Origin of the sequence: Dickeya oryzae, assembly GCF_020406815.2 — a bacterium.
Taxonomy (GTDB): Bacteria; Pseudomonadota; Gammaproteobacteria; order Enterobacterales; family Enterobacteriaceae; genus Dickeya; species Dickeya oryzae.
The window spans coordinates 1,960,830-2,018,500 of sequence record NZ_CP162670.1; the positions used below are offsets into that span (position 1 = coordinate 1,960,830).

Here is a 57,671-nt window from a genome sequence, read left to right on the forward strand (position 1 = left end):
TGTGGTGGTTTTGATTGGCCTGCTGGCCAAAACCCGTAATTACTATATTGCCGGGCTGGTGCCACTGTTTCCGACCTTTGCGTTGATTGCGCATTACATCGTGGGAACGGAGCGTGGTGTGGAAGCGTTGCGCGCTACAATTCTGTTTGGTATTTGGGCAGTAATTCCTTATCTGGTGTACCTGATATCGCTCTATTACTTTACCGGTGTGATGCGTCTGCCCCCTGCGCTGTTACTGGCGGTGGTGTGCTGGGGCCTTTCGGCCGCGGTATTGGTCAAAGTCTGGAGTGTCTATCATGCTGGATAAACCCACATGTTGGATAAACCCACATGTTGGATAAACCAGCACGTCGGATAAACCCGTGTGATAGCCGTGTTGCTGCGAGAAGAAGAGCCCGGTGCTCAACACCGGGAGCGCGATATTACAGGTCGTCTTTGGTGATGCCCCGGCTGGCTGGTGCCGCCGTCGGACCGGCGCTGACACTGTTTTCAGCGTTATACACCAGGTAGATATTCTTCTGACTATCGATACCGTTGTCGAACACCAGCGTAATCGTGTTCTTGTCGAACCGGGCGGTGACGCGGGTATTGGGCTTGTTCATGAAGGTATCCACATCGTTGGCGGACAGCGGTGCCGTCATGCCGTATTTGCTTTTTAACCCTTCGATGACGCTTGGTAGATCGGCCATTGTGATAGAGATAGCCATACGGTTGAATTTGTCATTGTTGAAACTGAAAATCGCCTGGGTTTTCTTATCGGCAAAACTGAAATCAGGGCAGATGTACACCGTCTGGCCCATGATCGTCTCCGGGCCGCGCAATGAACAATTCGCCTGTTGCCGGATAGTGGCGGCGGAAGACCCAAATTTCAGGTTTTTGTAGCCATCGGCGGCGGATGCCGTCAACGGCAGCAGCGACAAGGCAATCGCCAGCAAAGGGGTATGTGGCTTGTTCATGTGAACCCTCGTGATTGTGTTGCTATGGTGTTGTATTGCTATAGTTATTGCACTGCTATGGTAATGAGCCTTGCACCTGATGAACCGTATGGGCCTGGCGGTAATAATGAGGCCTATCTTACGTCGACTGACGGATTCTCTGAACGATTTATTTGCTTATGGCTTGATGCCGGTGGCATGACTCAACGGTGATCCCAGGGGATCAGCAATAACAGCAGTTCAATCACCACGACAACAATCAGCAAGGCAATCAGTTTCTTGCGCCATAACCAGTCATCAAACCTCATGGTGTTTCCTGTGTTATACCTCGTTGGCTTAATCTAGCGCTTGCTGTCGCACGTTACGAGTCTGTGCTGGAATTAATGGGTGCGTTGCCAAAGTCCCGTCGGTGTCGTCAACCAGTTGTAGATAACCGTGCTGTGTTAGTCGTTTTTTCGCTAATCTTATATGATTTACGCGCTTTGGTAAGTCTATTCCCTGGTGCAATATTCGGATTTTTATCATTCCGGGGAAAGAGAACACAATGCGTAATCGGGCATTTTCAGCGTGGGCGGCGGTCGTGATACTGTCGCTGGGTATCAGTGGTCAGGCTGCAGCGGAAACGACAGCCAGCGCGGATGGTAATCTGATCATCGGTATCACCAGCGGCGACCCGCTGGTGATGAACCCGCTGTATGCCAGCGACCGAACCACACTCACTATCATGCAGGCGCTGTATTCGCCGTTGTACAGTTATAATGACGGCAAGGTGGAATGGGGGCTGGCGCAAAGCCTGACACCATCGGCCGACAATCTGTCCTACACATTGACACTTAAACCCGGTCTTAAGTGGCAGGATGGGCAGCCAATCACGGCCGATGATGTGGTGTTCACGTTCAATAAGCTACTGGATGAGAAGCAACATAGCTTTTTCCGCAGTATGTTTGTGTACAACAACCAGCCGGTGTTAGTCAGCAAGGTGGACAACCTGACGGTGAAGTTTACATTGCCGCAGGTCAGTGCCGCTTTTGTCGGTTCGCTGGTGCAGATTTACCCCATCCCTCAGCATGTCTTTGCCACAGAAGACGATTTGTCGAAGAGCGCCAAAAACGATGCACCGGTTGGTTCCGGCCCGTTCAAATTCGGCGAATACCGTTCCGGTCAGTATTACGCGTTGAGCCGTTTTGATGATTACTGGAACGGCAAACCGAAGCTTGAGACTGTGACGTATCGCTTCGCCAGAGATGCCAACGCGGCGAGGCTGGCGATGCAAAATGGCGAAATCAATCTTAAGCTGATCGATCCACAGGATGTCAGACAGCTCAAGGCCACCGGCCGTTTTGATTTCATTATTTATCCGGAAGGCCGTCTGGCTTACATGGTGTTCAACCAGAACCTCGACAGTATGAAGAACAAGGCGTTGCGTCAGGCGATCGCCTATGCCATCAACAAAGATGAACTGGTGCAGACAGCGTTTACCTCACTGGATTACGCCAAACCCGCCAATTCAATCCTGACACCGGATACGCTTTACCAGACCGGGGATGTCGAGGCGTATTCTTACAATCTTGATAAAGCCAAAGCCCTGTTCCGTGAGTCCGGCCAACCGCAAGGGTTGACGCTGCGCCTGGCTTACATCAATACCAACAAGACCCAGGAGAGCATGGGGCTGTATATCCAACAGAAACTCAAAGATATCGGTATCAATGTGGAATTGCTGCCACTGGACGCCAACGCCATGTCGCAAAAAGGTCGTGACAAGAACAACACGGCTTACGAATTGAGTCTGGGCGGGTACATCATGGGGTCCGAACCAGACGGCTATAAGTCGCTGTTCATGAGTAATGAGGATTACAACTACGCGCACTACAAAAACCCGGCGTTTGACGCGCTGTGGGACAAGGGGGCGATTGAAACCGATACTGTGCGGCGCGCCGCTATCTACCAGGATATTCAGCGGACGGTAGCGAACGACATGATCTGGTATCCGATCGCCTACACCAACGCGGTGGTGGCGATAGACAAACGCTTTGGCGGTACGCAGGAGGCTGAGCCGAAACCGGTCTACTTGTTCCAGGATTTGTCGAAAATCTATCAGAAATAATCGCTACGGTTGCCCGCAGCGATGTGGACAACCGCTGCAACACCTACGGAAGGCTCATGGATAACATGGTGGTGCGTCGGCTTGGGCAACTGTTGCCGATGCTATTTTTCATTTCACTGGTGTCGTTTCTGCTGGTGAAACTGGCACCGGGCGATCCGGTACAGGCGTATATCACGCCGCGTATGAGCCAGGATGACATCGAACGGGTGCGTCATAGTCTCGGATTAGACCGGCCATTGGCGATGCAGTACCTCTTGTGGCTGAAAAACGTAGCGCAGGGCGATCTGGGTTATTCGATGATTTCTCACCGCCCGGTGCTGACCCTGATTGCGGAGAGGCTGCCAGCGACGCTCGGCCTGATGGGCATGTCGCTGCTGCTGGCGGTGTTGCTAGCCATGCCGCTGGGCCTGCTGGCGGGCGCGTTTCGCCACCGCTGGTTGGATCATGTGCTCAATCTGGTGGCATACATTGGTATTTCTGTGCCGATTTTCTGGTTCGGCATTCTGTTGATCATCATTTTTTCGGTTCAGCTCAACTGGTTGCCAAGCATGGGAATGCGCACTATTGGGGCGGCGGATTCATGGCTTGACGTCGTGCGGCATGGCGTTCTGCCGTGCGTGGCGTTGACCTTTTATAACCTGTCGAGTTATGTCCGTTACATCCGTTCTCATACCATCACTCAACTCTCCGCTGACTATGTGCAAACGCAACTGGCGTATGGCGCGACGCGTGCTCACATCCTGTTTCGGCATGTACTGAAGAACGTGATGTTGCCGGTTATAACCTTGTTCGGTTTGTCGTTTTCTGAACTGGTGGTAGGTGCCTACGTGACGGAGAGCGTGTTTTCCTGGCCGGGAATGGGATTGCTGGGCCTTCAGTCTATCACGTCGCTGGATTACCCATTGATCATGGCAATGGTGATGTTGTCGGCGGGCATGCTGGTTATCGGCAATCTGCTGGCGGATATGCTGTATCGCGTGATTGATCCGCGCATCAGAGCAATGAGGTAAGTCTGATGGGAAGGCGTTGGCAACAGACAAGACAACAGCTGCGTCGTAACCGGTCGGCGCAACTCGCGTTGGTTATTCTGATTGTATTCGGCGCAACGTCGGCGTTAGCGTGGATCAGTCCGTGGGACCCGAACGCTATGATGATTCAGGCACGAATGCTGCCGCCGGGTGGCGTACACTGGTTCGGCACCGACGAATACGGGCGTGATTATTTCACCCGTGCGCTCTACGGCGGACAAATTTCGCTGATGGTTGGCGTATTGTCGATGATTTTCTCTACTCTGATCGGCACGCTGGTCGGGACCGTCAGCGGTTATGTCGGCGGCTATCTGGATGCGGTGCTGATGCGGGCGGTAGATATGCTGATGTCGATCCCGGCCTTCTTTCTGCTGCTGGTGCTGAATGCTTATCTGAAGCCGGGGGTCGCCAACATCATTCTGATCATCAGCGCTCTGACCTGGATGAACCTGTCGCGGCTGGTACGGGCTGAAACCCTATCGCTGAAAGAGCGGGAGTATGTGTTGTACGCGCGCGCATCCGGCGAGCGGGCATGGCGCATCATCCTGCGTCATATTATCCCTACCATTTTACCCACGATTATGGTGGCGGCGACGTTGAATATCGCGTCGGCGATCCTGATGGAGTCTACGCTTAGCTTTCTCGGGCTGGGCGTACAACAGCCTAATGCCTCCTGGGGGAGTATGCTCAACAATGCGCAGGCCTATATTGGCGATGCCACCTGGCTGGCGCTGTTCCCCGGCATGCTGATCTTGCTGACGGTACTCAGTTTTAATGTGCTGGGCGATGTGTTCCGCACCGCGTTTGAACCGGGGGCGCAACCTGATGAGTGAGGCGGCGATAGACAACCCATTATTGGTGATTGATAACCTGCGCACGTCCTTCTTCACTCGTGATGGGGAAGTGCAGGCAGTGCGCGGCGTCAGTTTCAGCGTCCGTGCAGGAGAAATCGTCGGTATTGTCGGTGAATCCGGCTGTGGGAAAAGCGTCACCTGTAAATCGGTGATTCAACTGCTGGGGGGCAATGGTCGTATCATGGACGGGCAGATCCGTTTTCGTGGCGACGATCTGGCTGGCTACAGTCCGAAGGCGTTGCGTCGACTGCGCGGCAATGATATCGCTATGATTTTTCAGGATTCAATGACGGCACTTAACCCAGTGTTGACGGTCGGGCAGCAGATGCGCGACATCCTGATGCGTAATCAGCAACTCGATAAAAAAACCGCCAGGCTACGGGCAATCGCTATGTTACAACAGGTGGGTATCACGGATGCCGGGCAGCGCTACGATCAGTATCCCCACGAATTCAGCGGCGGCATGCGCCAGCGGGTGATGATCGCCATTGCGTTGTCCTGCCATCCGGCGCTGCTGATTGCTGATGAACCCACCACCGCGTTGGATGTCACTATCCAGGCGCAGATCCTTCGACTGCTCAAACAGCTACAACAGCAGACTGGCACTGCCATTATGCTGATTACTCACGATTTGGGCGTCGTCGCGCAGCTTTGCTCACGGGTAGTCGTGATGTATGGCGGACTGGTGATGGAAGAAGGGTGTGTGGAGGATATTTTCTACCGACCGACACACCCTTACACCCAGGGATTGCTGGCATCGTTGCCACGGCATGACGACGTGCGTCAGCGGCTGTCACCGATTGAGGGCGTGCCGCCGGGGTTGCTGAATCCGCCAACAGGCTGCCCGTTTGCCGCGCGTTGCCCGCAACGTATGACCGTGTGTGAACAGCAACTGCCGGAGCGGCGACAGTGTGGCGATCATCACTGGGTGCAATGTTGGTTGATGGATTGTGGGGAGGCTCGATATGCCGGCTAACCGACAACCGTTATTGCGTATCCGCGAACTTAAAACGTATTACGACATGCGCCGGGGCTGGCGGAAACAAGGCCAACTGGTGCGAGCGCTGGATGGTGTCAGTTTTGACATCTGGCCGGGCGAAACCTATGGGCTGGTAGGGGAGTCGGGCTGCGGTAAGTCGACCCTCGGGCGCAGTCTGCTACGCTTGGTTGAGATTACTGCTGGCGAGATCCAGTTTGATGGCGAGCTTATCAGCGCGCTGCCGGAAGCGGCGCTAAAGCCGTTTCGCCGACGTGTGCAGGCTATCTTTCAGGATCCCTATTCCTCACTTAATCCAGGAATGACGGTGGCACAGTTGATCGCTGAACCGATGCGGATTCACGGCTATACCCGTGGGGAACGGCAGTCGCGCACGTTAGAGTTACTGGAGCGAGTAGGGTTGAAAGCGGAACATTTGCAGCGCTTTCCCCATGAGTTCAGTGGTGGACAACGACAACGTATTTGCATTGCCCGGGCGCTGTCGGTAAATCCGCAATTCGTGGTGTGCGATGAACCGCTGTCGGCTTTGGATGTGTCAGTGCAGGCGCAGGTGGTTAATCTGTTGCAGGATCTGCAACAGGAGCGAGGGCTGACGTATCTGTTTATTGCTCATGATTTATCGATGGTACGCCATATTTCGGATCGGATTGGCGTGATGTTTCAGGGACGGCTGGTTGAGGAAGCGTCGGCGGAGCAGCTGTATCGGCACCCGTCTCACCCCTACACCCGCATGTTACTGGCATCCATCCCTATACCGGATCCGCGTGTACAGGTGCCGGATGAGCCTGTTGTTACCGAATCGGGAGATGTCTCGCCGTCGATGAACGGTTGCCCGTTTTATACTCGCTGTACGCTAGCAAGTGAACAGTGTCGAGCTGTTGCGCCGCTGTTACGTGATATCACCGATGGACATCGGGTGGCATGCTGGCATGTGTGAACCGGCGATGTTCGATGCAAAAGCCAGATGTGAGACTAATTGCTGTCGTCAGGCGTTTTGACACGCCTGACGACAGGATGATTTTACTTCACGGTCACCTTAATAACCGCTTCCTTATCATCCGGCTGAGGTTGTTTTTCCCACGGGCGCGAATAAGAGAGGTCAATATCGCCAACACCGGCTTTCACTGCTTTGAAGTGGAACATTTCATGACCACCACAGCCGACTTTATCGTGGCACTCCGCACCGGGCTTGTAAGACTTGCCCGTCAACACCACCACGTCGGGCAGTTTCTTGATAGCCCAGGTATAGCCTGTGCTAGGGTTCGCTGGCAGCGTCACCTCAAACTGCTCGCCAACTTTCACTTCTTTGTGCTGATTCTCTACGGCGGTAGCGGCCATGGCACTCAGCGGGAACAATAAACCAACTGCAAACATAAATTTCTTCATGAATCTCTCCAGAGATAAGCGTGAATACAAAATATGGCTTGAATAGGGCAATTACGGCCCGTGTTTTCGCATTAGCAGGCAGTCATATCCGCCATGAGAACCAGTATGATGAAAGAAAGGAACAGTAGGTATCAATAATATAGATGTCAGAAAATTAAGCAGGTGATAATTCATCATAGATGGCATGGCATATACCTCTTTTATAGTGATTTCATTGTGTTTTATAAAAGATGGCACAGGATCTGGAAATAGCAATAAAGCATTTTTTAAATATAGTGATCAGACTATGAATGTTGATGAGTGAACATCTGATTTGAATTAATGGTATAGTTTGATTATGTTTTTTTGGTGATTATTATGTAGTGGCATCGTCCCTCTGTGTCTCTATTTTAATTTTTATTGAAGTCATGAGGTAAAATAATAATTGTGGTATGTCGCTTTCACTCTTATTAATCTGACTCCCATCCTAATTCCTTATATATCTTTTTATCATGTTCAGGAAAATCAGTTGTATATTTACCCCAGTTACGAAACTCATAGTATTTGGTCATCGCTTCAAAATGACAGTCTGCCTCACAAGTCCATATCAATTTATAGTCTGGTTCAAGAAGGCTACGTGCATCATCACCCCTTTTATCCGCCAGGCAAAATAAATCCAGACCTTCTTCATTCGTCCACAGTTCATGTTTCACAGTTCTACCCTATTAATTTTAAATGATATCCATTCATCCCAGACGTGTTCGGGGGATATATCATGATATCCTCTTTCGGTGGTCATGCTGATTGCGATGTCTTCAGGTAAATTTATTGCGGTAGCGTTATCCCGAATGGTTTCTACTTCTTCTCTTGTTAGCGGCCTTCCTGCCTCGTCTTCTCGCATCATTAGTAGTGAAATTAATGCGGGTATAAAAACAATTGTCATCTTTCCACCATCATCTAACACGCTCATTTTTTCATTTCACTGACAAGGATATCAACGAAATCTCTTCGCTTTTTTCTGCCCATGCCAGGTTTACTGATTTAAGCAATTCATATTGTTTTTTAAAATATAGTCGTCTGAATTCCCCGTTAGGGAGGCATTCGCTAGCAGCCAGGCTAGAGGCGATGGTACTGACGCTTGACTCGACAAACCAATAAAGTATTTCATCTTCACTTGAGGTGATTTTTCGAGAAAACTCCACACCTCTTTCACAGACAACATAATGGTATTTATCATCATGAATTTCGAGATGGGGCGTTGCCATACCATCAGGTGCGTCAGGAATAATAAAATACCCATTTGGGCGGACCCCGCCACCTAATTTTTCGCCAATACCGATAAGTTGCTGACGTAATTCTTCAAGCGTCTTCATGATGTCATCTGAAAGAGTTGAAATAATGTTCAATCTTACTATTGATACTACTTGATTCTATCATAAAAAGAAGCCTGGATTTGCTATGGACACGTAGTGTCGACCCAACTTCGTATAAAGGTGATTGACTACCAAACTACATATTGCCATAACAAACACATCTGCTTTAACCTATATAAAGATGTTTTGGGGAGGATATCATGGCTACGTTGATCCCGCTGGAGTTGTTTAAGGCGCTGTCTGATGAAACCCGTCTTTCGATCGTGTTATTGCTGCGAGAAGCGGGTGAGTTATGTGTGTGCGATTTGTGTGAAGGCTTACAGGAGCCTCAACCCAAGATTTCCCGTCACCTTGCACTATTACGGGATGCCGGGCTGTTAGTGGATCGCCGTCAGGGGAAATGGATTCATTATCGCCTTTCACCGCATGTCCCCGCCTGGTGTGCCGCGATTATTGAGCAGGCCTGGCTAAGCCAGCGGCATGCTGTGACAAGTGTGGTAAGTCGACTCGGGCATCAGCGGGTTTGCGGATAAAAATTTATTTATATATATTCGTTATTTCATATGTGTTGATGGGAGTATGGCATGGTACTGGCTGGAGCCGTTTTTATACTGACGCTGATTCTGGTCATCTGGCAACCTCGCGGGTTGGGGATTGGCTGGAGTGCGTCGTTCGGGGCTGTGTTGGCCTGGGCCACCGGGGTGATTCACATAGACGATATTCCCGTGGTATGGCACATCGTCTGGAATGCGACTATCACGTTTATTGCGATCATTATTATCAGCTTACTGCTCGATAAGTCTGGCTTTTTTGAGTGGGCCGCGCTGCACATGGCTCGCAAAGGACACGGGCGGGGCAAGCGTCTGTTCTCCTTGATGATTGTGCTGGGGGCGCTGGTGGCTGCGCTGTTCGCGAATGATGGTGCTGCCCTGATCCTCACGCCGATTGTAGTGGCGATGTTGACTGCATTGGGCTTTAGTCGCGGCGCAACACTGGCCTTTGTGATGGCTGCCGGATTTATCGCCGATACTTCCAGCCTGCCGCTGGTGGTATCCAATCTGGTTAATATCGTCACGGCGGATTACTTCCGTATCGGTTTCAATACCTATGCGCGGGTCATGATTCCAGTCAATATCGCTGCTGTTGTTGCCACATTAGGCGTCTTGCACCTGTTTTTCCGCCGGGAAATTCCGGCCGATTACGATTTGGACAAACTGAAAGATCCCGCGGCGGCTATTCGTGACAGGCAAACGTTCAAGGCAGGATGGTGTGTATTAGCACTGTTGTTAAGCGGCTTTTTTGTGCTGGAGCCACATGGGGTGCCTGTTAGCGTAGTCGCGACGATCGCTGCCGTGATCCTCTGGCTGGTCGCCCGGCGAGGGAAGGTGATTGATACCACCAGTGTACTGCGCGGCGCGCCCTGGCAGATTGTGGTGTTTTCACTGGGTATGTATCTGGTGGTATATGGTCTGCGTAATGCCGGGCTGACTAATTACCTGTCCCATGTGCTGAATTATTTTGCCGCACAAGGGTTGTGGGTGGCGACGATAGGCACCGGTTTCCTCACGGCGGTGTTGTCATCAGTGATGAACAATATGCCGACGGTACTTATCGGCGCATTGTCGATTGATGCTTCTGCGGCTAATGGCGTCATCCGTGAGGCCATGACGTACGCCAATATTATTGGCTGTGATTTAGGCCCCAAACTAACCCCTATCGGCAGTCTTGCCACATTGTTGTGGCTGCACGTACTGGCGCAAAAAGACATTCGCATCAGTTGGGGATATTACTTCCGTGTTGGTGTGGTGATGACGTTGCCGGTGCTATTCGTGACGCTGGCAGCACTGGCGCTACATCTTTCTATTTAACCGATGCGGCTTTCAGCATCGGCTTTTCAAAGAGAATAGGGCAATGACAGAGATTACTATTTACCACAACCCAGCATGCGGTACATCGCGCAATACACTGGCGCTGATTCGCAATAGCGGTGTTGAACCTACCGTTATTCACTACCTTGAAACACCGCCCTCTAAAGCGGAGCTTGAAGGGCTGATTCGTGCGATGGGTATCACCCCGCGTATGTTGCTGCGTCAAAACGTAGAACCTTACACCGAGTTAGGTCTGGCTGACGATAGCTTCAGCGATGAACAGCTGATCGCCTTTATGCTGGCTCACCCCATATTGATTAACCGCCCGATTGTGGTCACGCCACTTGGCACCCGGCTATGCCGTCCGTCAGAAGTGGTGCTGGATATTTTGCCTGACGCACAACAAGGCGAATTTATTAAAGAGGATGGCGAGCGAGTGATTGATGCGTCGGGAAAGCGTGTTAAATAACCTAGGGCGAAGATCTTTCTTCATCTCTCCCGGTAATGATGCCGCAGTGTCGTGCGCCGATAAAAACGACACTGAGACACTACCTGCCAGTACGAAGCGACTGCGGGGGAATACCGTAACCGCGAATAAACACTTCCCGCATATGCCGTCTGTCGTTTCAGGTGTTCAACGAATGCGGCGCTGACCCGCACGGTACCCAGCAGATTGGTGTTCAGCAACGTGGTGGCCATCTCGTCATCCAGTTCACCTGCAGGATTGTCAAACGGCATAATGCCTGCGTTGTTGATCACCACGTTCAGTGACGGATAGCGTGACAGTACTTCCTTCGCCGCCGCTTTAATGCTTGAAGCACTGGTTACGTCCAGCACCACGGAATCCATTCCCGGCCAGGCAGCGGTAACCTTGTCCAGCAAGGCTTTGCGACGACCTGAGATGATCACTTGATTGCCAAGCTGGTGGAATTTTTCTGCCATGGCACGGCCGATACCTGAAGTGCCACCCGTAATAAAAATTGTATTGCCGGTCAGTTTCATCATCATATACCTGTTGGATAAGTAGCACGTTAGTGCGTCATGCTGGCACGATAGCGCTCAGCCGGTACGTTGCTTGATAGGTGTTGCATCATGGCCTGGCGGCTGTTTTCCATTGCCAGCCACTCAGCCTCGTTGTGCAGAGAAGGGATCGTCACCCGTTCCCCCTGAAGGAAACCCACCAGTGCGGCATCAACCAGGTCATCTGCACTCATGACGATCGCTTTATCGAGTTGTTCCAGCGGTAAACCGCCGTTATCCCAAAATGGGGTTGCCGTGGCACCCGGCAGTACGGCCTGGATCTGAATCCCTTTGTCGGCCAGTTCGTGGTGCAATGACTGGCTGAAAGCCAGCACGAAGGCTTTTGTTCCACCGTAAACGCCGTTCAGCAGTTCCGGAGCGAGGCTGACGATGGAGGAGATATTGATAACAGCACCGGTACCACGTGCGACAAACCCCGGTACGACGGCATAGGTCAGACGGGTCAGCGCGGTGACATTGAGGTTTATCATTGCCTGCATATGATCCACATCACTGGATAACAGCGGCGTATGTGTACCCATTCCGGCATTGTTGACCAGCAATGTAATGCTGGCATCGTCACGCAGTTTTCTCTCTAGCAGGGCGAGTTGTTGAGCATCACCGAGATCCGCCGCGACCACTTCCACATTACGGGCGGTATCGGCGGTAATACGGCTTGCCATCTGGTTCAGACGGTTGTGATTACGGGCCACAATAATCAGGTCATAGCCCATGTGTGCCAGGCGGTTGGCGTAAACAGACCCGATACCGGTTGATGCACCAGTGATCACGGCTGTGCCTTTACTGGGTTGTGTTGCGAAGGTCATGGCAGGCTCCTTTCAGTCACTATTGATTTGATGGAGGAACCATAATCAAGAAAGGGGTGTCTTAAATGACGATTATGGTATTCATTTAAGACATTCAGCGTTTCACGTTGGACGACCGACAGGCGGGGTATGAAATAGCGGGTTGTGGTTGGTTAACGGTATGGTGGTTATCGTTCGCAGGGCTGTATTGCCTGCTGTGTGTCTCACTGACTGGTTGCCATTATTGCAACGTGAGTGATGGATTAGCAGTACGACCAACCGGCTGATTCATCAACCAGTCGTGGACGAAGAAACTATCTTTTCTTTTTCAAAAGCCTTCCGATCAAGGACGCCAGGGCAAAAGCGAAAACAGACGATACGATGATCCTGATAATCAAGACTGAAAAGTAGAAATCGTCCATCGCCTCTTCACCGTCACCGCTGATAGCCAGGTGATTCATAGCGACATCCCCAGCTACATGCTCAGGCAGAAGGCATATTATTAAGAAGGAAAAAAACAATATTACTCTGGCTATTTTTTAGTACCTCAGCCCGCAATAACCTTACTCATGTTGATACCCGTAACACCAAATCCACTGTTCTCGTAGATATGTCGGGCACGGGCATTATCACCAGCAACACGTAGTCTGATTTCTTTAAAACCGTTCTCCCGTAGATTCTCTTCAAAAGCACGAAGAGTTCGTTTACCAAGCCCTATTCCCTGACAGGAGTTGAAGATATGAAAATCGTAGATAAAAGCACTACCCATAACCGTATCTGGTTTATACCAGATATAGCCGATATGCCTGTCAGTTTGATCTGACCGTTCAAAAAGACACCATAGTACGTGCCCATGAGTATTCACTCCCCCAGTTAGTGTTTCCGATATTTCCTTAGTCGCTCTTGTAAGAGAATCAGTTGGGGAAAGTCTATAGTTTGACCGTATCTCATCAGCATAATCAGGAATAAAATATTCAAGAAAAGCTGGATACTCTTCTTCAGTCATCGAACGGAACGAGATCATCCCTTACTCCTTAGCGATAGTTCCTACAGCAAATCGGACAATATTAGTAACGTTGGCGGTTCCAGTGCGTCAATATAATTCGTTTTTTATACTTGGTTTCTGCTGATGGTGCCTTGATATCTGATTGGGCAGCAGAGCCGGATGTAGAATACCGGGGCATGCCTATACCAATTCTTACAAATATTTTGCAGAGATTTGTTGGAATAATAGTGCCGTCGTCGTAACGACCGCTATTCTTGCCTAAGTCAGCATTTGCGAATGCAAGCAAAAGAGATTCGTTCATTTCTAACGTTTCTCCGCTCGTAACCTTCGAGAATTGCTCTAATCTTTCTATATCAACGGAGGGAATTCGTTCAAGTGCAAACTCTGGCTCTAAGCTGCCCGATAAATCGGACTATCTCACGGAATAAAGATCACGACCGTTCTGGCATGGGGTAGTATAGGTCAAGTCATCCCACACTTTTGCAGATAGTCCCAGCTCGGTTCTGTTTTGCGCCTTGTTGACCCAATAACAAACCGAACCTCCACACCGGGCGAAACAGAAAATACGTAGACAGAAGCTAACGGCCCTGTAGGGGAGGGATAGTGGCGTCATTGCTTAATTTTCTTATTGCTCTGTTTCTCCTAACTTTTGAAACAGTTTATCCATTTCATCCGCCGCAACAAAATCGCCTGCATGGGCTTCTTTGATTGCCTGTTCAATTTCGGCAATTTGCCGGTATTCCCACGCGAGATTCTCTTCAATAGACTCCTGTTCTGCCAGAAAGGTGTGTACCCGTTCGGTCGTCGTTACTGGCGCGACTAATTGGGCAGAAGAATGGTCATTCAGCTTAACTGGCATAGCATCCATGATGAAACCTCACAAAATGGTTATCTTGCATCTATTGTGGTTTCTGTAGCGGAAGAGGGCAAGGCGACGAGAAAATAATGGGTAGTGGCGTATGTTTTCGGCTCTGCTTACGTGGCTGACTCTTCCGGCTGTAAACGGGGTATCCCGGCAGATAACAGGCAACAAAAAAACCGCAAACTCAGAGAGGATGCGGGTTTCTGTGGGGTTTCCGTCAGTAACCGGTACTTACGGAAGTAGTATTTGGTCGGCACGAGAGGATTTGAACCTCCGACCCCCGACACCCCATGACGGTGCGCTACCAGGCTGCGCTACGTGCCGATGCTATGGGCCGCTATACTACCGTTTCCTGACCCGATTGCAATAGCCGCCCTAAACGACTGCTTTAGATTTAGGCAGTTAGTTAGCAATAAATCGCCGTTCAGTCGTCAGCACCTGCAAGAGCAACCCTAACTGCGGTTTTTCATCCGGTAATAAGCGCCCATTGGCGTCGTAAGCCCGGTAACTGCCGTTGCGACCTAACTGAATGACCTGCTGCGGTGTGATGATGGTCAACGAATTACTGTCGCCGTTGAGTAACCAGTTGGCCCGCCGTTCAGCGCTGAACAAGTCCTCTCCTTGCGAGTAATCTTCCACTTCGGTTTTCACATGCAGCAGGCGTTGCATCAGCGTGGTCATCACGTCTTTCGGGTCAGTCATTTTGCTGATGGTCTGTGCCGGGGTTTCCGGCCAGTGAACGACCAGCGGCACCTGTCGGCGTTCACGGTTCATTGGCGACGGGTCGTCGTCTTTGAGGCGTTCGGCACTGCTTTGCTCGGCGGTAATCACTACTACCGTTTTGTCGAGCAGGTTTTTCTCCCGCAGCGTGGTGATGATGCGGTCGATTTGCTCATCAATACTGGCGGTATCCTGACGGTAACGACGCTGCTGTTCGCCAGCGGCAAGCGGGCGGCCATTGCTGCCTGTGGTCGCGTGGTTAAACTCGATGAACGAGAACCAGGGCGAACGGCTACCGGTATTGTTGTCCAGCCACTTGACCCACTGCGTGGTGATAGCGTCATCGCTTTGCGATTGGGGCGGTGGCAGCGAGAAGTCGGATAGCAGGGCCTGACGGTACAATGGACTGCTAAATCCGCTGGCGGAGAACAGACCAAACTGGTAACCCTGCTGACTCAGGGCATCGATCAGCGCAGACGGTTTGCTGCTGCCGAGTATGCCGTCCATGTAGGTGGTGGAGATGCCATAAAACAGATTAAACAGACCGCCATCTTGCTGAGTACCGGCGCTGAAATAGTTGCTGAAGCGTACGTTTTCTTCAGCGAAGCGCGCCAGGTTGGGCATGGAATGCGGTGTGTCCTGATCCGGCACGCTATCCATCACCACCAACAACAGGTTATAGCCGCTGCCTGCATCGCGGAAACTGATGTCGCTGAGCGGGTATTCTACCGAGACCGCGTCCGGGTTGCCCTGCAATGCCAGACGGCGCTCATATTCTTGCGCATTGAGCAGGCCATGTTTCTCTAGGAAACGGCGAGCCGTCATCGGGTAGGAGAGGGGCAGGTTGGCGCGCTGCATGGTGATCGGGCGGTAGAAATTGGCGTCTGCCCAGATGTACATCAGGTGAGACAGGCAGAATGCCACGATGAAGACGGCCGCCATGGGTCGGGCGAAATGACGCCGGTTAAGACTGCGCAGCTTTTGCCAGCACCAGGTGCCGAATAACATCTCCACCATGAAGATAACCGGCACACTGATGAACAGTAGCTGCCAGTCACGCACCATTTCGCTTTGGTCCGGGTTGGTCACCAAATCCCAGACCGTCATATTCAGGTGGAGATGGAAACGGCTGAATACGGACGCATCAACAATCAACAGCGTTTGACCCGCGGTGGCGAGTGCCGCCGACAGGAAGCGCAGCAATCGCTGCGACATCACAATAAATGTCAGCGGGAAAATGATCAGCAGATAGGTGGAAAAACCGATAAAGCTGAAGTGCCCCAGCCAGCTTACCAACGAATACAGCCGGCCAGGCAGTGACGATGGCCAGTCGGCAACGAACAGATAACGGCTACCCAGCCCCAGTGCGAGTAGAATGTTGAACAGGGCGAACCAGTGCCCCCAGCTTATCATCTGGGAGACTTTTTCACGGTAGCGCGGACGGTTGGTTACCATAAACGGGCCGGTATCAATGGATGTCGTTAGTTTTTATAGACGCCTGCAACGCGTCGGCAAAAGAACCCGCCAACGCTTCACGCTGTTTCGGATTCGCGATGCTGGTATTGAGCAGATTGGTGACCATGTTGCCGAGCACCATCAGTGCAAGATCGGTCGGAGTGTGGTGCTTTTCCAGTACATTGACCAGATCAGTCAGCAATTGTTCGATTTGTTCGTCACTATAACGGGATGATTGCGGCATAAAATCGTGTATCTCTGGTGGTGAAAGGCAAATATATTACCGTATAGGGGCGTGGTTTTCCGCACTTTTATCAATGCCGACCGTCAGAATCGAGGTGCTTTTGAGTTGCATGCCGGAACACCAGGTGCTTGAATACGCGCCTTACTAGAAGGAGAGTTTACCATGAGTCTGGATATCGACCAGATTGCCCTGCACCAGTTGGTCAAACGTGACGAGCAGTCGCTGGACATGGTGTTGCGCGATTCGTTGTTGACCGTGAACGGCGCGGTCAGCGATATGATGGCGGAGCTGCATCGCGTCTACAGCGCTAAAAGTAAGGCATATGGCCTGTTTAACGAAGAGAGCGAACTGGCGGCGGCATTGCGTTCCTGCCGTAAAGGCGATGATGACTTTCTGGCTTTCTCGCGTGCGGCGACGGGCCGGTTACGTGATGAACTGGCGAAATACCCCTTCGCGGAAGGTGGTGTGGTGCTGTTTTGTCAGTACCGTTATCTGGCCGTCGAGTACCTGCTGATTGCGGTGCTGAACAGCTGTAATAGCCTGCGGGTCAATGAACAGTTGGATATCAGCAGTACCCATTATTTGGATATCCACCATGCGGATATCGTGGCGCGCATCGATCTGACCGAATGGGAAACCAGCCCGGAATCCACCCGTTACCTGACGTTTCTTAAAGGTCGCGTTGGTCGTAAGGTGTCTGATTTCTTTATGGATTTCCTGGCTGCGGCTGAAGGGCTGGATACCAAAGCGCAAAATAAAGGCCTGCTGAAGGCAGTGGATGATTACTGCACTGATGCACAACTGGATAAAAACGAGCGTCAGCAATACCGTCAGCAGGTATACAGCTACTGCAATGAACAGTTGCAGGCTGGGGAGGAAATCGAACTGGAGGCGCTGTCAAACGAACTGCCGCCACTGGGCGAGAAAACCTTCCAGGCGTTTACCGCTGAACAAGGGTATGAGCTGGAAGAGAGCTTCCCGGCCGATCGCAGCACGTTGCGCCAGTTGACCAAATTTGCCGGTAGCGGTGGCGGGCTTAGCATTAATTTCGATGCGCTGCTGTTAGGCGAACGTATTTTCTGGGATCCGGCTACTGATACGTTGACCATCAAAGGCACGCCACCTAATCTGCGCGACCAGTTGCAGCGTCGGTTTGGCGGCGGCGATCGCTGATTTTCCCTTTCCTTCGCCTGCGTCGAGGCCTCCTGTGATGGGAGCCTCGACGCAGGCCCCGCGCTATCACGCAGTGTTTTATTCCTGTATTCAATTCACGTAGCGTACTATTCATACAACAATTCATACAACAATAGTTCAGGCAGAAATAGTCTCTGACTGCAAACGGGTTTGGCAGTGCTTGCCCCTTGTTTTATGATGGATATTCGGCTGTATAGGTGGTGAGATTCCCGTGCGTTCTATCTTTGACATGGTGCTGGCGGTTTATGACCGTGCGGCGCTGATGCTTATTTGCCTGTTTTTCCTGACCCGAACACGACATTTTCGTCAACTGCTTCAGCAGGATGAGCACTCACGTTTTGACCTGGCGGTGGTTACTGCCATCTTTTCGCTGTTTGCGTTGTTTAGTACCTGGTCCGGCATCAACGTGGAGGGGTCACTGGTCAATGTGCGAGTGGTCGCGGTGATGTCCGGCGGTATCCTGTTTGGGCCGTGGGTGGGCATTACCACGGGGGTGATCGCCGGGGTGCATCGTTACCTGATCGATATGCACGGTATTACCTCGGTCCCTTGCCTTATCACCAGCATTGTCGCCGGGTTTATGTCTGCCTGGATTCACCACCGCATCCCGCGTGATCGCCACTGGAGTGTGGGCATTGTCGGCGGCATGTTGTGCGAGTCGCTGACCATGTTGCTGGTTGTACTGTGGGCCCGGCCGTTTTCACTGGGGCTGGACATTGTCGCGCATATCGCAATTCCGATGATTCTGGGGGCGGTCAGTATTGGGTTGATCGTGCTGCTGGTGCGTAGCGTGGAAGGAGAAAAAGAGGCGGTAGCTGCGCGGCAGGCCAAGCTGGCGTTGGATATCGCCAATAAAACGCTGCCGTTGTTTCGCCATATCAATAGTCAGTCGCTCAGTACGATCTGCGGTATTATCCGTTGCGATATCGATGCCGACGCGGTGGCGATCACGAACACCTCACAGGTGCTGGCTTACGTGGGGGTAGGGGAAGAGAACTACCACAGCGGCGATCGCGACCTGAGCCCGACGACGCAATTGGCGCTCAAGAGCGGAAAGATTATCATCAAAAACAATGATGAGGCCTACCGCACCCCGGAAATCCATTCGATGATCGTCATCCCGCTGTGGGAAAAAGGCGAAGTGACCGGTGCGCTAAAAATCTATTACCAGCGGGCGCACCGCATCACCTGGTCGCTCAAAGAGATGGCTGTCGGGTTGTCGCAAATTATCTCCACCCAACTTGAGGTGTCACGCGCTGAGCAACTGCGTGATATGGCAAACCGTGCGGAGCTGCGGGCGCTGCAAAGCAAGATCAATCCACATTTCTTGTTTAACGCGCTGAATGCCATTTCCACGTCTATCCGGCTCAACCCAGATACCGCGCGCCAGCTTATTATCAATTTGTCGCGTTATCTGCGCTACAACCTGGAGCGCAATGACGAGGAACTGATTGATATAAAAAGCGAGCTTTATCAGATAAAAGATTACATCGCCATTGAGCAGGCGCGCTTTGGCGATAAGCTGACGGTGATTTACGAGATTGATGAGGACGTCAGTTGCCTGATTCCCGGTCTGCTGATTCAACCGCTGGTTGAAAATGCGATTGTTCACGGTATCCGTTCTTGCAAAGGCAAGGGGGTGGTGACGTTGAGTATCCGGGAGCAGGGGGGCCGCATCCGGGTGGCGGTGCGTGATACCGGTATTGGCATCAGCGATGAAGTGATTGCCCGCGTGGAGCGCAATGAATTACCGGGTAATAAGATTGGTCTGCTCAATGTACATCATCGGATCAGACTGCTGTATGGGGAGGGGTTGCACATTAGTCGCCTCAACCCGGGGACGGAAATCGAATTTTTTATTACCCGCGACAACACTGAGCGTGTGGATAACGCGGTGGCGTTTCCCTCAGAGCAGGGCCGGTGACAGGAGAATAACGTGAAGGCGATCATTGTCGAAGATGAATTTCTGGCACAGCAGGAGTTGAGCTGGCTTATCAAGCAACACAGCCAGATAGACGTGGATGCGGTGTTTGATGATGGCCTCGATGTGCTGAAATACCTGCAGGATAATCGAGTGGATGTCATCTTCCTTGATATCAACATCCCTTCGCTGGATGGGGTGATGCTGGCGAAAAACATCAGCCAGTTTGCGCATAAGCCGCTGATTGTCTTCATTACCGCCTATAAGAATCATGCGGTAGAGGCGTTTGAGCTGGAAGCGTTCGATTATATTCTCAAGCCTTATCACGAAACCCGCATTGTCGGCATGCTGCAAAAACTTGAAGCGGCGTGGCAGCAACAGCAATTACCTGCTCATCCCAGCAGCGACAGCAACCGTCCGGCACCGATGACCATCAATCTGGTCAAAGATAAGCGGATTATCGTCACCAACATCCACGATATCTATTACGCTGAATCCCACGAAAAACTGACCTTTGTGTACACCCGGCGTGATGAATTTGTCATGTCGATGAACATTACCGAGTTTTGCAGCCGCTTGCCGGAGGCCTACTTCTTTCGCTGCCACCGTTCGTATTGCGTAAATTTGAGCAAGATCCGTGAGATAGAACCCTGGTTCAACAATACCTATATCCTCAAACTGAGCGATCTGGATTTTCAGGTGCCGGTGAGCCGCAGCAAAGTGCGGGAATTCCGTCAACTGATGCGTCTGTAGTGGTGAGGAGATCAGACGTCAGACATGAGAAGATAGATTTACTGTCATTAATACCGCTCTGGATGCATTTCATTCCCTGATTCATGCCGTTCATGCCGTTCTTTAATCCGTGGTGGTGACCCTTCCTTATACTGGTGCCATTCGCAGGCCGTTTTGCCCGCATTGTCGTTACACCAGAAAAATCGAGGCTACCGTTATGAACGGAAAACCAGTAAATCGCGGCGTTATTGTTGCCGGAACCATCCTGTCTCAAATGGGGCTGGGAACCATCTATACCTGGAGTCTTTACAATCAACCGCTGGTTGATAAATTTCACTGGCCGCTCAGTTCGGTTGCCACAACGTTTTCCCTTACCAGCTTTTTCCTGGCTTTCGCGACCTTGTTTGCTGGCCGCATTCAGGAGCGTATCGGTATCCGCAAGCTGACATTGATTGCCGGTCTGGTGTTGGGTGTGGCGTTGATGGCGACATCCATGGTGTCGTCACTGCCGATGCTGTGGTTACTGGTCGGGCTCGTGGTCGGGTTTGCCGACGGTACGGCATACATCACCACGTTATCCAATCTGATCAAGTGGTTCCCGAATCGCAAAGGTGTGATTGCCGGGGTGTCCGTCGGCGCGTATGGCACCGGGAGTCTGGTGTTTAAATACGTCAATAGCGCGCTGCTGACGCACGTTGGTGTGTCCCAGACGTTTTTCTGGTGGGGAGCCATGGCGTTAGTGATGATCACCGGCGGCGCGATGCTGCTGAAAGATGCACCGGTACAGCCGGTCCAGACGGCGGCTCAGGGCGGCAACGTTAACTTCACGGTCAGTGAAATGCTGCGTCGCAAAGAGGCCTGGTTGCTGTTTGTGGTGTTCTTCACCTCCTGCATGAGTGGGTTGTACCTGATCGGTATTGTGAAGGATATCGGCGTCAAAATGGCTGGGTTGGATGTGGTCACGGCTGCCAGCGCCGTATCAGCGATTGCCATTTGCAACACCGCCGGTCGCCTGATCCTGGGGTATCTGTCTGATAAAGTCGGTCGTTTGCGGGTGCTGAACTTCACGCTGCTGGTCACTGCACTGGCTGTCACAGTGATGGCGTTCCTGCCGCTCAATGCGATGACGTTCTTCCTGTGCACCGGGGCGGTAGCCTTCTGCTTCGGCGGAAATATTACGGTCTACCCGGCGATTGTGGCTGATTTCTTCGGCCTCAAACACCACAGTAAAAACTATGGGCTGATTTATCAGGGGTTTGGCTTAGGCCCGTTGGCCGGTTCCTTTATCGCCGCCGCACTGGGCGGCTTCCACAGCACCTTTATCGCTATTGCTCTGTTGTCGGTGGTTTCGCTGGTGATTACCCTGTTTATCCAGCCGCCGAAAGCGCCGCGTGAGCAGGACATCCCGCTGGTTGCTCACGGCAGCCACGCCTGATAATCACATGCTTACGTGTAGCCAAACGCCATCGCCACCTGCGGTGGCGTTTTTTTATCTGGGGACTGTGGTTGGGTGGGTATGGCAGAGGGCAACATGACAGGGATCAACATGGAAAAGAGAAACATGGCAGGGATAAGTCGTGGAGAAGACACAAACAAAAACGCCGCACAGTTGTGCGGCGTTTTTGCTGGCTCGTCGAAACGTTGTAGTGTAATTACACGCGAACGAAATCGATGTGAGTCAGTTTCGGCTTGAACGGATGACGCTGAACAGCCTGGATTTTTGCTTTAGTTTTTTTGCCATCGATAACCAGGACGATTTCACCGTACAGGCCTTCGCTGTTACGATCTTCCAGGTTTTTAACGATATCGTGGTCCAGTTCGATGGAAACCGGTGCTTCGCTACCACCGTAAACGATAGCGGGGAATTTACCGGTAGTGCGCAGGCGGCGGCTCGCACCCTTACCCTGCTCTTTACGTACTTCTGCGTTGATAGTAATCATTGCTTTCTCTACTTAATAAAATGACCCTGTTACAGGCGACCCAGCAACAGGCAGGATAATCCGCTTTGTTCAAATAACTATACCCGTCATACTTCAAGTTGCAGGTGTGTTGGCGGCGTTCGTTCACCCGAATCACTTACCTGAGTAAGCTCATCGGGATTCACTCTCTTGCCGCCTTCCCGCAACTCGAATTATTTTGGGTATATGTTGATATTCGAAGTAAAAGCGGGCGAGATTCTAGCGGAATATGGCCGTGCGGGCAAATAAAACTGCCTAAGGCTAGCTGCGCAGTTCGTTTGCCCGGCGATAGCGGCCCTGATAATCGAAGATTTTTTCCCGCACCTGCCAGTATTTTCCCTGCAGGCGAGCCACCACGAAGTCCGGCGCCCGCAGCAACGCCTGCTGGGCCACCACGTCGTCGGCGCGTTGCCAATGGAACGGGACGCCGGGTGCCCGCTGATGAACACGCAGAAACACATGGTTAAACGCGTTACGCTGGGCTGATGTATGCAGGCGAAAGCGCTCGCTGACATCGGCACCGTCTTCGTCGTGATAGGTGATACGCAGCCATTCGCCTTTAGCATCGGTACCGTGTTGCAGTTGCATCCCGCTACAGCGTAGCACCAGCGCATCTTTGAGCTTTAACGCGGCTTTTAGCATGTCATCCGGGTCAACCAACAGCGCATCGCAGGTCTGGCAACGTCGGGCGGCGATATCGTTTTCCGCGCCGCAATGCGGGCAGCTCTTGAAACGAAAACGGTAGTCGCACTGTTGGCGTTTGCCGTGCTCGTCATCCTGCCAGCCCTGACAGCGGCGGCCGTAATGTTCTATTACGCTGCCGTCATCGGTGCATTTACCCCAGAACAGGTTGGCGAAACCGCATTGTGGGCAGAATACCTGCACGGGTTGGCTGTCACTGTGCGGTTTGCTGTTGCCGACCTCTGGCGTGTAGAGGTCAAAGGGATTACCGGCATAATCGAGTATCAGGCAGTCGGTTTTCCCGGGAAACAGGCGCAAGCCACGCCCGATGATTTGCTGATAGAGGCTGACGGATTCCGTCGGGCGTAGAATGGCGATAGCGTCGACATGCGGTGCATCAAAACCGGTCGTCAATACCGACACGTTCACCAGATAGCGCAACTGCTGCTGTTTGAAGGCGCTGATGAGCGCGTCACGCTGTGGGGTAGGGGTTTCCCCGCTGATAAGCGCTGCTTCGCTGGGCGGTAACAATCCTTCGATTTCCCGGGCATGCTCCACCGTGGCGGCGAAAATCATCACGCCGCGCCGATCGGCGGTGTACTCGATGATTTGGCGGACTATCTGTGGCGTGACCCGCTGCTGACGTTTTACTTCCCGGTTTAAGTCCACCTCGCTGAACAAGCCATGACTGCGGGCGGCTAACTGGCTGAAATCGTACTGCACCACTGGCATATCGAGCCGCTCCGGTGGCACCAGAAAACCATGGCGGATCATGTAACGCAGCGGCAATTCGTAGATACAGTCGCGGAACAAACAGCTCTCGTCGCCACGGATCATGCCGTGGTAATGGTACTGATAGATCCACCCCCGCCCCAGGCGATAAGGCGTTGCCGTTAACCCCAGTAGCCGTAACCGGGGATTTGCTCGCTGCAAGTGCTGAATAATTTGCTGATACTGGCTGTTTTCATCGTCGCTAATGCGGTGACACTCATCGATAATCAGCAGCGAAAACGCATCGTCAAATTTGTCAGGATGGCGAGCGACCGACTGCACACTGCCGAATACTACTTTGCCCGTGCTGTCACGCTGGTTGAGCCCGGCGGCGAAAATGTCCGTCGGTAAACCCAATGCGCAATATTTCGCGTGATTCTGCTCAACCAGTTCTTTGACGTGCGCCAGTACCAATACCCGCCCGCGCGCCAGCCGCGCCAATTCGGCAATCACCAGGCTTTTGCCTGCGCCGGTGGGTAAGACGATCACCGCCGGAGCGGTGTGCTGGCGAAAATAGGCAAGGGTAGCGTCAACCGCTTCTTGCTGGTACGGGCGCAGTGTAAATGACATCAGTGGCGGCAGATTTTGCTTTCGTGGGTCGTAAAGCCGTTATCTTGCGCAATGAATTTGCCTTTGTCAGCCAGAAATTGCACCAGCCCGGCGGCGGTCATGTCGCTGGCAGAGCAGGTATGAAAGCGGGCATCGCGGCCAAAGCGCGCCTCGATGGTGGCAATCAGTTCATCAGTGGTAAAGGATCTGTTGGCGGTCACCATCATATGTAATACTTCATGACCGTGAATCGATGACATAATAGGTCTCCTGATAATTATCGGGCGATTTATCGCCGTATGACGGCGAAGCATCGCTATAGACTTTACGTGCATTGCCGGCCGATAGCGGCAGGATGGCAACGTGGTAAAGTTGCTTTTATTATGCTTTTTTAAACGATACAGAGAGGCGGTCTACATCAATATCTTTTCTGAAAGAGGATGTTCGGTGTGAAAGACAACGCCTTATTCCTGTCAGGTGACGTTACGTCCGTACCTGACCGGCAATTCGTGATCACCATAGGCAGTCATTCATTAATGCGATTGGATAAATTTCTTTCCCAGCAGTTGGGAATCAGCCGTTCTCTGATAGTGCGCGAACTGCGTGCACAGCGTGTGACAGTAAACGGTGAGGTGGTAAAAAGCGGGGCATTCAAACTGTTGCCAGAGCATGAAGTGGCGTTCGACGGCAATGTACTCGAGCAGCAGAATGGGCCGCGGTATTTCATGCTCAATAAACCACAGGGTTATGTGTGCTCAACTGACGATCCTGACCACCCGACGATTTTGTATTTCATGGACGAACCGGTCGCGCACAAGTTGCATGCTGCCGGGCGGCTGGATATCGATACCAGCGGGTTGGTGCTGTTGACCGATGATGGGCAGTGGTCACACCGTATTACCTCGCCAAAGCACCATTGTGAAAAAACCTATCTGGTGACGCTGGAGCAGCCACTGGCGGCAGATACGGCGGAAAAATTTCAGGCAGGTGTTCAACTGCATAATGAGAAGAACCTGACCCGCCCAGCCACACTGGAGGTGCTGTCTGAACATCAGGTCCGTCTGACTATCAGTGAAGGGCGTTACCATCAGGTGAAACGTATGTTTGCGGCGGTCGGCAACCACGTGGTGGCGCTGCATCGTGAACGTATTGGTGCCATTACATTGGATGACACGCTGGAGCCGGGTGAATACCGGCCGTTGACACAGGAAGAAGTCGACAGTTTCGGGCAGTAACCAACGCGTTGTCGTCGGTCTGTCCTCATCTGGCTTGATGTGTGTGATCAGGCCTGACGTTTTTGCCCCGCTGCTATGGCGGCGGGAACTGTTCTTCTGTCTGGAGAAATGTTTGTCGTGCAACCACCCTCATCTTCGCGCGTCGGTCTGATTTTTATCCTGGGGTTGATATCGATGCTGATGCCTATCGCCATCGATATGTATCTGCCTGCCTTGCCCGTGATTGCAAAAGAATTTTCTGTTGATCCCGGCCGGGTGCAGATGACCCTCAGTTCGTATGTGCTCGGCTTTGCGATTGGGCAGGTGTTTTACGGCCCGATGTCGGACAGCATCGGTCGTAAGCCGGTGATTCTGGGGGGCGTACTGATTTTTACGCTGGCTGCTGCGGCCTGCGCACTGTCGCAAACGGTCGAACAACTGATTCATATGCGTTTTCTGCACGGTCTGTCCGCCGCGTCGGCCAGTGTGGTGATCAACGCGTTGCTGCGTGACCGATTCTCGAAAGATGAATTTTCGCGCATGATGTCATTTGTGATTCTGGTCATGACGGTAGCGCCGCTGCTTGCGCCAATTATCGGCGGCGCGTTGCTATTCTGGCTGAGCTGGCATGCCATTTTCTGGACGATTGCGGCGGCCTCGCTGGTGGCGACAGTCCTGGTATGGTTATGTGTGCATGAAACCTTGCCGGTAGAGCGGCGGCAGCGTTTTCGCCTGCGTACCACGCTGAGGAATTTTTTCCAGTTGGTTCGTCATCGTCGCGTTTTCAGCTATATGTTCGCCAGTGGGTTGTCGTTTTCCGGCATGTTCGCTTTTCTCAGTGCCGGGCCGTTTGTGTACATCGACCTGAACGGGGTGTCACCTCAACATTTTGGCTACTACTTTGCGCTGAATATCGTGTTCCTGTTTCTGATGACATTGCTCAACAGCCGTATCGTGTCGCGCATGGGGGCGATGTTCATGTTCCGGCTGGGGTTGATCATCCAGTTTGTGATGGGAATATGGCTGGTGGCGGTTTGCAGTTTCCATCTGGGTTTTTTCCCGCTGGTACTGGGCGTGGCGGTGTTCGTGGGCTGTGTTGCTACCGTGGCGTCTAACGCCATGGCGGTGATCCTCGATGACTTCCCGCACATGGCCGGTACGGCGTCGTCACTGGCCGGGACGCTGCGTTTCGGGCTGGGGTCGCTGATGGGTACGGTGTTGTCACTGGCAACCGCTCAAAGCGCCTGGCCGATGGTGAGTGCCATGGCCGTGTGCTCGGTTGCTGCCCTCGGTTTATTTCTGTACGCCAGTCGGCGTTAATGCCACCTTTCTGTCTTTTTTCTGATAAGACTGCCAGCGCATGGCTGGCAGTTCGCCCGCCTGTCGTTCCTGAATTGTGAAAATTTTGAACCAAAAGTGAACAACTAGAAGAAATGGGTTGAGATATTGGGAATAAAAGGTTACATATAGCGCAAAATCGATCAGGAACGTGATCTTGTTAACGTTTTGACCAGTGACCACATTGAGCGCCATGCTTCTGGGTTGGCCTCATTATGAAGATATGTTGATTTTTTGTATCTAAATCGTGGTAAAAGAAAGATGTCTGGCAAAAAATCCTATGAGTTTATGTTATAATTTTGTGAATTTATGGCTGCTTAGCTGAGGAAGACGCTGTGAATACTCTCCAACTTTCGGTAGTCCATCGCTTGCCGCAAAGTTATCGATGGTCATCGGGTTTTACTGGTGTCAAAGTTGAACCGATTCCGCTTTGCGGTCTGGATGACGACAGTTATCTGATTGGTTTTAAACTGCTCAGCCATGACGGCGACGAAGCCCGTCAGATCATGCGGCATCTCAACCAGTCGCTGGATGAGATCCAACTGCAATGTGCCGTGGTGGAGTGGGAAGGCGAGCCTTGCCTGTTTTTGTATCGTCAGGACGAGAGTGCGGCGATGTGTCGTTTGAAAGATGTGGGTGTGGCGATCGCCGAATCGGTTTGCGCTCAATACCCGTTCTAACCGGCAGCATCGGTATCGATGCTGCCTGATTTCTGTTCTCATGTACGTCTGACATGTACTTCTGAATCGTTGTCAGGCTGACAGCTGTAATAGCGCTCGGGTGTAATCCTGCTGCGGATGTTCAAAGATTTGTCGGCAGTCGCCTTGCTCGACTACCTCACCATGGCGCAGCACGATGACCTGATGGCAAAGTGCACGTACGACGTGCAAGTCATGGCTGATGAACAGGTAAGCGAGCTGGTGGGTCTGTTGCAGGGTTTTCAGCAGCGCCAGAATCTGTGCCTGAACCGTGCGATCGAGCGATGAGGTCGGCTCGTCGAGAATCAGCAATTCCGGTTGCAGTATCAAGGCCCGGGCGATAGCAATACGCTGACGCTGACCGCCGGAAAACTCTGATGGGTAGCGGTGACGATTATCCGGATCCAACCCTACTTCCTGCATGGCCTGAATAACCCGCTGTGTCTGTTCTGTCGCGCTCAGTCGGTGATGGACCCGCAGCCCTTCCGCGATAATTTGCTCCACATTTAGTCGAGGGTTCAATGAGCCGTTGGGATCCTGAAAAACGACCTGAATGCGGCGACGAAACGGCAGCATTTGCTTGCGGTTAAATTGGTGCAACGGCTGACCATCAAACCAGATCTCGCCCTGACTGCGCAGTAACCGCAGCAATGCCAGCCCGGTTGTGCTTTTCCCTGACCCCGACTCACCCACCAGCCCGATGCTTTCGCCACGGCGCAGACAGAAGCTAAGCGCCTGCAGTACCGACTTTTCCCCCATCGTACGGCGTAGCAAACCGCGTCTGATTGGGAAGTTGACACCCAGCCCCCGGACATCCAGCAAGGCCGACGTATCCGAGGTGAGCGGTAATGCTTCCCCGGTTGGCTCGGCATCCAGCAATTGTCGGGTATAAGAATGTTGTGGCGCACTGAACAGCGCATGGGTTCGGTTCTGCTCGACGCAGCGCCCTGCCTGCATGACAGCAACCCGGTCAGCCAGCCGACGCACAATATTCAGGTTGTGGGTAATAAACAGCAGGCTCATGTTCAGTTCCTGCTTGAGTTCATTGAGCAGGTCCAGAATTTGCGCCTGTACGGTGACATCCAGCGCAGTGGTCGGTTCATCCGCAATCAACAGGCGGGGTTGTGTCAGCAATGCCATGGCAATCATCACTCGCTGGCGCTCACCACCGGAAAGCTGGTGAGGGAAATCCGCCAGCCGTCGCGCCGCCTGACGAATGCCAACACGTTCAAGACAACGGATGATTTCGTCATGGGCGGCGTCACGACGCATGCCCCGGTGCAGCGAGAGCACCTCGGCCAGCTGTTTTTCAATGGTGTGTAGCGGGTTAAGCGACACCATCGGTTCCTGAAAGATCATGGCAATCTGGTTACCGCGTACCTGGCGCAGTTGCTGTTCACTGGCGTGTAGCAACGACTCGCCGGCAAACAGAATATCGCCCTGAGGGTAGACCACAGGCGGCGAAGGTAACAGGCGCAACACCGATAACGCGGTGATGCTTTTGCCGGAACCGGATTCCCCCACCAGCGCCAGCGTTTCTCCGGCGGCAATACTCAGTGAGACGTTTTCGACCACACACCGTTGCTGATCGCCGCGGCGAAACGCGATACTCAGGTCACGAATGTCAAGTAAAGGTTGTTCGGACATATCAATGCGCCTTGCTCGGGTCAAAGGCGTCGCGAACGGCTTCGCCGATAAAAATAAGCAGTGACAGCACCACCGCCAGCACGATGAAGACGGTGATGCCAAGCCACGGTGCCTGTAGGTTGTTTTTCCCTTCCAACAATAAACCACCGAGTGACGCCGAGCCCATCGGTAAACCGAACCCCAGAAAATCGAGTGAGGTCAGGGTGGTGATAGAACCACACAAAATAAACGGCAGGTAGGTGAGGGTAGCGACCATCGCGTTGGGCAGCATGCAGCGGAACATGATGGAACGATCGCTAACGCCCATGGCCTGTGCGGCGCGAATATAGTCGAAATTGCGGGTGCGCAGAAATTCTGCTCGCACCACACCGACCAGCGCCATCCAGCCAAACAGCACCGTAATGCCCAGCAGCCACCAAAAGTTTGGTTGAATCACGCTGGAGAGCAGGATAATCAGGAATAGCGTCGGCATACCGGACCAGACCTCGATAACGCGCTGCCCCCACAAGTCGATACGCCCGCCGTAATACCCCTGGCAGGCACCGACCACTATGCCAATCAGGCTGGACAGCAACGTCAACGCCAGCCCAAACAGAATGGAAATACGAAAGCCATACAGGATTTGCGACAGCACATCACGCCCCTGACTGTCGGTACCGAGCCAATTCTGGCCCGAGGGCGGCGAGGGGAACGCATGCTGGGTAGCATAATTGATGGTGTCGTAATGATAGTGAATCGGTGGCCACACCACCCAACCGCCTTGTTCCAGTCGCTTTGCCAACCAAGGGTCGCGGTAATCGGCCGCTGTCGCCAGTTGGCCACCAAACGTGGTTTCACTGTAATCCACGATAAACGGCGTGTACCACTGCCCGTTGTAATGCACCAATAACGGCTTATCGTTAGCGATTAACTCCGAGCCGAGCGTCACCAAAAACAGCACCAGAAAAACCCATAACGACCAGTAACCACGGCGATTAGCACGAAAACGTGCCCAGCGCGCCTGATTAATCGGGCTTAGACGACTCATTGGCGCTCCTCGAAGTCGATACGCGGGTCAACCAGCGTATAGGTCATGTCGCTGAGAATATTTAGCAACAGGCCGATGAGAGTAAAAATGTACAAGGTGCCGAACATCACCGGGTAATCGCGCTGCAAGGTGGCGTCGTACCCCAAAAGACCGAGGCCATTAAGGGAAAACATCACCTCGATCAGCAGGGAACCGGTAAAGAACATGCTGATGAACGTGGCGGGAAAACCGGCTATGACCAGCAGCATGGCGTTGCGAAATACGTGACGGTAGAGGATCTGTTTCTCTTCCAGGCCTTTGGCGCGGGCGGTGATCACGTACTGTTTGCGGATTTCGTCCAGAAATGAGTTCTTGGTTAGCATGGTCAGCGTGGCGAAGCCGCCGATCACGGTCGCCAACACCGGTAATGTAATGTGCCACAGGTAATCGATGACCTTGTCGAACGCGGAGAGGCTATCAAAATGCGGGGATACCAGCCCGCGTAGCGGGAACCAGTCCAGATAACTGCCACCCGCGAACACGACGATCAGCAAAATAGCGAACAGAAAGGCGGGAATGGCGTAACCGATAATAATCAGCGTACTACTCCAGACGTCAAACGCCGAGCCATTACGCACCGCCTTGTTAATACCCAGAGGAATCGATACCAGATAGATAATCAGTGTGCTCCACAGCCCAAGGGATATCGAAACCGGCATGCTCTCTTTAATCAATGCAATCACGGATGAACCGCGAAACAGGCTGTTGCCGAAGTCAAAACGGACATAATCCCACAACAGTTTGAGGTAACGTTCATGCAGCGGTTTATCAAACCCGTAGCGTTTGGTGATTTCAGCGATCACTTCCGGGTCCAGACCACGGGCACCCCGATAGGTGTTTTCCACCGAGGGTTTGCCCCCCGGGCCACGAGCCAGCCCACCGCCGTCGTTGCCACCCATGCTAAACCCCGTGCCCTGACCCATTTCAATGGATGCAATGGCCTGATCAACCGGGCCGCCCGGCGCGATTTGCACAATAAAAAAGTTGATAGTGATGATGGCCCACAGCGTGGGGATCACCAGCAGTAATCGGCGTAACAGGTAAGTTCCCACATCGGCTCCTTATCGACGCGCTGTCGGCAGGGTGGCGGCTTTACTGGCGTCATACCACCAGCTGTCGATACCCAGCGAATAGGCCGGGCGGGTTGCCGGCATGGCGAATTTGTTCCAGTAGGCGAAATGGTCGTGGTTGGAATACCACATTGGGATCGCAAACTGGTTCCAGGTGAGTACCCGGTCCAACGCCGGGCCCAATGACAGCAGCGCGGCTTTATCACCTTGATGACTGACAATGTTATCAATCAACTGATCGATAGCCGTATCTTGTACACCCGGCGAATTGTAGGAAGAATTGATGTAGGCGGAGCTCCAACTGATCGCCAGATCGGAGCTGGGGTAGGGCATCGCCGGATACAGTTTCGGGATCATGTCGAAATCGCGCTTGCGAAACCGATTATTGAATTGCGGGCTGTCGACGCTGCGTACTTCCATACGGATGCCGAGCCGAGCCAGATTGTGTTGGAATGGCAACACATAGATAGCGTTTGAGGCACTCGGTAGCAGCAATTCGAAACGAAAAGGCTGGCCGGTGTGCTTATTGACCAGCACCTGATTTTTCAATTCCCAACCCGCTTGCTGCAACAGGTGTAATGCCTTGAGCAGACCCGCGCGATCATAGCCACTGCCATCGGATTCCTCCGGGCGGTATGCCGGGCCGAAAACCTCGGCGGGAAGACGGTCTTTCAGCGGTGTCAGCCAGGCCAGCTCAGCAACGGATGGCATTCCCTGAGCGGCGTACTCGGTGTTCTGGAAAAAGCTGTAAGGGCGTTGGTAGCGACTAAAAAACAGAGCCTTGTTCATCCAGTTAAAGTCAAAAGCGAGTGCCAGCGCCTGACGTACCCGGCGATCGCTAAACTGTGGGCGTTGGATGTTAAACACCAGCCAACGGGTATCTTGCGCCGCCTGATTAGTTTCATCTTTCTTCAGAATATAACCCCGTGCGAAGTTACCGCCTTCGTACTGGGTTGCCCAGTGCTTCGGTGAACCTTCGATGCGTAGATCGAAGGCACCCGCTTTGAAGGCTTCCAGCGCGACGCTGTCATCCAGGTAGTAGTCGTAACGCAACTGGTTAAAGTTGTAGCGCCCCCGGTTGACCGGCAGGTCAGCAGCCCAGTAGTCGGTTACGCGTGAATAAATCACGTATTGCCCCATGCGGTAATCGGTGATGCGATAAGGACCACTGGCTAACGGTGGGGTGCTTAACGGGTCGCTGAGTTTGTGATCGCGCCAGAATTTTTCCGGCATGACCGGCAGCGTTAACATCCCCAGCATTTTCTCTTTGTCAGGCTCTGGGAAGGTAAAACGCACCCGGTGTGGATTAATCACACTGGCTTCGGCACCTTTGTAGTAAAGACGAAACTGCGGCACACCCTGCGTCATAAACATTGTGAACGTGAACGCCACATCAGAGGCGGTAATCGGCGAGCCGTCATGGAAACGGGCGGCCGGGTTCATGTCTATTTCTATCCAGCTGTAGTCGCTGGCATAGCGGGCGTTAAGCGCAATCAGCGGGTAATAACTGCCCGGCTCGTCTTCCGAACTGACGTAGAGCGAATCGTAAAGGCTTTCAGTACGAGCCGCAGCCAGGCCACGCAACGCAAAACGGTTAAAGTTATCGAAGGTGCCCAGTGCGCTGTACGTTACATTACCGCCTTTGGGGGCCGCCGGGTTGGTATAATCGTAGTGGGTGAACCCCTGTGGGTACTTAGGCTCACCCAGAGTGGCGAACGCGTAGGTCTGCAATGTCGTAGGAGCGGCATAAGCCAGCCAGGTGCAGGCGGACAGTAAGGCGACGATAATCGCACGTGTAAACATCGAAAGGGCTGACTCCTGATAACCTCATGTTTCTCCGTATGAAAGTAGACCGAACGGAGAAAAAGCCTGAAATTCCTGGCAATCGCGATGCCGGACGCTATGGCGTTCTGTTTTACCACGAAATAACACGTTGAACCTACTGTTAATCAACCCGGATGATGATCGGGAGGCAACAGACAGGTAATAAAAAAAACGCCGCTGTTTGGCAGGCGGCGTTTTCTGGTTGTCTGGACGACATCAAAGGAAAAGTAAATCAGCTGTGCGGCGCTTGTGCCAGCACCCGGCGAGCTTCACGGTAGCGAGGCTTCCAGTAGCTGTCATCCATGCTGGATATCGTCACACCAATACTGGTGGAAGCATGAACGAACTGCTGGTTACCAAGGTAGATACCCATGTGACGGCCGGTTGAACCCGCATGAAATACAACCAAATCACCGGGACGCAGCTTACTGCGCTGAATTTGAACACCGATGTCTTGTTGCTCATAGCTGGAGCGCGGCAAGTCTATACCAAACTGTTCGCGGAAAGTGCGCTGAACGAAACTGGAGCAATCGATGCCTTTACGGCTGTCGCCCCCGAGACGATAGCGTACGCCTTTCCAATTGGCGTATTGTTCAAGCAACTTGGATTTGACTTCCACGTTGCGAACCATCGCTTCGAATTCATCCTGAGAGGCTTGTAGTGAAGGGTCACCACCGTTAACCACACGCCTATCAGTTTGATTATTAACATTTGCATTGTTACTGGTACAGGCAGAAAGCGCTATCGCTACTGCCACGGCAGGCAACACCCGCCAGATATATCTCAGAGTCGGTTGAGATTTGACCATTGTTGTTATGTTCCCTTGATGTCCTTAACGATTAAATCGCTATGCTGTGTTTATAAACACTGTTATCTATGCCAAACAAAACGAGTGTCAGACTAAAGCACTACTTTTCATGGGACAATTATTCGTCTGTTAATTTGTGCAACACCGCACACTATTATCGGTGTTGCAACATCTATTTAACTGGCCGGATGTCTGCCCATGAATCCTGGACCTCGACGACCATACCTTAACGAAAACCAGATTGCGAGTTTTTTTGTCTTTTTTGTTTATATGATTTCGTGATGAAATATCCCACGTCAGCCCGATAAAACACTGCGATAGGCGTACAGAACGAGAAATAAAAGAGAGTATGGCGTTCTGACAGATATCCCTACTGCCGTTTCATGTCGGCCGTTTAACGTCGACACGACGCGCTACCGGTTGTGCTTACCTCTCTGCTTACCTCTCGCGGCAATCTAACAGCTGTTTTTGCAGCGTGTTCCATTCCGCTTCTGAGTCATTAATGATTTCGATACGGCTGTCTGGCGGTGAAGCTGGCTGTGTTTCAATGCGCAGGTCGAATCCCTGACGATTGACCACCAACGTACCTTCCGCAATACGCATCACACCTTTAATACGGCTTACCGGTGCCAACCGCACCCAGTCGAGCAGACGAGCGGTGTTGAATTGGGTCTCGCCATCAAAAATCCAGCCACAGGCGTAATACCCCTGGCCCTGATTCAGCGCACGACGCCAGCGTTCATGACCCGTCAGTTTAAGTGCTGCCAGTCCAGTTTTCGCCGGTGCATCGTGATGGTGGTGGCGGGCATCCGGCAGTGCGGTGTGATTGTCCCGCGGTAGGTCCAATACGGCGGTATCGACCTGCCCCTGAGACGCTGTTAGCAGTCGACGCCCCTGGCCCTGCTGTTGATGCCAGTGTTGTAGCGCATCGCGGTCGCTCTGTTGCCAGGTGTCTTCTTTATTAGCAATGATGACATCCGCTGCGGCAAGCTGATCGCGGAAGTTTTCATTGTCGGTATAACGGCTGTCGCCGAGCTGGCGTGGGTCCAGTACACACAAGGTGGCCTGTAGCTGGAGCCATGACTGGTAGGCTTCAGAGGTCAGCAGTGTCAGAATTTGCTTCGGGTGACCCAGGCCGGTAGGTTCAATCAGTAACCGATGCGGTTTTTTCTGCAACAGCATGTTGAGCCCTACCTGCATCGGCAGGCCGTTGACACAGCACATGCAACCGCCAGGGATCTCTTTGAGCAGTGCGCCAGTGTCGCTTAACAGCGCGCCATCGATACCGATTTCACCAAACTCATTCACCAGCACCGCCCAGGTTTCGCCTTCGGGTTTATGAGAGAGCAGATGCCTGATGGTGGTGGTTTTGCCGCTACCGAGGAAGCCGGTAATCAGGTTTACTTTCGTCAACACAGGAGTCTCCTTGCGTGTGCGGGAAGCGTCTGACATGGCCTGTCAGACGCGGAGAAGGGGCTTGGTTGGCTAACTCATTCAGTCCGCACGACCCATATAGCGGCGCTCAGGGATGTGAATACGGATTTTTTCACCTGCACTCAGGTATTCCGGCACCTGAATCACCAGACCAGTAGTCAGTGTGGCTGGTTTGTTGCGAGCGCTGGCTGAAGCCCCTTTGATGCCCGGTGCGGTTTCGACAATTTCCAGATCGACGGTCTGCGGCAGTTCCAGCGCCAGCAACTGACCCTCCATCGTCAATACCTGAATACCCGGCATGCCGCCTTCCGGGATAAACAGCAGTTCGTCTTCGATCTGCTCTTTTTTGAAGGTATACGGGGTGTAATCTTCCTCGTCCATAAAGATGTATTCGTCGCCATCAATATAAGAGAAGGTGACAGAGCGACGGGTCAGGGTGATAGTGTCCAGAATGTCATCACCTTTGAAGCGCTCTTCTACTTTCAGTCCGGTGCGAACGTCAGCGAAACGCATTTTGTACAGTGTGCTGGCACCACGGGCGCTGGGGCTTTGGATATCAATGTCTTTCACCAGCAGCAGTTTACCGTTGTAGTTAACGGCCATGCCGCGTTTGATCTCATTCGCTCTTGCCATGAAATGTACCTTAAATAAAGAAGAGAAATTTTTGTGGCGACACGTTACTCGTCAGGATGGGTTCAGGCAAGAGGGATTTGTGGCTGTCTGGCACCAGACAAACTACCCGAGGGATAAACACGGCAGAAATGAAAACGATGCTAAACCGACCGCGAATGGCACGGATAGCACGAATAGATGCACGAATAGAGAGTAGTAGCCTTGCGGCCGCCAGCCTGTTAGGCTCTGCGACCTGCACTAGCAAGGGGAATCCCCGGAGGTCACTGATGGAATGTCGTTCTGATTGTGGAGCCTGCTGTACCGCACCGTCTATCTCCAGCCCGATCCCCGGCATGCCGCAGGGAAAACCCGCTAATACGACCTGTATTCATCTTGATGAGCGTATGCGTTGCGGCCTGTTCTTTTCGCCCTTACGTCCGGCGGTATGTCGTGGGTTGCAACCCAGTTGTGACATGTGCCGCAACAGTCGTGATGAGGCGATGCAATACCTTATCGAACTGGAAGATGCTACCGCGCCCTGAGCGCACCAAACGTCTGTGCATCCATCCTCTATACAGTAAACAGTGCTGTCTCAAACGTCGCGGATGCGCCACATGCAGACGGCAGCGCCCGCCAGCATCGCGATAGCGATGACAAAACCGGCATGATAACTCCAGACTTCAGCCACCATCCCAGCCAGTGAGCCGGAAATGATCCAGCCAACCCGGGTGGTATTGGTAAATAGCGTTGTGGCGGCACCGGCCTGACCCGGCATCAGATCCTGAAAATACAGCATGCCCATTCCGGCCAGAATACCGATGAAAATCGCATTCAGCAGTTGCAGCGCCAGCAATGCCCAGTGATTGTTCAGCAACGTCAGGCCGGTATAGAAAACCAGCCCGGCTATCACCGCTATACGCATCAGCAGGCGTTTGCCCAATCGACTGGCCAGATACCCTGCCAGCAGCATCACCGGAATTTCCAGCCCGGCGGCGGTCCCCATCATCACCCCGGCCAGTTTCTCCGGTAACTGTAATTCATGCACCAGATATAACGGCATATTGATCAGATAAATACCGTTGCAGGTCCACATCAGGGTACAGGCACTAAACAGCAATAGCGTATCGCGCCGGTTTTGCCGCGGCGATTCCAGCGTAGCGGCGGACTTAACCCGGGTCTTCGGCATAGAGGGCAGTAACAGCCACACCAACACTCCACATAAGACGAACACCGCTGCTGCCGTCAGGTACATCACCGGGAACCCGAATCCCAATACTAACGCGAAAGCAACCGGCGGCCCGATGACCCATGACAGTGAAATCTGCGCTCGCATCACGGAGCTGAACATGGCCGCGCCCCGGCCGGTGCGATCAGCGTGTTCCCTTGCCAGTGCAAACAGCTGTGGGTTGGCTGTAGAACCAAAGCTCGACAGCAATACGCCGATGAACAGCAAAACAAAGTAGTTGCGGTTCCAGGCATACAGCAGGCAGGAAAGCGCACCCAGCAGGCAACATTGCAGGATCAGCGTTTTGCGGTCGCCCTGGCGATCGGAATAGGTTGCTAAAACCTGGCTGACGACGATGCCGATCACCGCGCTACCGGTATAAAACAGCCCCACCATAACCGGGCGGACCTGTACTTCTGTGGACAAAAACAGGCTCAGTGTGGGGAGTTGCAGCGCACCAGCAATCCCGGTCAGGAAGGCAATCATCAGAAATGCCGAAGATGTCAGGTCGGGCAGACGCCGGGCTACACGGGTGGAAGAAAATGTCATGCTGAATTCAGGTCAAAAAAAGAACAGGAGGAAAACTGAACGCGCTATCTTACGCTGATAGGGTAGAAACGAAAGCCCGTTTCAACTTTTTTTCTTCAGCACCTATTCAGCACAAGTGTGACAACCTGTTAATGCGCACTGAATTTTCGGGTGAAAATGTGCGTGACCTCTAAGATCTGTCATTTCATCCATGCAGAATGCTTGCATAGCCATAATGAAAAACGCAGAATTTTTGAAACGTTTCAGCGAGGTTTTGCTGAAATTACCCTGAGCGAGTCAGCAAATTATTTCTCATAAAAGCTGAAACGATTCAAGTTCAGCAAGAGAGGAGCATTATGTTTCAGTTGTCACAGCACGACATTCATTTAGGTGCTTCCGCCGGTACGAAAGAGGAGGCCATCCGTCAGGTGGCCGCCGCTCTGACCGAAGCGGGTTGCGTGAGCGAAGGCTATGTCGCGGGGATGCTGCAGCGTGAGCAGCAGACATCGACCTATCTTGGCAGTGGTATCGCCATCCCGCATGGCACGACCGATACGCGAGATCTGGTGAAGAAAACCGGTGTTCAGGTATTCCAGTTCCCGCAGGGCATTGCGTGGGGGGAAGACCAGACCGCGTATGTGGTGCTGGGCATCGCTGCCCGTTCTGACGAACACCTGGCGCTGTTACGTCAACTGACCCATGTGCTGAGCGATGACCGCGTTGCGGCCCGTCTTGCCAGTACCACCTCCGCTGACGAACTGCGTGGGTTGCTGATGGGTGAACAACTGGCAGGTGCGTTCCGCTTTGATACGTCGCTGATTAACCTGAATGTGGCGACGGATAACCTGATGACCCTGCAGGCGCTGAACGCCGGTCGTTTGCAGCAGATTGGCGCAGTTGACGCCAGTTTCGTCAGCCATGTTGTCGCCACTAAACCGACCCATCTGGGGCAGGGTATTTGGCTGAGCGATAGTCTGAACGGCAACCTGGTGAGCGCGCTGGCGGTAAGCCGTCCAGCCCAGCCATTCGCACTAGACGGTGAAACCGTTGCGCTGTTGCTGACCGTGTCGGCTGCCGACGAGCAAGTATTTGCATCACTGGATTATCTCAGCAAGTTGTTGATTGCCGGTAAAGCTGACAGCCTGCTGTCTGCTGACGAAACCACGTTGTTGGCGTTGTTGACCAGTGACGAAGCAACCGAAGGTGAAGCCGAGAGCGACGCACTGGAAGCTGAATTTACTGTCCGCAATGAGCATGGTCTGCATGCCCGTCCCGGCGCGATGCTGGTCAACGTGATTAAACAGTTCTCCAGCGAGATAACGGTGACGAATCTTGACGGCACCGGTAAACCCGCCAACGGCCGCAGTCTGATGAAAGTGGTGGCGTTGGGGGTTAAAAGCGGCCACCGTCTGCGCTTTACCGCTCGCGGTGAAGATGCTGAAGCAGCGCTGAAAGCGATTGGTGAGGCCATTCAGTCTGGTCTTGGGGAGGGCGCAGCATGAGCAGACGCGTTGCCACCATTACCCTGAATCCCGCCTATGATTTAGTAGGGTATTGCCCGGAAATCGAACGGGGTGAGGTGAATCTGGTCCAGACTACGGGGCTGCATGCCGCAGGTAAAGGCATCAACGTTGCTAAGGTGCTCAAAGACCTCGGCATTGATGTCACCGTCGGTGGGTTCCTGGGCAAAGACAATCAGGACGGCTTTCAACAGTTGTTCAGCGAGTTGGGCATCGCCAACCGTTTCCAGGTGGTGTCGGGGCGTACCCGTATTAATGTCAAACTCACCGAGCAGAATGGCGATGTGACCGATCTGAATTTCTCCGGTTTTGAAGTGACCCAGCAAGACTGGCAGCGTTTCGTGAACGATTCGCTGAGCTGGCTGGGGCAGTTTGACATGGTAGCTGTCAGTGGCAGCCTGCCGAGTGGTGTTGACCCGGATGCGTTTACCGACTGGATGTCGCGTCTGCGTAGCCAGTGTCCGTGCATTATTTTCGACAGCAGCCGTGAAGCGCTGGTAGCAGGCCTGAAAGCCTCGCCGTGGTTGGTGAAACCCAACCGCCGTGAGCTGGAAATTTGGGCCGGGCGTAAATTACCTACGCTGGCGGATGTGGTAGATGCAGCGCATGCGTTGCGTGAACAGGGTATTGCTCATGTCGTGATTTCGCTGGGAGCGGAAGGCGCGCTGTGGGTCAATGCGTCCGGTGCCTGGCGTGCAATGCCGCCAGCCTGTGAAGTGATCAGTACGGTAGGTGCGGGTGACTCCATGGTGGGGGGATTGATTTATGGCTTATTGATGCGTGAGTCCAGTGAACATACGTTGCGTCTGGCCACTGCGGTGGCAGCGCTGGCCGTTAGCCAGAGTAACGTTGGCATTAGCGATCGTCCGCAGCTGGCTGCGATGATGGCGCGTGTTGATCTACAACCCTTTAATTGACAGCAGGAGATAAACAATGAAAACGCTGCTGATACTCGATAAATCACTGGGACTGGCGAAAAGCCGTCTGGTGAAGAATTTGCTCGGTGCTGCCGCAGCTAACGCAGGACTTACCCTCACTGAGCAACTTGCTGATGCGGAACTGGCGATCGTGCTGGGTGCTTCCGTACAGGCAGACAGTGGATTGAATGGCAAGAACGTGTTTGCCGGGGATGTGGAGTTGGCATTGAGTCAGCCCGCTCAGTTCCTGGAAAAAGCGAAGGCTGAGGCGAAGCCGTATCAGGCTCCGGCAGCGGCAGCTCCAGCGGCTGCGCCGACTGCGGCCAAGCGTATTGTGGCGGTGACAGCCTGCCCGACCGGGGTAGCTCACACCTTCATGGCGGCTGAAGCAATTGAAAGTGAAGCGAAAAAACGTGGCTGGTGGGTGAAAGTGGAAACCCGCGGCTCCGTAGGTGCAGGTAACCCGATTAGCCAGGAAGAAGTTGAACAGGCGGATTTGGTTATCGTGGCGGCGGACATTGAAGTTGACCTCAGTAAGTTCGCCGGTAAAAAAATGTATCGCACCTCGACAGGTCTGGCATTGAAGAAGACGGCGCAAGAGTTTGATAAAGCGCTGTCTGAAGCGGTGGTCTTCCAGCCCTCTGCCCAAAGTGGCGCGGCGGCTGACTCGGCCAAAAAAGGCGGCACAGGCCCGTATCGTCACCTGCTGACCGGCGTGTCGTACATGTTGCCGATGGTGGTGGCAGGTGGTTTGTGTATTGCCTTGTCATTCGTGTTCGGGATTACCGCGTTCAAGGAAGAAGGGACGCTGGCAGCGGCGCTGATGAAGATCGGTGGCGGCTCTGCGTTTGCACTGATGGTGCCGGTATTGGCAGGTTACATTGCGTTCTCCATTGCTGACCGTCCGGGTCTGACTCCGGGTCTGGTTGGCGGTATGCTGGCTGTCAGCACCGGTGCGGGTTTCCTTGGTGGTATCATCGCCGGGTTCCTGGCAGGTTATCTGGCGCGCGCCATCAGCAACCATGTGACGTTGCCGCAGAGTATGTCGGCGCTAAAACCGATTTTGATTATTCCGCTATTCGCGACGCTGATAACCGGCCTTATCATGATTTACGTGGTCGGTACCCCGGTTGCGAAAATCCTGACTGGCCTGACTGGCTGGCTGCAATCCATGGGTACGGCGAATGCGGTCATTCTGGGTGCCATTCTGGGCGGCATGATGTGTACCGATATGGGGGGCCCGGTAAACAAAGTGGCCTATGTGTTTGGTACCACGCTGCTCAGTAGCCAGGTGTATGCGCCAATGGCTGCTGTTATGGCTGCCGGTATGGTGCCACCGCTGGCGATGGGTCTGGCGACATTCATTGCTGCCAAGAAATTCACGGCTGGCGAACGTGAAGGGGGGAAAGCGGCGGTAGTACTGGGACTGTGCTTCATCTCCGAAGGGGCCATTCCTTACGCTGCCCGTGACCCGATGCGTGTACTGCCGTGCTGTATCCTGGGTGGTGCGTTGACGGGTGCCATTTCTATGGCGATTGGCGCTAAGCTGATGGCTCCGCACGGTGGTCTGTTCGTCCTGCTGATTCCAGGTGCGATCACACCGGTTCTGGGCTACCTGCTTTCCATCGTGGCGGGTACAGTCGTGGCTGGCGTGCTGTACGCTGTGCTGAAACGTCCGGAAGAGCAACTGGCTAAAGCCTGACACGTAATGACAATGCAGTGATAAAAACGCCGGTGCGATGTACCGGCGTTTTTTTTACGTTTTTTTCCGCGAGTTTACGCTTTTCCCGCGAGGAGAGTGCACTCAACAGCGGTATGATTTCGTCATGCTATGCTCGCTAAAAAGGAGAATGCCATGCCGCGTCATCATGCCAGCCGGGGGATTTTGGTGCTGGAGTCGCCCTGGGAGCTGGATGCGCTGGATGCCAACCGCTCATCCGTCGTGCCGTTTATTGAGGGGATTGCCAAGGTCGCCGGTGACACCGAGGTGTATTGCGCTAATTTCTACGACAAGGCCAGTTTTCGCACCGCACTACAGTGTTTGTGCAAAATCCCCTTCAAAAACATCATTATTTATGTCGCCGCGCACGGTCAGGGGAAAAGAGTAGGGGGGACGCACATTCGGGATGTGCTGGTACCTATCGGCGAGTTGTCGCATCAGTTCAATATTACCGGGTTGCTGCTCGGCGCCTGTTTTGTAGGGGCACATACCGAGTTAATCGAAACCTTTACTCGTGGCAACCAGTTACGCTGGTGTGCCGGGTATGCCTGTGAAACCGAATGGCTCACCGGTACTTTGATCGACTGCGCTATCATCAATCAGATGCTGTCGGTAAAGAAGAACGCCTTCTCTTATCGCGATACGATCATTGATAATCTGGCGCTGGCGATTTCGCCCTTTCACGATAAATACGCTATCGGGCGTGATGAGCAGGGAAGAGCGATGCAACTGCGTGATGCATTTCAGTGCGTTGTGCAGCCTGATGGGCAGGGCCATAAACCGCGCACGGTATCAAACCGAATATTCGAGCGGGCGGCGCAATTACGGCGGGAGGAAACGGCCTGATTACGCCGTGTAGCGGCCAGTATCTGGCCGCGATTCCTGTGTCAGCAGACGAGGTTGACCGGCGATTGTTGTGATTTGAGCCAGGCGATTTCCTGCGCCCAGATATCTGGATTGATGGTTTCCAGAATCAGTGGAATGCCGTCAAAGCGCGAGTCGCGCATAATATAGCTGAACACGGTTTTGCCGATGTTGCCTTCGCCCAGACTGTGGTGACGGTCCACCCGGCTATTAAACTCGCTTTTCGCGTCATTCAGGTGCATGCCGCGCAAATAGCCGAAACCGACGATACGCTCCAGTTCAGCAAAGGTCCGCTCACAGTCGGCCTCGGTGCGCAGGTCATAACCGCCTGCGAACGCATGGCAGGTATCGATACAGACGCCGACCCGACTTTTGTCTTCCACCTGACTGATGATTTCTGCCAGATGCTCAAACCGAAACCCCAGGTTGCTCCCCTGACCGGCGGTGTTTTCTATCACTGCGGTGACGCCGCTGGTTGCTTCCAGCGCCAGATTGATGGAATGGGCGATGCGGCGCAGGCAGGTGCTCTCGTCTATCTGACGCAGGTGGCTACCGGGATGAAAATTCAGTAATGTCAGCCCCAGTTGCTGGCAACGCGTCATTTCGTCGATAAATGCCGCCTGCGATTTGCACAAAGCCTCGTCATCCGGATGACCCAGATTGATTAGATAGCTGTCGTGCGGCAGTATCTGCGCCGGGGTGAATTGATACTGGACACAGGCGGCCTGAAAACGGTCAATCACCTCCGCCGTTAATGGCGCAGCCTGCCACTGGCGCTGGTTTTTGGTAAACAGCGCGAACGCGGTGGCACCGATGTCGTGGGCGCGGGCAACCGCCTGATCCACACCACCCGATGCGCTGACGTGGGCTCCGACATATTTCATGGTTTTCTCCTTTTTATGCCCGCGCATTATGACATTACCGCGTCACGGTCTGTAGCCCTGTTTCACCCAGACGTTATTTCATCCTGGGGACCGATTCAGGCGAAAAGATGCTGTATCGCCAGATTGATAGCCGCACCGCCTGCCACCAGCCAGATAAACAGCACTGCCGCCAGCAGTAAGGGTTTGACCCCCGCCTGTCGTAGCGTGCTCAGGCGGGTGGCTATCCCCAGCGCTACCATCGCCATGGTCAACAGCACGTTATCGAGTTGCGTGATCAGGGCGACCCAACGAGCGGGCAGCCAGTTCAGCGAATTAAAGCCACACATCAATACGAAGCCCAGCGCAAACCACGGATAACCGGTGGTAGCGGATGTCGCAGTCTGATGGGCTGGCTGACGCTGCTTGACCCACAAGCCAAGCAGGAACAGGAACGGTGCCAGCATCATGACGCGTAACATTTTACCGATGACCGCCGTGTTCTCCGTCTCCGGGCTGATAGCGTGACCCGCGGCGACCACTTGCGCCACTTCATGCACGGTGGAACCGAGGTAGAGTCCGAAAGTCTGCGGGGTAAATAACCAGCCGCTATACTGGATAAAATGTTGGTACATCCAGGGGTAAAGAAACATGGCGGTGGTACCGAACAGGACGACGGTGGATACCGCAACCGCGACTTTATCGGCGGTACTTTTCAGTACCGGGGCGGTGGCCAGTACCGCTGCGGCGCCGCAAATACTGCTGCCCACGCCAATCAGCAACGCGGTATGTCCGTCCAGTTGGAACCAGCGCCGCCCCAGCCAATAGGCGAGCAACAAGGTAGAGGTCAGCATCAGCACATCGATAACCAGACCGGCGCTACCGACGGCGGTGAGTTGCTGGAAGCTCAGCCGAAAGCCGTACAGGATGATGCCCCAGCGCAGCAGGTAATGCCGGGACCACTGGACACCGGCATCACACCAGGGTTGCAGGTGCGAATAAGCCGTATTGCCCAGTACCATGCCAACCAGTATCGCCAATGTCAGGGAGCCAAGCCCCAATCCGGCAATGGCTGGCAGGCCGGATAACCATAAGATGCCACGGGTCAGCAGGCCAATCAGGATGATGCCAGTCAACAGATGGCCCACCGAGGATAAAGGGGAAAGTCGTTGTACCCTGGAAGAAAATGAAAACATAGCCATACCCGCTATCAATGTAAGGTTGAGGGCACAGCCTATGATCAGCGCGCTTAAAATAGAAATTGATTATATATTTATAACCTATAGATATTTACGATAAGAGCCCCTATGCACATTACGTTACGTCAACTGGAAGTGTTTACCGAAGTCCTGAAAAGCGGTTCAACCACACAGGCATCGGTGGTGTTGTCGCTGTCACAATCCGCCGTCAGCGCGGCGTTGGCTGATCTCGAAAGCCAACTGGGGGTACAGCTGTTTGATCGTGTGGGTAAACGGCTGGTGGTCAATGAACACGGTCGTCTGTTGTACCCTAAAGCGTTGGCCTTGCTGGAGCAGTCGGCGGAAATTGAACAGCTTTTCCGGCGTGATAACGGCGCGCTGCGCATTTATGCCAGCAGTACCATCGGTAATTATCTGATGCCGGCGATGATTGCCCGCTATCGTCAGGATTTCCCTGCCATCCCGCTGGAGCTGTATGTGGGGAATACCCAGGATGTAGTCAATGCGGTGTCTGAGTTTCGGGTTGATTTGGGCCTGATAGAAGGGCCGTGTCATCACCCGGATTTGGTCACCCAACCCTGGCGGGAAGATGAACTGGTGGTGTTTTGCGCCCCCGGCAATCCGCTGATTGACCATGATTTTTCGTTACAGACGCTGGCGGATGCGCCGTGGATCCTGCGTGAGCACGGGTCAGGCACGCGTGAAGTGCTGGATCATTTGCTGCTGGCTCGTCTGCCGCATTTCCGGCTGGTGATGGAGCTTGGCAATTCAGAGGCCATCAAGCACGCGGTGCGACATGGCATTGGGATCAGTTGCCTGTCGCGGCATGTGATAGCTGAGCAGCTCGCTACCGGGGTGTTGGTGGAGTTACCGGTACCGTTACCGAAACTAAGCCGCACGTTATACCTGGTACACCATCGCCAAAAGCACTTATCGGGCGTGCTGCAATGCTTCCTGGAGTATTGTCGGGGAGAGGAACACCCTTAACAGCTCTGCAATATCAGCGTTACAAATCTGGCGTGTGTTCCAGAGGGATTACTTATGATACCGGGTGAGTTATGAAGGTCTCTTATAATCCGCGCTATGTGCTATTCAGCAGGTAGCAGATTGCCTACAATCCGCCCTCAAATTTTCAAGGGCATGGATTGTAATGGCTCAACATGATACTGACCTCGCGCAACCGCGGGGAACCACGCTACGCCGTGAGTTGAAAGCGCGGCATTTGACGATGATCGCCATCGGCGGTTCGATCGGTACCGGTTTATTTGTCGCGTCTGGTGCGACGGTATCGCAAGCCGGGCCGGGTGGGGCACTGCTGTCGTATGCGCTGATTGGCCTGATGGTCTATTTCCTGATGACCAGTCTTGGCGAGCTGGCAGCATTTATGCCGGTATCTGGTTCGTTTTCCACTTATGGCGCACGTTATGTGGAAGAGGGATTCGGTTTCGCGCTGGGGTGGAACTATTGGTACAACTGGGCGGTAACCATCGCCGTTGACCTGGTGGCGGCACAACTGGTCATGGGATACTGGTTCCCATCGGTGCCCGGCTGGGTCTGGAGTGCGTTGTTCCTGTCGCTGATGTTTTTGCTGAACTACATTTCGGTTAAAGGCTTTGGTGAAGCGGAATACTGGTTCTCGCTAATTAAGGTGACCACCGTGATTCTGTTCATTGCCGTTGGGGTGCTGATGATTATCGGTATTCTGCGCGGTGGCGAACATGCGGGCTGGCACAACTGGCAGATTGGCGATGCGCCGTTTGCTGGCGGATTTTCCGCGATGATCGGTGTGGCTATGATCGTTGGTTTCTCGTTTCAGGGCACCGAATTGATTGGTGTGGCGGCGGGGGAATCCAAAGATCCGCAGACTAACATTCCGCGAGCTATTCGTCAGGTATTCTGGCGTATCCTGCTGTTTTATATCTTCGCGATTCTGATAATCAGCCTGCTGGTGCCTTATACCGACCCTAATCTGCTGCGTAACGATGTGAAAGATATCAGCGTTAGCCCGTTCACGCTGGTGTTTGAGAATGCAGGTTTGCTGTCGGCGGCTGCCGTCATGAATGCGGTTATCCTGACGGCGGTGTTGTCGGCAGGTAACTCCGGTATGTATGCCTCTACCCGCATGTTGTTCACGTTGGCGCAGGAAGGTAAGGCACCCGCGTGCTTTGGCAAGCTCTCACAAGGTGGGGTACCACGTAATGCGTTGTACGCGACGACGGTGGTCGCAGGGTTGTGTTTCCTGTCGTCGATGTTTGGCAATCAGACGGTGTACCTGTGGTTGCTGAATACTTCCGGTATGACCGGGTTTATCGCCTGGCTGGGTATTGCCATTAGCCACTACCGTTTCCGCCGTGGTTATGTCGCGCAGGGGCATGATTTGAAGGCATTGCCGTACCGCTCTGGCTTTTTCCCGTTAGGGCCTATCTTTGCTTTCATACTCTGCCTGGTGATTACGTTGGGGCAGAATTATCAGGCGTTTCTGGCTGATAAGATTGACTGGTATGCCGTGACGGCGACGTACATCGGTATTCCACTGTTTCTGGCTATCTGGCTGGGCTATCGTCTGGTGAGAAAGTCACGGGTAGTGAAATACAGTGAGATGACCTTCCCGGAATACAAATAACGGTTTTATAGACAAAAAAGCCAGTCGGTAACCCGACTGGCTTTTTTTTACGACTAAAAGAAGTCGTACTCAAATGCGGGAATGCACCAGTTTCACACTGCGATAAACCGTGAGTAGCAGCGCGAGCAGTGCGAACAGCACCAGCGGTGCGCCGACATAACCGATTTTATCCATGCCAAGATGCAGACTCACCTGGCTCCCCAACAGTGCGCCACCGCCGATACCGAGGTTGAACAAGCCGGAGAAAATCGACATAGCGACATCGCTGGCATCCGGTGCCAGTGACAAGACTTTGGCCTGCATCGCCAGACCAATCGCCATCATCGCCAGTCCCCAGACCAGACACAGCAGCGTCAGGCTGAAGGGGTGAGCAGACAGCGGCATCAGCAGTGTCAGACAGCCTAGCAACAACAACATCGCCGTCACCAGAAACACCAGCGGGAAACGCTCGCTGTAGCGGCTGTAGAGCATACTGCCCACAATGCCGGCACACCCGAATAGCAACAGAATCAGGGTAGTGAAGTTTTCCGGCAGACCCGCTACGGTCTGGATAAAGGGTTCAATATAGCTGTAAGCCGTGAAGTGTGCCGTCACGACCACCACAGTTAGCAGGTAGATACCGACCAACGCCGGGCGGCGGAACAGTTTCGGCACACTGGACAACGAACCGGAATGCTCGCTCGGCAGTAATGGCAGCAAACGTGCCAGCAGGATCATGGCAACGGTCGCGCCTGCGGCGATGGTCAGGAAGGTGATTCGCCAGCCGAGGTATTGGCCGATAACCCGTCCCAGCGGCAGACCCAGAACCATCGCCAGTGACGATCCGGTGGCGATGAGCCCCAATGCCTGCGCTCGCTTGCCGTGGGGGGCCATTCGAATCGCCAGGGAGGCGGTAATAGACCAGAATACCGAGTGCGCCAGCGCGACACCGGCTCGGGAAAGGACCAGCACGGTAAAGTTCCAGGCAACGGCAGACAGCAAATGGCTGAGAATAAACAGACTGAACAGCCCGATCAGTAACTTGCGGCGCTCAATGCCACTGGTCAGCAACATGCAGATCAGTGAGGCGAGCGCCACTATCCAGGCGTAAATAGTGATCATCAGCCCAACATCTTCGGTTTTCATGGCAAAGGTATTGGCGATGTCACTCAGCAGCCCCACCGGAATAAACTCCGTGGTGTTAAAAATAAACGCGGCCACGGCCAGCGTCACCACGCGTAACCAGGCGGTGGCGCGTGAAGGGGAAGCGGATGTCATAGCAGGATCCTGAACGGGTGTGACGAGCGTGCTATTGTAGTGAATTGTGGGTAAAAATGCGATTACGATCACATTTCAGTCAGAAGACAGCATCGTGCAGCGAAGGTGCGCCTCGTGATAATGCACTGGGCGCGCATCATGCAGACACTGTGGCAAAAATAGTCTGGTTTTATTATAAGCAGAGTTTTCCCGCCAATAATTTATCGCCAAAACTATATAATAAAATGAATATTACTGGCTTATTTCTATCGCTCATTTTTAGATAAGCTACATAAAGAAGTGTTTTTTGTTTACTTTGGTGGCTGGTTATTTAAGTGGTGTTATTGTGGCGCGCTGAAAATACTTTTTATGAATAATCTTTGCTTCAAATATATGACACTTTTTTTGTGACTTATATTTTTAACAGGAATGCCAGTGGTATCTTGGAAGGTTATAACGGTATGTCGGCATTCACGACACTCCATTTTGTGGAATTGTGACTGTTTTTGCCGTTATTGGTTATGAACTGTGGCGTTATCCCATCTATACGGTGTGACTGGTTAATTCAACAAAACGTTAACATAGGAAAAAGAAATTGGCATATCTAAAAATTACCCTGGTAATAATTGTATTTTCTCAGTGATGGAATAGATAAGACGGGATGGTTTTTTATAATGGCAATTGAATTTGTAGTTGCAAAATAAAAACGAATATGAGACCTTTGTCACAAGCTTCGATGAGGGAACGGAAATGAGCGTATATATTAATGCGGTAGAAACTTATTTGCCTGGTCCGATGATTAGTAATCAGGAATTGGGAAATAAAATCGGATTTAAACCTGATTTAATTAAAAAACTTTTCGGGAACACTGGGCGGCACTTTGCCCTCAATATAAATACCGGTCAACCTATCGCGTCGTCGGCAGAGTTAATTACTATTGTAATTAAAAAGCTGCTTGCCAGCGCCGGGATAAAGAAGGAACGTATCGATTTTATTATTGTAGCGTCCGCCACGCCGGATACGCTCTTACCGAGCAGTGTTAATCAGGCATGCCATGCCATGAATTTTGGGCCGATTGAAACCTACCAGATTGTGTCAGGGTGTTCCGGTGCAGTGCAGGCGCTCAAACTGGCTCGCGAACTGGTAGCAACGCCAGACAATGGTCTGGATAATGGCCTGGTCATCGGTGTTGAAACAACGTATAAGTTCCTCAATTTCTTTGATGAAAATTCTGGCAAAAAAGACACAAAGGAACTGGTGAATTACACGTTATTTGGCGATGGTGTCGGAGGATGTCTTATTTCCAATAAGCCATCAGCATCCAGTATTGAAATTGAACATATTGCTTTTAAATATCTGGGTGTTGATGCGGAAGTTGGGCAGTTGGCAAACTGGCGTGGTCCGCGTAATGATATCGATTATGGCCCGATGCTGAATGAAGAATATAAGTTGATTGAAAAATTGGTACCGGTTATTACTCAAGATACAATCAATGCATTGACAGATAAACTAGGTGGGCGTCCGAATTGGCTACTACCGCCGCAACTTTCTGGTTCGATGCTGGAAAAGATTTTATCTGATATCGGCTATAAAGTGGATGAAATATTCAGTCTGGTGGATAAAATTGGTAACACCGCCAATGCCGCGCTGTTTTTTCAGATAAAAGAATTTAGTGATATCTCCCTTGCTGACGAGTGCGCCATCGGTGTTTCTGTTGAGTCATCGCGTTGGCTGGCGGGTGGACTTATTTTAAGAAATAAGAAAGGTCTTTTGTAATATCAGATAAAAAGACGTTTATTGATACTCCCACAAATAAAATGGCAGAGTGTTCGGCCTTTTTATTACGCACCGCAATACGTTTGCTTTTCAAGACAAGGCTCATCACGGGCCTTGTCGCATGACAGTCGCGTGAATGTTCCGGCCATGATCTCCGCAATGGTCCGGAGGCGCGCCAACACGCCCGCCAGTCAGGGGCAGCCTGGTGGTGTGTTATCAGGCACGGCCAGGCAGGAGAAATAGGCAGGTCACGTCGCGAGTGGGGCATCTGCAATCTGACAGGGACAAGGAGAATAAGGATATTTATGAAACAGGATAATGCATTGAGCCGTATTGCCGCCTCGAAAAAAATAACGGCGGAAGGAAAACGCATCGTCAATATTGCCACATTCAGTAACTTCAATCACAAAGCATTGAATGACCTGATTACGTTTAACCTGAATGCCCTGGGTTGTTATCCTTCTTTTTATGATGGCATTTACAGCGACTATTTTCCCCATGTGTTGGGGAATGCGGCTGACATCAAAGCGTTCGGGGCACAGTTTCATTTCTACGTTCTGGATACGTCTTTTATCGAAAACGACATCGGTTCTCTGCTGCCGGTGGACGATATCCGTGAAAATATCCACGAGCAAAAAAAACGACTGGCGTATTTGCTGAATTTTTCTACTGCCAGTTGTGATGCCCGCCTGGTGCTGAACACTATCCATATTGGTGAGTCGCAACTCAAACAGATCATCGCACAAGATCAGCGAGCGGTGGTGAAACAGTTGATCAACGAGTTCAACGACCATCTCCTGACGTTGGAACAGACAGAAGACCGCGTGACGGTGGTTTCTTTACAGGACGCCGGTGGAATGGTGGAGGACCCCGCCACCAGCCGGACGGCGCAACTGCTCGGACTGGGCGTCGGTCTGGACGCGTTGGACGCTATTGCACGCGTTGGTGCCGGAGCTATCCGACAAGCGCTAGGGAAAACGCTGAAATGCGTGGTCAGCGATCTGGATAATACCTTGTGGAAGGGCATTCTGGCAGACGACGGTGTTGATGGCATTCTGATGGCCGATAAACATATCGGCACCGGGCATCTGCGTTATCAGGAGTACCTGCGCAACCTGTACGATCAAGGCGTCATTCTGGCGATTTGTAGCAAAAACAACCTGGAGAATGTGGAAGAGGCGTTTAAACGCCGAGCCGACGAGATGCGCATTTCGCTGGATAAGTTTTCCGTGGTCTGTGCCAATTGGCAGGCGAAAAGCGGCAACATTCTGAGTATTGCCAGCGAGTTAAACATTTCTCCAGAACACATGCTGTTTATCGATGACTCAGCGTTCGAATGTGCGGAAGTTAAAGCCCGCATTCCGGATATCACCGTGATGGATTTTTCCGGTGATGCGGCAGAGAACGTCGCCACGCTGATCGCGGCCGACTATTTCCTGCGTCCAACTATCAGTAGCGATGACCGCATGCGCAATCTGAGCTACGCGCAGAACAAGCGTCGTACTGAACTGCAAAAAGAGTTTGAAGACGACCACGCCTTTCTCAGCAGTCTGGCGATGACGCTGACTATCCAGCCGGTGGATGAGTCCACGTTGGATCGCGTATCACAACTGACGCTGCGCACCAACCAGTTCAACATGACGACGCAACGGATGAGCTCACAGGATGTGGCGGGCTACCTGGCTCGGGAAGGGTATCAGGCGTTTACGCTGGCATGCCGCGACCGTATCGGCGACTACGGCACCATCGGTGCGATATTCCTGCGTTTCGACAGCGATGGCTGTCATATCGACAACTTCATCATGAGCTGCCGTATCTTCGGGCGTCAAATCGAGTTCGCGGCGATGCGCTGGCTGTTCGGCGTGTGCCAGGAGCGGGGCGTTAATCGCGTTAGCGCAGTGTACGGCCCGACCGAAAAAAATAAAAAATTCCAGCGTTTTTATCCGGATTGTGGATTCACCGAAACCACGAGCAATGTGTTCAACGTTATCGACCCGGTACCCGCGTTGCTGGCTGAGAGCAGCAATACCGTCACTGTTAAAGAAGGGGAATGAGCATGAAACTGGCCGACTTTATTAGTCTGATCAACACCAAAACTGGCATGGCACTGGCGATTGAACAGGCGCAGGAAGATTTAACTACTCTCCCGGAATGGGACTCGTTGACCTTCGTCTATCTGTTGATGGAAATCGAAAAACAACAAAACGTCAAAATCGATGTTGAACAGGTATTGCAGTGCACCACGCTGAATGACATTTACAAGGTTGTGAGCCATGAAGTTACTGAAAGTGTCTAGGGAAAGACGCCAGACGCTCTCTTTTCTGGCGATATCCCGAGGTATTCCGGCCATTACTATCATGCGCGAGATAGATGTCTCGCGTATTGTGGCGGCTGGGATGCAACGCAATATGACGGCGATTACCATCAAGGCGATCAGTGAAGCGTTGCACCAATTTCCGCAACTGAATGCGATGATCAAATTCGGTAGCGACAGTACGCTGATTTGTCCGGATGACATCAGTACCCGGGTCACGCTGGAAAAGACGTTGAACGGCGTATCCGGGGTGTATTCCCGGGTCATCAAGCATACCGAAAAGCTGTCTGTTGCCGAGATTGGGCGGGCGCTGCAACAGTTCAAGCAAGAGGACGCAGCGACCAGCGAGCATTATAAGAAAATTCGTTTTATTCAGCGCTTGCCGACGTGGCTCGCCGCTTTGCTGCTGCGTTTGGCCATGCTGTCGCCAAAACTGCAGGCGGAGACCTGGGGGAGCTTTACCGTGACATCGCTGGGGAAAAACGGCCCTGATGCCTGTATCCCGATTTCCGGTTCCACGTTCACGTTCACGGTGGGAGTGATCAACGAAAGGCCTTCACATGACATGGCGTTGTCACAGGTGGTGAACCTGACCATGGTTTTCGACCACCGGGTACTGGACGGCAGACTGGCATCAGAATTTCTGACACGGATAAAAAGCAACATGGAAGGTTTTGCACTGGAGCCATCATCATGATGCTTGATGAACTCAAAAATTTTGTGCTGCTACACAGCTATGTGTTGAACGTCGGTGCGGAAACTCGCGCCATTCTGCCGGATATTCATCATCTGGGTGATGATGCACCGCATAGCTGGAGCCAGATGTTTTACCATCAGGCGCAACAGCATGAAAAGCAAGGCGAGTGGCTCAAGGCCTGTTCGCTTTACAATCTGGCGCGTTTTCCCTATCCAGAAACACCACTTCAGCATGAATGCAACCAGCATTGCCAGCGGTTGTTTCATCAGCAGTATATCGAGAGCGGCGCGGTAACGCGGGTCAGCCTGTCGCAGGGACGGCAGGTGTGCTACGTCAGGAAAAAGAACACTAATAACGTCATCATTATCAACGGGGGCATCATCTCGTTAAAAGAGCAGTGGGTGAATCTGGTGGGGCTGTTCGAGCGGTTTGACGTGACCGTGGTGCTGACAGAAATGCCGGGGGTGGGAGAAAACCAACTGCCCTATAACGAACAATCTTTTCGTATGTACAGCGATGTGCTGGATTATCTCGCACAGGATCGCGCTGATATTCGGTGCCATATTTTCGGCCTGAGCTTCAGTGGGTTTATCGCCTACAAGAACAGCCTGACCGACAACCGTATCGTGGGCATCACCATGGCTGGCACACCGCTGGATTCGTTGTACCACGACAGGGAGGTTTACCGGCGGTTGCCTTACGTGACACGGTTGGTCATTAGGCACAACGTGGGGAAAACACACCCGGAACTCGATGACGACGACAAGATATTTCAGTATCTCGATAGCACCTTCGTGATGCACCCGGGGGACATCAACCACGGGGTCAGGCTGTATTACGTTCAGAGTCTGCGTGATGAGGTGATCCCGAATGTGGAAGCAGACACTATCCGCCGCTTATCCAACAGGACTCATATTCTGTCGCTGGATGATGTTCATGGTTCACCCAGTTACGGCAAAACCGTGCGGGTGTATCTACTGTGGTCACTGCTGAATTCACTGAATCTGTCCCAACTGCTGTCCGGCGTCGCCAGGCTGGGATTCGGTGTTCTGCGGCGTCTGAAGCGTTAGATGATATCTGGTTACACAGTGCGTTAGCGTGTAAACGATTTAGCCCTTTGCCTTTTTGGGGCGGTGATCCCAGCCCCATTTTTTTTATATGCAGCGCGGTGGTGCCTCATAGCGTGAGGGAAGAACGTGACTGATACCAGCGTCAGCGTCTATGAGCTACAAGCGTTAGCGTTTATGAAAATAAGTCATCGCCAGTGCCAGTGCCAGTACTGAGCCTTTGATAATGTCCATCGCGTAGTAGGGCACAGACAGCATGACCAGCCCGTTTTGTAATACACCGAGGATCACGGCACCGACCAGCGTACCCAATGCATTCGGTTTACCGGAACCAGCCAGCGAAAAGCCAATATACGCAGCCGCGACGGCGTCCATCAGATAACCGCCCCCCGCGTTGACCTGCGATGAACCGATACGGGATGCCAGCAGAATACCACCCAGTGCGGCTAACAGCGATGAAAGCAGATAGGCCAGCACCCGATAACGCGCGGTGCGGATCCCAGCCAGACGCGCTGCCTCCGGATTGCCGCCAATGGCGTACATACGTCGGCCGTGTTTGGTGAGCGACATATACAACTGCACCAGAATGGTTACGACCAGCATGATCACCACAATCACGGGTACATGACCAAGGGTGGAGAACACCTCGGGGATCACGCCTTCTGCCATCTCGCCGTTCGGCAACAGCATATTCTGAGTGATAGAGCCGCCGTAACTGTAGGTCATGGCGACCCCTTGAATCACAAAGAGGCTCGCCAGCGTTGCCAGCATGTCCGGAATACGCAGAATCACGATTAAAAAGGCATTAAACAGCCCGACTAACAAACACAAGGCCAGCGTCAGAACGATAGCGCCGGTGGTGCTAAAGCCATGCCAGACGAACAGCGATATCACCAACGCATTCGCCAGCGAGGCGGTCGACCCAACCGACAGATCAAATCCACCCACTGACAGCGAAATGGACACCGCTATCGCTATCACCGTGACGATGGCGATAGAGCGCAGGATGTTGATGATGTTGTTCGGATCCAGAAAGTTGTCCGATGCCAGCCCAAACAGGGCAATCAACAAGACGACGGTAATCAGCATTCCCCATTTATAAAACAGGTCGAACAGACGATGGTGAAAGGGGATCGCGTCCTTAGGGGCGCTGTTGGATACGATTGGCTGACTCACGCGGGAGTTCCTCCGGTTGAATAAAGTAACAACGTTTCTTCGTCGGCATCGGCACCGTCGAGTTCAGCGACGATGCGTCCATCCCACAGAACACAAATGCGATCGCACAGCCCGACCAGTTCGGAGAACTCGCCGGAAGCATAAATCACGCCTTTGCCCTGTCGGGCCAGAGAGTCTATCAGGGTGAACAAGTCCTGCTTGGCTTTGATATCCACGCCTTTAGTGGGCTCATCCAAAATCAACACTTGCATGTCGCTGCGTAACCATTTGCCGATAGCGACCTTTTGCTGGTTGCCGCCGGACAGGCGTCGCAAGCGCTGCTGCGGCCCGCTGGTGCGGATGGTCAACCGCTGGATCAGGGCGTGGGCCCAGGCCAGTGCCTGACCGTGTCCGAAGAGTCCGTAGCGGGAAAAACTGTCGCAGTCGCTGATGCTGAGATTCATGGTGACGGAATCGTCAATAAAAATACCTTCTTTGCGCCGTTCTTCGGGTACCAGCGCGATCCCCTGCTGCACTGCGTCAGCCGGTGAGGTAGGACGCCAGGGCTGGCCCAGATAGTGCCCGGCGTCAACCCGACTGCGGGTTGCACCGAATAGTGCTTTACACAGTTCCGTCTTGCCAGCACCGGCGAGACCGGCGATACCGAGGATTTCCCCTTTACGCAGACGCAATGAAATGTTGTGCAGCAGTGTGTCATCGTGCAGGCCGTCTACCTGCAATAACACATTGCCGTCATGCTGCTGGCGACGTGGTGGGAAAATATCATCCAACTGATGGCCCAGCATGCGTTCAACAATTTCTTCACCGCTGAGTCCTTGCATCGGACTGCAACTGACGAACTGCCCGTCACGCAATACCGTCAATGTGTCGCAGATAGCGCTCAGCTCATGAATGCGGTGTGAAATGAAGACGATGCCAATACCGTCTTGTTGCAGGCGACGCACCACCGCAAACAAACGCGCGCTTTCTTCCTGATCAAGCGGTGCGGTGGGTTCATCAAGAATTAAAAAGCGGCAACGATGAGAGAGGGCACGCGCCAGCAGGATTTGCTGTTTTTCCGCCAGCGTGCAGCGCTCCAGCCGCTGGCGAACATTGATGCTGACCCCTAACTGTGTCAGCAGCGCCTGTGCCTGTTGATAGAGTGCAGACCAGTTGAGTACATGGCCGCTTTGCGCCAACTGGTCCAGCATAATGTTCTCCGCGACCGACAGCGTCGGCACCAGTGCGGCGTCCACTTCTTGCTGCACCAGATGAATGCCGTGGCGTTTGGCGTCTCGTGGAGAATGAATTGCGACTTTTTCGCCATCCAGCAGAATATCTCCACTGTAATGGTCATAAGCGCCAGAAAGAATCGCCATCAGTGTGGATTTTCCCGCGCCATTAGCGCCAGTCAACGCATGGATAGAACCGCCTTCCAGCGTGAAATTCACCTGTCTGAGGGCCGGGAATCCGGCAAAAGAGATGGAAATGTAGCGCATTTCCAGACGCGATCGCGGGTTTATGGACATAATTGACAACAACGTGTTCTTAATAGCGATAATGACGAGATGTCGACGTTGAAAAATATCACATTAACCGCAGAATGGAATGCCTGAATGGCGCTCCAGACGTCTTAAGACAGAAATGAAAAAGCATAACTTAAGCAAAAACGTTATTAACACGGTGATCCGTTATCCCTAAATATGGTTTTCAATGTGGTATCTCCGAACAGGGTTTCCGGGTAAACCGGGCGTTTATCCCCTCACTAGTCGAACAGGAACGTATCCGTAATGAGTACAACTGACATCCGCGTCCA

General features: G+C 52.8%; 56 protein-coding genes, 1 tRNA gene and 1 pseudogene (2 of these 58 cut by a window edge). 29 read left to right on the forward strand and 29 right to left on the reverse strand.

All coding sequences use genetic code 11. From position 1 onward, the window contains the following. Positions 1–307, forward strand: the 3' portion of a protein-coding gene (locus LF929_RS08515) for a GlpM family protein (RefSeq protein ID WP_023639923.1). Its footprint begins 35 nt before the window's first position; 307 of the gene's 342 nt are visible here — the last part of the coding sequence; its start codon lies off the left edge, out of view; it ends in the stop codon at positions 305–307. A 115-nt stretch (positions 308–422) separates the two neighbouring features. On the opposite strand, the gene LF929_RS08520 is transcribed toward LF929_RS08515, so the two are convergent. After that, a complete protein-coding gene (locus tag LF929_RS08520; protein WP_210174906.1) occupies positions 423–956 on the reverse strand; it encodes a hypothetical protein in 534 nt (177 codons plus the stop codon). Between the two features lie 523 nt (positions 957–1,479). Here LF929_RS08520 and LF929_RS08525 point away from each other — a divergent pair. The 5 genes from LF929_RS08525 to LF929_RS08545 are packed head-to-tail and all read left to right on the forward strand — an operon-like array spanning position 1,480 to position 6,855. Then, positions 1,480–3,039: an ABC transporter substrate-binding protein gene (locus LF929_RS08525; protein ID WP_210174905.1), complete on the forward strand. Its 1,560-nt coding sequence runs from the start codon at positions 1,480–1,482 to the stop codon at positions 3,037–3,039. 56 nt (positions 3,040–3,095) lie between these two features. After that, a complete protein-coding gene (locus LF929_RS08530) occupies positions 3,096–4,049 on the forward strand; it encodes an ABC transporter permease (protein WP_038908279.1) in 954 nt (317 codons plus the stop codon). A 5-nt stretch (positions 4,050–4,054) separates the two neighbouring features. Further along, positions 4,055–4,900, forward strand: coding sequence for an ABC transporter permease (locus LF929_RS08535; RefSeq protein WP_038908278.1), 846 nt, complete (start codon positions 4,055–4,057; stop codon positions 4,898–4,900). After that, the gene (locus LF929_RS08540; protein ID WP_226093152.1) at positions 4,893–5,897 is read left to right on the forward strand and encodes an ABC transporter ATP-binding protein; all 1,005 of its coding nucleotides are present in this window, start codon (positions 4,893–4,895) and stop codon (positions 5,895–5,897) included. Before LF929_RS08535 ends, LF929_RS08540 begins: the two co-directional genes overlap by 8 nt. Next, positions 5,887–6,855: an ABC transporter ATP-binding protein gene (locus tag LF929_RS08545; RefSeq protein ID WP_210174903.1), complete on the forward strand. Its 969-nt coding sequence runs from the start codon at positions 5,887–5,889 to the stop codon at positions 6,853–6,855. The genes LF929_RS08540 and LF929_RS08545 overlap by 11 nt, the downstream gene beginning before the upstream one ends. A gap of 83 nt (positions 6,856–6,938) precedes the next feature. Here LF929_RS08545 and LF929_RS08550 read toward each other — a convergent pair whose 3' ends face one another. The 4 genes from LF929_RS08550 to LF929_RS08565 form a co-directional block, all read right to left on the reverse strand. Further along, on the reverse strand, positions 6,939–7,304 hold the full coding sequence (locus LF929_RS08550) for a protease inhibitor I42 family protein (protein ID WP_016942570.1): 366 nt from the start codon (positions 7,302–7,304) through the stop codon (positions 6,939–6,941). A 449-nt stretch (positions 7,305–7,753) separates the two neighbouring features. Next, complete coding sequence (locus LF929_RS08555; protein WP_210174902.1) at positions 7,754–7,996, reverse strand: hypothetical protein; 243 nt, start codon at positions 7,994–7,996, stop codon at positions 7,754–7,756. Beyond that, positions 7,993–8,253, reverse strand: coding sequence for a hypothetical protein (locus LF929_RS08560; RefSeq protein ID WP_226093151.1), 261 nt, complete (start codon positions 8,251–8,253; stop codon positions 7,993–7,995). The genes LF929_RS08555 and LF929_RS08560 overlap by 4 nt, the downstream gene beginning before the upstream one ends. A 4-nt stretch (positions 8,254–8,257) precedes the next feature. Further along, positions 8,258–8,656, reverse strand: coding sequence for an Imm63 family immunity protein (locus LF929_RS08565; protein WP_210174901.1), 399 nt, complete (start codon positions 8,654–8,656; stop codon positions 8,258–8,260). A gap of 200 nt (positions 8,657–8,856) precedes the next feature. Between LF929_RS08565 and LF929_RS08570 the strand changes: the two genes are divergently transcribed. The 3 genes from LF929_RS08570 to arsC are packed head-to-tail and all read left to right on the forward strand — an operon-like array spanning position 8,857 to position 10,993. Next, positions 8,857–9,189 carry a metalloregulator ArsR/SmtB family transcription factor gene (locus LF929_RS08570; RefSeq protein WP_038904667.1) on the forward strand — a complete coding sequence of 111 codons (333 nt, stop codon included), beginning with the start codon at positions 8,857–8,859 and terminating at the stop codon, positions 9,187–9,189. A 51-nt stretch (positions 9,190–9,240) separates the two neighbouring features. After that, positions 9,241–10,524: an arsenic transporter gene (locus LF929_RS08575; RefSeq protein WP_210174900.1), complete on the forward strand. Its 1,284-nt coding sequence runs from the start codon at positions 9,241–9,243 to the stop codon at positions 10,522–10,524. A gap of 43 nt (positions 10,525–10,567) precedes the next feature. Further along, positions 10,568–10,993: a glutaredoxin-dependent arsenate reductase gene (gene arsC / locus LF929_RS08580; protein ID WP_210174899.1), complete on the forward strand. Its 426-nt coding sequence runs from the start codon at positions 10,568–10,570 to the stop codon at positions 10,991–10,993. A 149-nt stretch (positions 10,994–11,142) separates the two neighbouring features. Here the strand turns inward: arsC and LF929_RS08585 are convergent. From LF929_RS08585 to LF929_RS08620, 8 genes and pseudogenes are all read right to left on the reverse strand, one after another. Beyond that, positions 11,143–11,526 (reverse strand): annotated as a pseudogene (locus LF929_RS08585) (SDR family NAD(P)-dependent oxidoreductase); the annotation flags it as partial. Between the two features lie 29 nt (positions 11,527–11,555). Continuing rightward, positions 11,556–12,371: an SDR family oxidoreductase gene (locus LF929_RS08590; RefSeq protein WP_038908266.1), complete on the reverse strand. Its 816-nt coding sequence runs from the start codon at positions 12,369–12,371 to the stop codon at positions 11,556–11,558. Between the two features lie 526 nt (positions 12,372–12,897). After that, the gene (locus LF929_RS08595; RefSeq protein ID WP_038904658.1) at positions 12,898–13,374 is read right to left on the reverse strand and encodes a GNAT family N-acetyltransferase; all 477 of its coding nucleotides are present in this window, start codon (positions 13,372–13,374) and stop codon (positions 12,898–12,900) included. A 43-nt stretch (positions 13,375–13,417) separates the two neighbouring features. Beyond that, positions 13,418–13,657 (reverse strand): hypothetical protein, encoded by a 240-nt coding sequence (locus LF929_RS08600; protein ID WP_210174898.1) that lies wholly within the window; start codon positions 13,655–13,657, stop codon positions 13,418–13,420. A gap of 324 nt (positions 13,658–13,981) precedes the next feature. Then, on the reverse strand, positions 13,982–14,224 hold the full coding sequence (locus LF929_RS08605) for an ABC transporter ATP-binding protein (protein WP_210174897.1): 243 nt from the start codon (positions 14,222–14,224) through the stop codon (positions 13,982–13,984). 241 nt (positions 14,225–14,465) lie between these two features. Further along, positions 14,466–14,542, reverse strand: a tRNA-Pro gene (locus LF929_RS08610). A 78-nt stretch (positions 14,543–14,620) separates the two neighbouring features. Beyond that, the gene (yejM, locus tag LF929_RS08615; protein ID WP_226093150.1) at positions 14,621–16,393 is read right to left on the reverse strand and encodes an LPS biosynthesis-modulating metalloenzyme YejM; all 1,773 of its coding nucleotides are present in this window, start codon (positions 16,391–16,393) and stop codon (positions 14,621–14,623) included. 13 nt (positions 16,394–16,406) lie between these two features. Continuing rightward, entirely contained in the window at positions 16,407–16,637 is a 231-nt protein-coding gene (locus LF929_RS08620) for a YejL family protein (protein WP_012885051.1), read from the reverse strand. Positions 16,638–16,799: 162 nt separating this feature from the next. Here LF929_RS08620 and yejK point away from each other — a divergent pair, with 162 nt between their 5' ends. From yejK to LF929_RS08640, 4 genes are all read left to right on the forward strand, one after another. Beyond that, positions 16,800–17,810 (forward strand): nucleoid-associated protein YejK, encoded by a 1,011-nt coding sequence (yejK, locus tag LF929_RS08625; protein ID WP_016942549.1) that lies wholly within the window; start codon positions 16,800–16,802, stop codon positions 17,808–17,810. A 232-nt stretch (positions 17,811–18,042) separates the two neighbouring features. Continuing rightward, entirely contained in the window at positions 18,043–19,755 is a 1,713-nt protein-coding gene (locus LF929_RS08630) for a LytS/YhcK type 5TM receptor domain-containing protein (RefSeq protein ID WP_226093149.1), read from the forward strand. A 12-nt stretch (positions 19,756–19,767) separates the two neighbouring features. Continuing rightward, complete coding sequence (locus tag LF929_RS08635; RefSeq protein WP_016942547.1) at positions 19,768–20,505, forward strand: LytTR family DNA-binding domain-containing protein; 738 nt, start codon at positions 19,768–19,770, stop codon at positions 20,503–20,505. A 196-nt stretch (positions 20,506–20,701) separates the two neighbouring features. After that, entirely contained in the window at positions 20,702–21,919 is a 1,218-nt protein-coding gene (locus LF929_RS08640) for an OFA family MFS transporter (protein ID WP_024109877.1), read from the forward strand. 217 nt (positions 21,920–22,136) lie between these two features. On the opposite strand, the gene rplY is transcribed toward LF929_RS08640, so the two are convergent. The 3 genes from rplY to LF929_RS08655 form a co-directional block, all read right to left on the reverse strand. Next, positions 22,137–22,424, reverse strand: coding sequence for a 50S ribosomal protein L25 (rplY, locus tag LF929_RS08645; RefSeq protein ID WP_226093148.1), 288 nt, complete (start codon positions 22,422–22,424; stop codon positions 22,137–22,139). Positions 22,425–22,703: 279 nt separating this feature from the next. After that, positions 22,704–24,464 carry a DEAD/DEAH box helicase gene (locus tag LF929_RS08650; RefSeq protein ID WP_226093147.1) on the reverse strand — a complete coding sequence of 587 codons (1,761 nt, stop codon included), beginning with the start codon at positions 24,462–24,464 and terminating at the stop codon, positions 22,704–22,706. Beyond that, positions 24,464–24,703, reverse strand: a complete 240-nt coding sequence (locus LF929_RS08655) for a YecH family metal-binding protein (protein ID WP_038904653.1) — start codon at positions 24,701–24,703, stop codon at positions 24,464–24,466. The genes LF929_RS08650 and LF929_RS08655 overlap by 1 nt, the downstream gene beginning before the upstream one ends. A 276-nt stretch (positions 24,704–24,979) precedes the next feature. On the opposite strand from LF929_RS08655, the gene rsuA reads away from it, so the two are divergent. The 3 genes from rsuA (at position 24,980) to LF929_RS08670 (ending at position 27,675) form a co-directional block, all read left to right on the forward strand. After that, positions 24,980–25,678, forward strand: coding sequence for a 16S rRNA pseudouridine(516) synthase RsuA (rsuA, locus tag LF929_RS08660; RefSeq protein WP_038906376.1), 699 nt, complete (start codon positions 24,980–24,982; stop codon positions 25,676–25,678). 117 nt (positions 25,679–25,795) lie between these two features. Then, positions 25,796–26,977: a Bcr/CflA family multidrug efflux MFS transporter gene (locus LF929_RS08665; protein ID WP_038906374.1), complete on the forward strand. Its 1,182-nt coding sequence runs from the start codon at positions 25,796–25,798 to the stop codon at positions 26,975–26,977. Between the two features lie 353 nt (positions 26,978–27,330). Beyond that, the gene (locus LF929_RS08670; RefSeq protein WP_012885040.1) at positions 27,331–27,675 is read left to right on the forward strand and encodes a YejG family protein; all 345 of its coding nucleotides are present in this window, start codon (positions 27,331–27,333) and stop codon (positions 27,673–27,675) included. A gap of 72 nt (positions 27,676–27,747) precedes the next feature. Here LF929_RS08670 and yejF read toward each other — a convergent pair whose 3' ends face one another. From yejF to yeiP, 7 genes are all read right to left on the reverse strand, one after another. Further along, entirely contained in the window at positions 27,748–29,340 is a 1,593-nt protein-coding gene (gene yejF / locus LF929_RS08675) for a microcin C ABC transporter ATP-binding protein YejF (protein WP_226093146.1), read from the reverse strand. A 1-nt stretch (position 29,341) separates the two neighbouring features. Continuing rightward, positions 29,342–30,367: an ABC transporter permease gene (locus tag LF929_RS08680; RefSeq protein WP_226093145.1), complete on the reverse strand. Its 1,026-nt coding sequence runs from the start codon at positions 30,365–30,367 to the stop codon at positions 29,342–29,344. Next, positions 30,364–31,458 (reverse strand): microcin C ABC transporter permease YejB, encoded by a 1,095-nt coding sequence (locus tag LF929_RS08685; RefSeq protein WP_012885037.1) that lies wholly within the window; start codon positions 31,456–31,458, stop codon positions 30,364–30,366. Before LF929_RS08685 ends, LF929_RS08680 begins: the two co-directional genes overlap by 4 nt. Positions 31,459–31,467: 9 nt before the next feature. Next, positions 31,468–33,279 (reverse strand): extracellular solute-binding protein, encoded by a 1,812-nt coding sequence (locus LF929_RS08690; protein WP_226093144.1) that lies wholly within the window; start codon positions 33,277–33,279, stop codon positions 31,468–31,470. 253 nt (positions 33,280–33,532) lie between these two features. After that, positions 33,533–34,108 (reverse strand): bifunctional murein DD-endopeptidase/murein LD-carboxypeptidase, encoded by a 576-nt coding sequence (gene mepS, locus LF929_RS08695; protein ID WP_038904648.1) that lies wholly within the window; start codon positions 34,106–34,108, stop codon positions 33,533–33,535. 438 nt (positions 34,109–34,546) lie between these two features. Beyond that, positions 34,547–35,524, reverse strand: a complete 978-nt coding sequence (locus LF929_RS08700) for a GTP-binding protein (protein ID WP_038908245.1) — start codon at positions 35,522–35,524, stop codon at positions 34,547–34,549. 78 nt (positions 35,525–35,602) lie between these two features. Next, positions 35,603–36,175, reverse strand: a complete 573-nt coding sequence (gene yeiP / locus LF929_RS08705; RefSeq protein WP_016942532.1) for an elongation factor P-like protein YeiP — start codon at positions 36,173–36,175, stop codon at positions 35,603–35,605. A 266-nt stretch (positions 36,176–36,441) separates the two neighbouring features. Here yeiP and LF929_RS08710 point away from each other — a divergent pair, with 266 nt between their 5' ends. Next, complete coding sequence (locus tag LF929_RS08710) at positions 36,442–36,696, forward strand: YkgJ family cysteine cluster protein (protein WP_226093143.1); 255 nt, start codon at positions 36,442–36,444, stop codon at positions 36,694–36,696. Between the two features lie 50 nt (positions 36,697–36,746). Here LF929_RS08710 and LF929_RS08715 read toward each other — a convergent pair whose 3' ends face one another. After that, positions 36,747–37,928 carry a sugar efflux transporter gene (locus tag LF929_RS08715; protein WP_038908244.1) on the reverse strand — a complete coding sequence of 394 codons (1,182 nt, stop codon included), beginning with the start codon at positions 37,926–37,928 and terminating at the stop codon, positions 36,747–36,749. Between the two features lie 335 nt (positions 37,929–38,263). Here LF929_RS08715 and fruB point away from each other — a divergent pair, with 335 nt between their 5' ends. The 4 genes from fruB (at position 38,264) to LF929_RS08735 (ending at position 42,910) form a co-directional block, all read left to right on the forward strand. Next, entirely contained in the window at positions 38,264–39,409 is a 1,146-nt protein-coding gene (fruB, locus tag LF929_RS08720; RefSeq protein ID WP_019845694.1) for a fused PTS fructose transporter subunit IIA/HPr protein, read from the forward strand. Then, complete coding sequence (gene fruK, locus LF929_RS08725; protein WP_016942527.1) at positions 39,406–40,344, forward strand: 1-phosphofructokinase; 939 nt, start codon at positions 39,406–39,408, stop codon at positions 40,342–40,344. Before fruB ends, fruK begins: the two co-directional genes overlap by 4 nt. Positions 40,345–40,360: 16 nt before the next feature. Next, positions 40,361–42,046, forward strand: a complete 1,686-nt coding sequence (gene fruA / locus LF929_RS08730; protein WP_038908241.1) for a PTS fructose transporter subunit IIBC — start codon at positions 40,361–40,363, stop codon at positions 42,044–42,046. Positions 42,047–42,199: 153 nt separating this feature from the next. Next, entirely contained in the window at positions 42,200–42,910 is a 711-nt protein-coding gene (locus LF929_RS08735) for a hypothetical protein (RefSeq protein WP_226093142.1), read from the forward strand. A 41-nt stretch (positions 42,911–42,951) separates the two neighbouring features. Here the strand turns inward: LF929_RS08735 and nfo are convergent, their stop codons facing one another. Together nfo and LF929_RS08745 are read right to left on the reverse strand one after the other, a co-directional pair. Continuing rightward, positions 42,952–43,812 (reverse strand): deoxyribonuclease IV, encoded by an 861-nt coding sequence (nfo, locus tag LF929_RS08740; protein ID WP_226093141.1) that lies wholly within the window; start codon positions 43,810–43,812, stop codon positions 42,952–42,954. A 95-nt stretch (positions 43,813–43,907) separates the two neighbouring features. Continuing rightward, a complete protein-coding gene (locus LF929_RS08745) occupies positions 43,908–44,990 on the reverse strand; it encodes a YeiH family protein (protein WP_226093140.1) in 1,083 nt (360 codons plus the stop codon). A gap of 105 nt (positions 44,991–45,095) precedes the next feature. Between LF929_RS08745 and yieE the strand changes: the two genes are divergently transcribed. Both yieE and LF929_RS08755 read left to right on the forward strand, forming a co-directional pair. Next, on the forward strand, positions 45,096–45,974 hold the full coding sequence (gene yieE / locus LF929_RS08750; RefSeq protein ID WP_038908237.1) for a DNA-binding transcriptional regulator YeiE: 879 nt from the start codon (positions 45,096–45,098) through the stop codon (positions 45,972–45,974). Positions 45,975–46,137: 163 nt separating this feature from the next. Beyond that, positions 46,138–47,610 (forward strand): amino acid permease, encoded by a 1,473-nt coding sequence (locus LF929_RS08755; RefSeq protein WP_226093139.1) that lies wholly within the window; start codon positions 46,138–46,140, stop codon positions 47,608–47,610. Between the two features lie 69 nt (positions 47,611–47,679). On the opposite strand, the gene LF929_RS08760 is transcribed toward LF929_RS08755, so the two are convergent. Then, complete coding sequence (locus tag LF929_RS08760) at positions 47,680–48,867, reverse strand: sugar transporter (protein ID WP_226093138.1); 1,188 nt, start codon at positions 48,865–48,867, stop codon at positions 47,680–47,682. Positions 48,868–49,596: 729 nt separating this feature from the next. On the opposite strand from LF929_RS08760, the gene LF929_RS08765 reads away from it, so the two are divergent. The 5 genes from LF929_RS08765 (at position 49,597) to LF929_RS08785 (ending at position 54,703) form a co-directional block, all read left to right on the forward strand. After that, entirely contained in the window at positions 49,597–50,622 is a 1,026-nt protein-coding gene (locus LF929_RS08765; protein WP_038904634.1) for a 3-oxoacyl-ACP synthase, read from the forward strand. 305 nt (positions 50,623–50,927) lie between these two features. After that, complete coding sequence (locus LF929_RS08770; protein WP_226093137.1) at positions 50,928–52,676, forward strand: HAD family hydrolase; 1,749 nt, start codon at positions 50,928–50,930, stop codon at positions 52,674–52,676. After that, on the forward strand, positions 52,673–52,918 hold the full coding sequence (locus LF929_RS08775; protein ID WP_152490388.1) for an acyl carrier protein: 246 nt from the start codon (positions 52,673–52,675) through the stop codon (positions 52,916–52,918). The genes LF929_RS08770 and LF929_RS08775 overlap by 4 nt, the downstream gene beginning before the upstream one ends. Further along, a complete protein-coding gene (locus LF929_RS08780; RefSeq protein WP_038908231.1) occupies positions 52,896–53,633 on the forward strand; it encodes a 2-oxo acid dehydrogenase subunit E2 in 738 nt (245 codons plus the stop codon). The genes LF929_RS08775 and LF929_RS08780 overlap by 23 nt, the downstream gene beginning before the upstream one ends. Then, positions 53,630–54,703 carry an alpha/beta hydrolase gene (locus LF929_RS08785; RefSeq protein ID WP_210174881.1) on the forward strand — a complete coding sequence of 358 codons (1,074 nt, stop codon included), beginning with the start codon at positions 53,630–53,632 and terminating at the stop codon, positions 54,701–54,703. The genes LF929_RS08780 and LF929_RS08785 overlap by 4 nt, the downstream gene beginning before the upstream one ends. Positions 54,704–54,868: 165 nt before the next feature. Here the strand turns inward: LF929_RS08785 and LF929_RS08790 are convergent, their stop codons facing one another. Continuing rightward, on the reverse strand, positions 54,869–55,789 hold the full coding sequence (locus LF929_RS08790; RefSeq protein ID WP_226093153.1) for an ABC transporter permease: 921 nt from the start codon (positions 55,787–55,789) through the stop codon (positions 54,869–54,871). Between the two features lie 83 nt (positions 55,790–55,872). Continuing rightward, entirely contained in the window at positions 55,873–57,384 is a 1,512-nt protein-coding gene (locus LF929_RS08795; RefSeq protein WP_038908228.1) for a sugar ABC transporter ATP-binding protein, read from the reverse strand. Between the two features lie 261 nt (positions 57,385–57,645). Between LF929_RS08795 and LF929_RS08800 the strand changes: the two genes are divergently transcribed. Then, on the forward strand, positions 57,646–57,671 hold the 5' portion of the coding sequence (locus LF929_RS08800; RefSeq protein WP_210174879.1) for an oxidoreductase. Its footprint extends 1,063 nt past the window's final position; 26 of the gene's 1,089 nt are visible here — the first part of the coding sequence; it begins with the start codon at positions 57,646–57,648; the stop codon falls past the right edge of the window.

Bases quoted from the DNA above. Each gene is read 5' to 3' on its own strand.
- LF929_RS08520 (WP_210174906.1), bottom strand. From the start codon at position 956: ATGAACAAGCCACATACCCCTTTGCTGGCGATTGCCTTGTCGCTGCTG.
- LF929_RS08525 (WP_210174905.1), top strand. From the start codon at position 1,480: ATGCGTAATCGGGCATTTTCAGCGTGGGCGGCGGTCGTGATACTGTCG.
- LF929_RS08530 (WP_038908279.1), top strand. From the start codon at position 3,096: ATGGATAACATGGTGGTGCGTCGGCTTGGGCAACTGTTGCCGATGCTA.
- LF929_RS08535 (WP_038908278.1), top strand. From the start codon at position 4,055: ATGGGAAGGCGTTGGCAACAGACAAGACAACAGCTGCGTCGTAACCGG.
- LF929_RS08540 (WP_226093152.1), top strand. From the start codon at position 4,893: ATGAGTGAGGCGGCGATAGACAACCCATTATTGGTGATTGATAACCTG.
- LF929_RS08545 (WP_210174903.1), top strand. From the start codon at position 5,887: ATGCCGGCTAACCGACAACCGTTATTGCGTATCCGCGAACTTAAAACG.
- LF929_RS08550 (WP_016942570.1), bottom strand. From the start codon at position 7,304: ATGAAGAAATTTATGTTTGCAGTTGGTTTATTGTTCCCGCTGAGTGCC.
- LF929_RS08560 (WP_226093151.1), bottom strand. From the start codon at position 8,253: ATGAGCGTGTTAGATGATGGTGGAAAGATGACAATTGTTTTTATACCC.
- LF929_RS08565 (WP_210174901.1), bottom strand. From the start codon at position 8,656: ATGAAGACGCTTGAAGAATTACGTCAGCAACTTATCGGTATTGGCGAA.
- LF929_RS08570 (WP_038904667.1), top strand. From the start codon at position 8,857: ATGGCTACGTTGATCCCGCTGGAGTTGTTTAAGGCGCTGTCTGATGAA.
- LF929_RS08575 (WP_210174900.1), top strand. From the start codon at position 9,241: ATGGTACTGGCTGGAGCCGTTTTTATACTGACGCTGATTCTGGTCATC.
- arsC (WP_210174899.1), top strand. From the start codon at position 10,568: ATGACAGAGATTACTATTTACCACAACCCAGCATGCGGTACATCGCGC.
- LF929_RS08590 (WP_038908266.1), bottom strand. From the start codon at position 12,371: ATGACCTTCGCAACACAACCCAGTAAAGGCACAGCCGTGATCACTGGT.
- LF929_RS08595 (WP_038904658.1), bottom strand. From the start codon at position 13,374: ATGATCTCGTTCCGTTCGATGACTGAAGAAGAGTATCCAGCTTTTCTT.
- LF929_RS08600 (WP_210174898.1), bottom strand. From the start codon at position 13,657: ATGAACGAATCTCTTTTGCTTGCATTCGCAAATGCTGACTTAGGCAAG.
- LF929_RS08605 (WP_210174897.1), bottom strand. From the start codon at position 14,224: ATGGATGCTATGCCAGTTAAGCTGAATGACCATTCTTCTGCCCAATTA.
- yejM (WP_226093150.1), bottom strand. From the start codon at position 16,393: ATGGTAACCAACCGTCCGCGCTACCGTGAAAAAGTCTCCCAGATGATA.
- LF929_RS08620 (WP_012885051.1), bottom strand. From the start codon at position 16,637: ATGCCGCAATCATCCCGTTATAGTGACGAACAAATCGAACAATTGCTG.
- yejK (WP_016942549.1), top strand. From the start codon at position 16,800: ATGAGTCTGGATATCGACCAGATTGCCCTGCACCAGTTGGTCAAACGT.
- LF929_RS08640 (WP_024109877.1), top strand. From the start codon at position 20,702: ATGAACGGAAAACCAGTAAATCGCGGCGTTATTGTTGCCGGAACCATC.
- rplY (WP_226093148.1), bottom strand. From the start codon at position 22,424: ATGATTACTATCAACGCAGAAGTACGTAAAGAGCAGGGTAAGGGTGCG.
- LF929_RS08650 (WP_226093147.1), bottom strand. From the start codon at position 24,464: ATGTCATTTACACTGCGCCCGTACCAGCAAGAAGCGGTTGACGCTACC.
- LF929_RS08655 (WP_038904653.1), bottom strand. From the start codon at position 24,703: ATGTCATCGATTCACGGTCATGAAGTATTACATATGATGGTGACCGCC.
- rsuA (WP_038906376.1), top strand. From the start codon at position 24,980: ATGCGATTGGATAAATTTCTTTCCCAGCAGTTGGGAATCAGCCGTTCT.
- yejF (WP_226093146.1), bottom strand. From the start codon at position 29,340: ATGTCCGAACAACCTTTACTTGACATTCGTGACCTGAGTATCGCGTTT.
- LF929_RS08680 (WP_226093145.1), bottom strand. From the start codon at position 30,367: ATGAGTCGTCTAAGCCCGATTAATCAGGCGCGCTGGGCACGTTTTCGT.
- LF929_RS08690 (WP_226093144.1), bottom strand. From the start codon at position 33,279: ATGTTTACACGTGCGATTATCGTCGCCTTACTGTCCGCCTGCACCTGG.
- mepS (WP_038904648.1), bottom strand. From the start codon at position 34,108: ATGGTCAAATCTCAACCGACTCTGAGATATATCTGGCGGGTGTTGCCT.
- yeiP (WP_016942532.1), bottom strand. From the start codon at position 36,175: ATGGCAAGAGCGAATGAGATCAAACGCGGCATGGCCGTTAACTACAAC.
- LF929_RS08710 (WP_226093143.1), top strand. From the start codon at position 36,442: ATGGAATGTCGTTCTGATTGTGGAGCCTGCTGTACCGCACCGTCTATC.
- LF929_RS08715 (WP_038908244.1), bottom strand. From the start codon at position 37,928: ATGACATTTTCTTCCACCCGTGTAGCCCGGCGTCTGCCCGACCTGACA.
- fruB (WP_019845694.1), top strand. From the start codon at position 38,264: ATGTTTCAGTTGTCACAGCACGACATTCATTTAGGTGCTTCCGCCGGT.
- fruK (WP_016942527.1), top strand. From the start codon at position 39,406: ATGAGCAGACGCGTTGCCACCATTACCCTGAATCCCGCCTATGATTTA.
- fruA (WP_038908241.1), top strand. From the start codon at position 40,361: ATGAAAACGCTGCTGATACTCGATAAATCACTGGGACTGGCGAAAAGC.
- LF929_RS08735 (WP_226093142.1), top strand. From the start codon at position 42,200: ATGCCGCGTCATCATGCCAGCCGGGGGATTTTGGTGCTGGAGTCGCCC.
- nfo (WP_226093141.1), bottom strand. From the start codon at position 43,812: ATGAAATATGTCGGAGCCCACGTCAGCGCATCGGGTGGTGTGGATCAG.
- LF929_RS08745 (WP_226093140.1), bottom strand. From the start codon at position 44,990: ATGGCTATGTTTTCATTTTCTTCCAGGGTACAACGACTTTCCCCTTTA.
- yieE (WP_038908237.1), top strand. From the start codon at position 45,096: ATGCACATTACGTTACGTCAACTGGAAGTGTTTACCGAAGTCCTGAAA.
- LF929_RS08755 (WP_226093139.1), top strand. From the start codon at position 46,138: ATGGCTCAACATGATACTGACCTCGCGCAACCGCGGGGAACCACGCTA.
- LF929_RS08760 (WP_226093138.1), bottom strand. From the start codon at position 48,867: ATGACATCCGCTTCCCCTTCACGCGCCACCGCCTGGTTACGCGTGGTG.
- LF929_RS08765 (WP_038904634.1), top strand. From the start codon at position 49,597: ATGAGCGTATATATTAATGCGGTAGAAACTTATTTGCCTGGTCCGATG.
- LF929_RS08770 (WP_226093137.1), top strand. From the start codon at position 50,928: ATGAAACAGGATAATGCATTGAGCCGTATTGCCGCCTCGAAAAAAATA.
- LF929_RS08775 (WP_152490388.1), top strand. From the start codon at position 52,673: ATGAGCATGAAACTGGCCGACTTTATTAGTCTGATCAACACCAAAACT.
- LF929_RS08780 (WP_038908231.1), top strand. From the start codon at position 52,896: ATGAAGTTACTGAAAGTGTCTAGGGAAAGACGCCAGACGCTCTCTTTT.
- LF929_RS08785 (WP_210174881.1), top strand. From the start codon at position 53,630: ATGATGCTTGATGAACTCAAAAATTTTGTGCTGCTACACAGCTATGTG.
- LF929_RS08790 (WP_226093153.1), bottom strand. From the start codon at position 55,789: ATGCTGATTACCGTCGTCTTGTTGATTGCCCTGTTTGGGCTGGCATCG.
- LF929_RS08795 (WP_038908228.1), bottom strand. From the start codon at position 57,384: ATGTCCATAAACCCGCGATCGCGTCTGGAAATGCGCTACATTTCCATC.